General features: G+C 65.2%; 31 protein-coding genes. 12 read left to right on the top strand and 19 right to left on the bottom strand.

Annotated elements, in window-relative coordinates; all coding sequences use genetic code 11:
• Window positions 1–48: 48 nt before the first annotated feature.
• From ACODRZ_RS23120 to ligK, 5 genes are all read right to left on the bottom strand, one after another.
• Window positions 49–2,817 (bottom strand): bifunctional aconitate hydratase 2/2-methylisocitrate dehydratase, encoded by a 2,769-nt coding sequence (locus ACODRZ_RS23120; RefSeq protein ID WP_488972645.1) that lies wholly within the window; start codon window positions 2,815–2,817, stop codon window positions 49–51.
• Window positions 2,818–3,114: 297 nt separating this feature from the next.
• Complete coding sequence (locus ACODRZ_RS23115; protein ID WP_488972644.1) at window positions 3,115–3,354, bottom strand: hypothetical protein; 240 nt, start codon at window positions 3,352–3,354, stop codon at window positions 3,115–3,117.
• Between the two features lie 112 nt (window positions 3,355–3,466).
• Entirely contained in the window at window positions 3,467–6,265 is a 2,799-nt protein-coding gene (locus ACODRZ_RS23110; RefSeq protein ID WP_488972643.1) for a TonB-dependent receptor, read from the bottom strand.
• 163 nt (window positions 6,266–6,428) lie between these two features.
• Window positions 6,429–7,463, bottom strand: coding sequence for a 4-oxalomesaconate tautomerase (locus ACODRZ_RS23105; protein ID WP_488972646.1), 1,035 nt, complete (start codon window positions 7,461–7,463; stop codon window positions 6,429–6,431).
• Window positions 7,464–7,536: 73 nt separating this feature from the next.
• On the bottom strand, window positions 7,537–8,211 hold the full coding sequence (gene ligK, locus ACODRZ_RS23100) for a 4-carboxy-4-hydroxy-2-oxoadipate aldolase/oxaloacetate decarboxylase (protein WP_488972642.1): 675 nt from the start codon (window positions 8,209–8,211) through the stop codon (window positions 7,537–7,539).
• A 237-nt stretch (window positions 8,212–8,448) separates the two neighbouring features.
• Between ligK and ACODRZ_RS23095 the strand changes: the two genes are divergently transcribed.
• Window positions 8,449–9,303: an NAD(P)-dependent oxidoreductase gene (locus ACODRZ_RS23095; protein WP_488972641.1), complete on the top strand. Its 855-nt coding sequence runs from the start codon at window positions 8,449–8,451 to the stop codon at window positions 9,301–9,303.
• Window positions 9,304–9,306: 3 nt separating this feature from the next.
• Entirely contained in the window at window positions 9,307–10,332 is a 1,026-nt protein-coding gene (locus ACODRZ_RS23090) for an amidohydrolase family protein (protein WP_488972640.1), read from the top strand.
• A gap of 54 nt (window positions 10,333–10,386) precedes the next feature.
• Here the strand turns inward: ACODRZ_RS23090 and ACODRZ_RS23085 are convergent, their stop codons facing one another.
• A complete protein-coding gene (locus tag ACODRZ_RS23085; protein WP_488972639.1) occupies window positions 10,387–11,436 on the bottom strand; it encodes a tyrosine-protein phosphatase in 1,050 nt (349 codons plus the stop codon).
• 14 nt (window positions 11,437–11,450) lie between these two features.
• On the bottom strand, window positions 11,451–14,024 hold the full coding sequence (locus ACODRZ_RS23080) for a TonB-dependent receptor (protein WP_488972638.1): 2,574 nt from the start codon (window positions 14,022–14,024) through the stop codon (window positions 11,451–11,453).
• Between the two features lie 257 nt (window positions 14,025–14,281).
• Here ACODRZ_RS23080 and ACODRZ_RS23075 point away from each other — a divergent pair, with 257 nt between their 5' ends.
• Window positions 14,282–15,415 carry a TetR/AcrR family transcriptional regulator gene (locus tag ACODRZ_RS23075; protein WP_488972637.1) on the top strand — a complete coding sequence of 378 codons (1,134 nt, stop codon included), beginning with the start codon at window positions 14,282–14,284 and terminating at the stop codon, window positions 15,413–15,415.
• A gap of 67 nt (window positions 15,416–15,482) precedes the next feature.
• Here the strand turns inward: ACODRZ_RS23075 and ACODRZ_RS23070 are convergent, their stop codons facing one another.
• Window positions 15,483–16,472: a GlxA family transcriptional regulator gene (locus ACODRZ_RS23070; RefSeq protein ID WP_488972636.1), complete on the bottom strand. Its 990-nt coding sequence runs from the start codon at window positions 16,470–16,472 to the stop codon at window positions 15,483–15,485.
• 126 nt (window positions 16,473–16,598) lie between these two features.
• On the opposite strand from ACODRZ_RS23070, the gene ACODRZ_RS23065 reads away from it, so the two are divergent.
• Genes ACODRZ_RS23065 through ACODRZ_RS23055 form a run of 3 tightly spaced genes read left to right on the top strand, consistent with a single transcriptional unit; the run spans window position 16,599 to window position 19,033 of the window.
• On the top strand, window positions 16,599–17,426 hold the full coding sequence (locus ACODRZ_RS23065) for an alpha/beta fold hydrolase (protein ID WP_488972635.1): 828 nt from the start codon (window positions 16,599–16,601) through the stop codon (window positions 17,424–17,426).
• Between the two features lie 37 nt (window positions 17,427–17,463).
• Complete coding sequence (locus tag ACODRZ_RS23060) at window positions 17,464–18,243, top strand: SDR family NAD(P)-dependent oxidoreductase (RefSeq protein ID WP_488972634.1); 780 nt, start codon at window positions 17,464–17,466, stop codon at window positions 18,241–18,243.
• 22 nt (window positions 18,244–18,265) lie between these two features.
• The gene (locus tag ACODRZ_RS23055) at window positions 18,266–19,033 is read left to right on the top strand and encodes an alpha/beta hydrolase (RefSeq protein WP_488972633.1); all 768 of its coding nucleotides are present in this window, start codon (window positions 18,266–18,268) and stop codon (window positions 19,031–19,033) included.
• Between the two features lies 1 nt (window position 19,034).
• Here ACODRZ_RS23055 and ACODRZ_RS23050 read toward each other — a convergent pair whose 3' ends face one another.
• The 9 genes from ACODRZ_RS23050 to ACODRZ_RS23010 form a co-directional block, all read right to left on the bottom strand.
• The gene (locus tag ACODRZ_RS23050) at window positions 19,035–20,168 is read right to left on the bottom strand and encodes a serine hydrolase domain-containing protein (RefSeq protein WP_488972632.1); all 1,134 of its coding nucleotides are present in this window, start codon (window positions 20,166–20,168) and stop codon (window positions 19,035–19,037) included.
• A complete protein-coding gene (locus ACODRZ_RS23045; protein WP_488972631.1) occupies window positions 20,165–21,505 on the bottom strand; it encodes an MFS transporter in 1,341 nt (446 codons plus the stop codon). Before ACODRZ_RS23045 ends, ACODRZ_RS23050 begins: the two co-directional genes overlap by 4 nt.
• Complete coding sequence (locus ACODRZ_RS23040) at window positions 21,498–22,640, bottom strand: LLM class flavin-dependent oxidoreductase (protein ID WP_488972630.1); 1,143 nt, start codon at window positions 22,638–22,640, stop codon at window positions 21,498–21,500. The genes ACODRZ_RS23045 and ACODRZ_RS23040 overlap by 8 nt, the downstream gene beginning before the upstream one ends.
• A 68-nt stretch (window positions 22,641–22,708) precedes the next feature.
• Window positions 22,709–25,093: a TonB-dependent receptor gene (locus tag ACODRZ_RS23035; protein WP_488972629.1), complete on the bottom strand. Its 2,385-nt coding sequence runs from the start codon at window positions 25,091–25,093 to the stop codon at window positions 22,709–22,711.
• A 664-nt stretch (window positions 25,094–25,757) separates the two neighbouring features.
• Window positions 25,758–25,958, bottom strand: a complete 201-nt coding sequence (locus ACODRZ_RS23030; RefSeq protein WP_488972628.1) for a hypothetical protein — start codon at window positions 25,956–25,958, stop codon at window positions 25,758–25,760.
• Between the two features lie 61 nt (window positions 25,959–26,019).
• Complete coding sequence (locus ACODRZ_RS23025; protein ID WP_488972627.1) at window positions 26,020–26,901, bottom strand: exonuclease domain-containing protein; 882 nt, start codon at window positions 26,899–26,901, stop codon at window positions 26,020–26,022.
• 261 nt (window positions 26,902–27,162) lie between these two features.
• Window positions 27,163–29,436: a CHASE2 domain-containing protein gene (locus ACODRZ_RS23020; protein WP_488972626.1), complete on the bottom strand. Its 2,274-nt coding sequence runs from the start codon at window positions 29,434–29,436 to the stop codon at window positions 27,163–27,165.
• Window positions 29,433–30,776 (bottom strand): FecR family protein, encoded by a 1,344-nt coding sequence (locus tag ACODRZ_RS23015; protein ID WP_488972625.1) that lies wholly within the window; start codon window positions 30,774–30,776, stop codon window positions 29,433–29,435. Before ACODRZ_RS23015 ends, ACODRZ_RS23020 begins: the two co-directional genes overlap by 4 nt.
• Window positions 30,757–31,443: a response regulator transcription factor gene (locus tag ACODRZ_RS23010; RefSeq protein ID WP_488972624.1), complete on the bottom strand. Its 687-nt coding sequence runs from the start codon at window positions 31,441–31,443 to the stop codon at window positions 30,757–30,759. The genes ACODRZ_RS23015 and ACODRZ_RS23010 overlap by 20 nt, the downstream gene beginning before the upstream one ends.
• A 277-nt stretch (window positions 31,444–31,720) precedes the next feature.
• Here ACODRZ_RS23010 and ACODRZ_RS23005 point away from each other — a divergent pair, with 277 nt between their 5' ends.
• The 5 genes from ACODRZ_RS23005 to ACODRZ_RS22985 all read left to right on the top strand — a co-directional run bounded on the left by ACODRZ_RS23005 (window position 31,721) and on the right by ACODRZ_RS22985 (window position 38,769).
• Window positions 31,721–32,593 (top strand): GGDEF domain-containing protein, encoded by an 873-nt coding sequence (locus ACODRZ_RS23005; RefSeq protein ID WP_488972623.1) that lies wholly within the window; start codon window positions 31,721–31,723, stop codon window positions 32,591–32,593.
• A 124-nt stretch (window positions 32,594–32,717) separates the two neighbouring features.
• A complete protein-coding gene (locus tag ACODRZ_RS23000; protein WP_488972622.1) occupies window positions 32,718–33,047 on the top strand; it encodes a hypothetical protein in 330 nt (109 codons plus the stop codon).
• A gap of 56 nt (window positions 33,048–33,103) precedes the next feature.
• Window positions 33,104–34,393 carry a TolC family protein gene (locus ACODRZ_RS22995; RefSeq protein ID WP_488972621.1) on the top strand — a complete coding sequence of 430 codons (1,290 nt, stop codon included), beginning with the start codon at window positions 33,104–33,106 and terminating at the stop codon, window positions 34,391–34,393.
• 5 nt (window positions 34,394–34,398) lie between these two features.
• The gene (locus ACODRZ_RS22990; protein ID WP_488972620.1) at window positions 34,399–35,547 is read left to right on the top strand and encodes an efflux RND transporter periplasmic adaptor subunit; all 1,149 of its coding nucleotides are present in this window, start codon (window positions 34,399–34,401) and stop codon (window positions 35,545–35,547) included.
• Window positions 35,548–35,550: 3 nt separating this feature from the next.
• Window positions 35,551–38,769: an efflux RND transporter permease subunit gene (locus ACODRZ_RS22985; RefSeq protein ID WP_488972619.1), complete on the top strand. Its 3,219-nt coding sequence runs from the start codon at window positions 35,551–35,553 to the stop codon at window positions 38,767–38,769.
• Here the strand turns inward: ACODRZ_RS22985 and ACODRZ_RS22980 are convergent.
• Together ACODRZ_RS22980 and ACODRZ_RS22975 are read right to left on the bottom strand one after the other, a co-directional pair.
• Complete coding sequence (locus tag ACODRZ_RS22980; RefSeq protein ID WP_488972618.1) at window positions 38,741–39,946, bottom strand: hypothetical protein; 1,206 nt, start codon at window positions 39,944–39,946, stop codon at window positions 38,741–38,743. The two genes, ACODRZ_RS22985 and ACODRZ_RS22980, sit on opposite strands and share 29 nt — an antisense overlap.
• A 489-nt stretch (window positions 39,947–40,435) precedes the next feature.
• The gene (locus ACODRZ_RS22975) at window positions 40,436–41,455 is read right to left on the bottom strand and encodes an outer membrane protein assembly factor BamB family protein (RefSeq protein WP_488972617.1); all 1,020 of its coding nucleotides are present in this window, start codon (window positions 41,453–41,455) and stop codon (window positions 40,436–40,438) included.
• A gap of 148 nt (window positions 41,456–41,603) precedes the next feature.
• On the opposite strand from ACODRZ_RS22975, the gene ACODRZ_RS22970 reads away from it, so the two are divergent.
• Entirely contained in the window at window positions 41,604–42,344 is a 741-nt protein-coding gene (locus ACODRZ_RS22970) for a site-specific integrase family protein (protein WP_488972616.1), read from the top strand.
• Window positions 42,345–42,359 lie beyond the last annotated feature (15 nt).

Below are 42,359 nucleotides of genomic sequence, written 5' to 3'. Positions count from 1 at the left end.
CCGCCCCCCCCCCCCCCCCCCGCCACTCTTTCAATCGGTACGCTGCGATCAGGCGGCGGTTGCGGCCGGTGCGAACTTGGTCAGGTCGATGCCTTCGACCGCCGCCTTGTACTCGTCCGCGCTCGGCGTGCGGCCGAGGATGGTCGAGAGCACGACCACCGGAGTCGAGGCGAGCAGCGATTCGCCCTTCTTCTCGGCGGTGTCCTCGACGACGCGGCCCTGGAACAGACGGGTCGAGGTGGCGAGGACGGTGTCGCCCTTCGATGCCTTCTCCTGGTTGCCCATGCAAAGGTTGCAGCCGGGACGCTCGAGATAGAGGATGTTCTCATACTCGGTGCGGTTGGCGGTCTTCGGGTTGATATCGTCGAATTCGAAGCCCGAGTACTTCTGGAGGATTTCCCAGTCGCCTTCGGCCTTGAGTTCGTCGACGATGTTGTAGGTCGGCGGGGCGACAACGAGCGGCGCCTTGAATTCGACCTTGCCCTCGGTCTTCTCGATGTTCTTGAGCATTTGGGCGATGATCTTCATGTCGCCCTTGTGCACCATACACGAGCCGACGAAGCCGAGGTCCACCTTCTTGGTACCGCCGTAGTACGAAACCGGGCGGATCGTGTCATGCGTGTAGCGCTTGGAGACGTCGGGGTTGTTGACGTCCGGGTCGGCGATCATCGGTTCATCGATGATGTCGAGGTCCACGACCACCTCGGCGAAGTACTTGGCCGAAGCGTCCGGCGACAGCGCCGGCTTCTCGCCCGAGCGGATCTCCGCGATGCGGGCGTCGGCCTTGGCGATCAGGCCCTGCAGCGTACCGGCCGCGTTCTCCATGCCCTTGTCGATCATGATCTGGATGCGCGACTTGGCGATTTCCAGCGAGCCGATCAGGGTCTCGTCGTCCGAGATGCAGATCGAGGCCTTGGCCTTCATCTCTGCGGTCCAGTCGGTGAAGGTGAAGGCCTGGTCGGCCAGCAGCGTGCCGATGTGGACTTCGATGATGCGGCCCTGGAACACGTTCTCGCCCGCGCACTGTGCCAGCATCTGCTGCTGAGTGGCGTGGACGACGTCGCGGAAGTCCATGTGGGGCTGCATCTTGCCCTTGAAGGTCACCTTGACCGACTGCGGGATCGGCATGGTCGCCTCACCGGTAGCCAGCGCCAGCGCGACGGTGCCCGAGTCCGCACCGAAGGCGACGCCCTTCGACATGCGGGTGTGGCTGTCGCCGCCGATGATGATCGCCCAGTCGTCCACGGTGATGTCGTTGAGGACCTTGTGGATCACGTCGGTCATCGAGTGATACACGCCCTTGGGATCGCGCGCGGTGATCAGGCCGAAGTTGTTCATGAAGGACATGAGCTTCGGGATGTTCACCTGGGCCTTCTTGTCCCACACCGAAGCGGTGTGGCAGCCCGACTGGTAGGCGCCGTCAACCAGCGGCGAGATGACGGTGGCCGCCATCGCTTCCAGTTCCTGCGCGGTCATCAGGCCGGTGGTGTCCTGCGAACCGACGATGTTCACCTTGACGCGCACGTCCGAACCCGCGTGCAGGACCTTGCCCGGCGTCACGCCCACGGCGTTGCGGTTGAAGATCTTCTCAACGGCGGTCAGGCCCTGGCCCTCGACGGTGAGTTCCTTGTTCGGCGCGAACACGGTGGGTGCCTCGACGCCCAGCGTTTCAGCCGCGAAGGTCTGGAGCTTCTTGCCGAAGACGATGGCGTAGGAGCTGCCCGCCTTCATGAATTCCATCTTCTGCGGAGTGAAGGCGGCGGCGACGTCGACCAGCTCGTTGCCGGCCTCGTCGGTCAGCTTCTTGTTCCTGACGTCGATCTTGAGGATCGTTCCGGTCTCGACCGAGAACTTCTCTTCAAGTACCGGGTTGCCGTCGTTGTTGAGGATCGGCTTGCCGTCCTCGCCGATCTGCTTGACCCAGTTCTTGAGGTTGATGCCGATGCCGCCGGTCACGTCCACGGTGGTCGCGAAGATCGGCGAGATGCCGTTGGTGCCCGCGACGACGGGGGCGTAGTTGACGAAGGGAACGTAGGGGCTGGACTGCTTGCCGGTCCACAGCGCCACGTTGTTGACGCCCGACATGCGCGAGGAGCCGACGCCCATCGTGCCCTTCTCGGCGATCATCATCACGCGCTTGCCCGGGTGCGCGGCCTTGAGCGCCACGATCGCCTGCTGGCCTTCGGGCGAGATCATGCACTGGCCGTGCAGTTCGCGGTCCGAGCGCGAGTGCGCCTGGTTGCCCGGCGAGAGCAGGTCGGTCGAGATGTCGCCTTCACCGGCGATGAACGTGACGACTTCGATCTCGTCCTCGACGTCGGGCAGCTTGGTGAAGAATTCGGCCTTGGCGTAGCTTTCCAGCACGTCCTTCGCCACGGCGTTGCCGGCCAGAAGCGCGTCGCGCAGGCGGAACATGTCGGCGTCGTAGAGGAACACCTGGGTCTTGAGCACTTCACCCGCCTCGGCTGCGATGGCCGCGTCATCGCCGAGCGCGATGTCGAGCAGCACCGAGATCGAAGGACCGCCCTTCATGTGCGAGAGCAGTTCGAGCCCGAAGGCCGGGGTGATTTCGGCGACGGTGGCTTCGCCGAGGATGATCTTCTTGAGGAACGCCGCCTTCACGCCGGCCGCGCTGGTGGTGCCGGGAAGCGTGTTGTAGATGAAGAACTTGAGAGCGTCGGCGCGGTATTCGCTGCCGGTATCCTCGATGAGGGTGATGATTTCCGCGATGAGCGCGCCGTCGTCGATAGGCTTGGGCGCGAGACCCTGATTTTTCCTGCTTTCGATTTCGGCGAGGTAATCTAGGTATAGGCTCATCGTGATCCCTACGTCATGGAGTGGGCGGGAGCCACCATGACAGGTATCGTTGACCGGCCTAGTGGCTGATGGCGCCCCGGTACGCCAACAGGGACCGACTGGCAAGGCACTGGATGACGGCAAAAGCGCCGTTTTTTGCATCTGCGCAGTACATATGGAAAGCGTAAGCCAGTCCCGGCACGCCATGGCATTGGATTGAACCATCTTTCGTCATGCTGACGAAGCAAAGCAACCCGGAGCAGCAAGGTGCTGCCCCGGGTTGCCTCGTTTCGTTCGCGATGACGATTCGAGGTGAAGTCAGGCCGTCGGCGGATAAGGATGACGGCCGAAGACCCACTGCGGGCGTGGCGAGGCATTGCTTTCGATCAGAAGTACCTGCGCCTCCCTGCCCTGCATCCCGATCTGGTGCGCGGCATCGATCGCCCGGTTGAGCGCGGCCTTCTGGCTGGCGAAGACGTCGAGCGCGACCCCGTGCAGGCTGACGGCCCATTCGAGACCGCGACGGAAAACATGGAAATCGTTGCGGGACGTGGTCATCCGGGCTTCCTTTCGCATATTTTCGATCGAAGTTCCGCCCCCGATCAGGGCGAAATCACGACCTTGTGAATTCCCAACTTATTTGATTGAGAATGTCTGTCAAGGCCGTGCCTCAGAAGATGCGCCGCACCGACAGCAGGATCGTGCGGCCCATCGGATCGAGGTAGTCGCGCTGGTAGGCGTAAGGCGTCGCTCCGGTGTCGTCGGTGACTTTCTGGCGCTGGTTGAACAGGTTCTCCACCGACAGGCTGACCCGCGTGCCCCGCGCCCAGTCCTTGCCCCGGAAGCGGTTCTGCAGGTTGGCGAAGACGCGCAGGTCCACCGTCGCCAGCGAGGCGAAGTGCAGGATGCCGGAGGCCGATGTGCTGCCCGTGACATCGGCGGAACTCTGCCAGTTGCCCTCCAGACGCAGGCCGAGGCCGTTGTCGATCAGGCCAAGGCTGCCCTGCACCTTGTGGCGCGGCGTGGACGAGCCGGTGATCGTGCCGCCGTCAAGCAGGTCGATCGTCGGCCCACCCTCGGTAAGCTGGACGTCCTGACGCAGCACCCAGGTATGGTAGAGCGAGGCGAGCAGGCGCACGCCGTTGTCGCCGCCACCGCCGAAGCCCCTGCCGCCGGGGCCGCGCGGGCCGCCGCCGAAGCCGCCCGGACCACCGCCGAGACCTTCTCCGGGAGGAGGACCCATGCCGTCGGGCGGCGGTCCCATGCCATCCGGCCGAGGCCCCATGCCGTCCTCGCCCGGCGGTCGGCCGAAGCCCGGAGCCCCGGCCCCGCGCTCCCGATCGCCGTTGACGGTAATTTCGTTGCCGGTGCCGTCTTCGGGGCTGTGCCCTTCGGCCAGACGCTCCTCGCCGGACGGCGGTGCGGGCGGCGTCTCCCCGCTCGTTTCGGCCCGGCTGCCCGGCCCTCTCCTGCCCCATGCACCGGCAGACGGGCGCGCCGGGCGGGTGGGCTTGCGCAGCTGTGCCGAAAGGTTGAAGCCCCAGCGCACCTGCTCGCTGCGCTGGCGGTAGACGTTGACCGGCCGCGCATCGACCGAGAGCAGGTTGCCGTCCTCGTCCCGGATGAAGCGGTCGGGGTAGGCGTCCTCGACCGCCTGCGTCACGCCGCCCAGCGACATCACCGCATTGCGGTTGCGGCTGTTGACGTATGTGGCGCTGAAATTGAGCTTGGGCGTGCTCATCACCTGTGCGTTGAGGCCCAGCTTGAAGCTGCGGCGGTCGTCGGCCTTGAGGTTGGGGTTGCCGCCGGTGATCGCGGTCACCAGCACGGTCTGGCCGGTCACGTAGTCGTAGATGCGCTGGTTGCTGGTGGTGACCGTGGGATCGCCGAGGTTGGATACGCTGGGCGCGCTGCGGTCCTGGTTCATCGCCGCGATCACTGTGATCCCGTCACGCGGGCGCCAGTTGAGCCCGTACCCGAACGTCGCAAGGCTGCCGTAATCGGACACTTGCGTCACCCCCGCATTGAGGTTGACGCTGAGCGTCCCGATCGCACCGAGCACGCCCCGGCTGCGACTGGTGAGCGGGATATCGACGCTCAGCCTCGCGCTGCCGTTGGTGCGGTCGGCATCGCCGCTGCTCGCCATGCCGTCCCGCACGCTGGTGGAGGACTGCGCGGTGAAGTCTCCCCCCAGCTTCAGGCTGACGCCAAGGTCGCCCGCAGGCAGCGGCAGCACCTTGCCCGAGACGAGCATGCTGGCGCTGCCGGTGTCGGAGTTCGACTTCGCCCGGTTGACGATCATGTCGCCCAGCAGCGCGGGCGATAGCGCCCCGTAGGGATCGACGCCCGCAGTCCCCGCATCGAGCGCGTCCTGAAGCGTCGTCACGTCATAGCCGTTGTCGGCCCGCGTTTCCGATTCCGAATGCGCGTAGCTGCCGATCACCGAGAGCTTCCAGCGGGTCGAGAGGTCCACGTTGACGGTGCCGCCCGCCGAAACCCCGCCGGTGTTCACGGCCTTGCGCAAAGGGTCCTGAGACAGATAGCGGGTGAACGCGCTCTCCGTGCCGTCCGCATAGGGACTGTCGGCTGGAACCGTCAGTTCCCCGGTGGCCAAGCCATCGAGCGACCGGCTGGTCTTGTACGTCCCCTTGAGGTTGAACGAGGCGGTCGCGCTCGGGCTCAACTGGTGGGCGAGGCTGGCGCCCAGCGCATAGTTGCGGGTGGATGCCTGGACGGTGCGGTAATCACTCTCGCCCGGAATGGAGTCGACGGGGGTGACGGTGCTGTCGGGATCTGCGGTGATATCGCGATCGCTCTCGCGGATCGCGGCCTGGCTGGTGGCCTTGCCGGTGATGTTGAGGCGGTCGTTATCGTGGATCTTTGTGTAGGTGAAGGCGCCCGTGCCCTGACCGCCGCCGCCCTCGCCCGACATGCCGCCGCCAAGGTTCACGACCTTCGACTGGAAGCGCCGCTTGAGGATGATGTTCACGACTTTCGACTGCGCATCGTAGCCGTACTTGATCGCGACTTCCTCTGGCAGGATATCGACGCGCAGAACGGATTCGACCGGCAGGTCGCCCACTTCGTTGACGCCCGAGACGCGCTTGCCGTTGACCAGCACCACCGGCCCGCTCGACGCATCGCGCCCGGCGATACTGGCGGTCTGGTCAGCGATTTCGTCGAGCAGGTCGGCGATGGAATCGACGCCGTAGGAGGCGATCTCGGCCTGGCCCAGCTTGTTCTCCGGCGGAATGTCGCCGATCACCGCGCCGGGCAGGGCCTGTCCGGTGACGACGATGTCGTCACCATCTGCGGAACTCACCTGAGCGACCGCGCCGCCCGGCTGCGCAGCCTGCTGCTGCGCTTCAGCGCCCTGCGGAGCCACGAGCGCCCCGGACGTGAGCGCCCCGGACGTGAGCAGAGCGCCGAAGGCGCGGTGACGGAGCGGGATGCGATACGCGGATGCCATGGAATCCGGCTAGGGCGACGAATGCCCGCCGCCCATCCGCAAATGGTGAGAAATTGTAATCAGCCGTCGCAATAACCACGGCCCGGCACGCGCCGGCATTCCCCGCCCTTACGCCATCCCCTGCCTTCGAGGGAATGACGGGGTCATGCATCGATCAGAGAATTCAGGCGAACACCACCCCGTCCATCAGCTTGCGCGCCGTGCGCAAGAGGGCCGCACTGGCAACCGCACCGAGATCATCGGTTTCCAGCACGCAAGTCATCTCGCCGGTCGGATGCTCGACCGAAAGCGTCGTGCGCCGCCCGGCGGGCACGACCGCGAGGTCCGCCGCAGGCGAGCCCTCCAGCAGACATGCGGTCGCCACCGAGACGGCGCCCAGCACGCCGATCGTCGCATGGGCGCGATGCGGGATGAAGCTGCGCACGGTGATCGCGCCCCCGTGCCGGGGCGGCGCGACGAGCATCATCTTGGGCACCGACTTGTCGCGCACGTCACCAAGGTTCATCCGTTCGCCGACGGCCAGCCGGATCGCCTCGATCCGGGCCTTGAGGCCGGTATCGGCATCCAGCGTCTCACGGTCCTCGTAACCGGTGACGCCGACGTCGGCGGCCCTGAGCACCACGCAGGGCATGCCGTTGTCGATGAGGGTGACGCGCACGCCGTCCACCACATCGACCGCATGCCCGGTGGGCAGCAGCGCCCCGCAGGATGATCCGGCAGTATCGCGGAATTCCAGCGGCACCGGCGCGTGCCTGCCGGGCACGCCGTCGATGGCGGCATCACCCCGATACGTGACCACGCCGCCCGGCGTGCACACGGTGGCCACGGCGACCTGTCCGGTGTTCTCCATGTGGATCGCCACCGGCGTCTCATCGCCGGTAGCCGCGACGAGACCGCGCTCGATCGCGAAGGGACCGACACCGGCAAGGATGTTGCCGCAGTTCTGGGCGTCCGTCACGATGGCCTGATCCACGAAGACCTGCAGGAACAGGTAATCGACGTCGATCCCCTCGCGGGAAGATTGCGCCACCACGGCGACCTTGCTGGTGAGCGGATCGGCGCCGCCCATGCCGTCGATCTGGCGCGGATCGGGAGAGCCCATGGCCCCCAGCAGGAATGCATCGCGCGCCGCCCGATCGGCGGGAAGATCGTCCTTCAGGAAGTAGCCGCCCTTCGACGTTCCCCCGCGCATCCACATGCAGGGAACGGCGCCCCCGTCACCGACAGGCCCGGACGAAGAAGCGGTGCGCGCTGCCGCCGAAGCGGCGGGATCAGACATACTTCAGGCCCGCCTGTTCCAGACGCTCGCGCATCTTGTACATGTCGAGGCCGAGAACGCCGCGCGCCAGCGTCTCGCGCTTCTCGCCTTCGTTCGCCTCGCGGGCCTGCGCGGCGGCCAGCACTTCGGCGGCCTTCGCGCGCGGCACCACGCAGACCCCGTCGTCGTCGGCCACGATCACGTCGCCCGGATTGACCATGGCGTTGGCGCAGACGACCGGCACGTTGACCGAACCCAGCGTGTTCTTGACGGTGCCCTGCGCGCTGATCGCCTTGGACCAGACCGGGAACTGCATTTCCGTCAGATCGCGCACGTCGCGCACGCCGGCGTCGATGATCAGGCCGCGACATCCCCGCGCCTGGGCGCTGGTGGCAAGCAGGTCGCCGAAGTAGCCGTCCTCGCAAGGACTGGTCGGGGCGAGCACCAGGATATCGCCGTCCTTCAGCTGTTCGATGGCGACATGGACCATCCAGTTGTCCCCCGGGGCCGCGCTGATCGTCACCGCCGACCCGGCGATGCGCGCCCCGCTGTAGATCGGGCGCATGATGCTGGCGAGCAGGCCGGTGCGGCCCTGCGCCTCATGGACGGTCGCCACGCCGCACCGGGCGAGCCCGTCGATCACGGCCGGGTCGGCACGCTCGATGTTCTGGACGACGATACCGCTCATGACATGCACTCCTTGTCCTGCCCCCAGGATGGGTTTTGTCCCGAGATGGCGAAACAGGCGGCGACGCGGAAAACGGACTTTGAACCAGGCGATTGGATTTGGCTAAGAGTGGTTCCACTTTCGCCATCCGGGGGAATTGCGCAGAGTAGACGCCGGCATGATTCGATTAGCGCCGGCTTATAGCCTGCCGCCAGTTCCGATTTGCGACGCCCGGCCATTGGCGGCACCCGGCAGGGCATGAGAGGAACCATCGCCCTGATCGGCTTCGGAGAGGCCGGATCGACGTTCGCCCGTGCCGCCGCCTGGGGCGCCCGCGCCGCCGCCTTCGATGCCGCGCCGACGCGCCGCCCGCTGATCGGGCAACTGGGCGTGATCGCCTGCGACAGCACCGCCGGGGCCGTCGCCGGTGCATCGCTCGTACTCTCGCTCGTCACTGCGGACCAGGCCCTGCACGTCGCGCGCGAATGCGCGGGACTTATCGCGGCCGAAGCGTTGTTCTGCGACATGAACTCCGTCGCACCCGGAACCAAGCGGGAGGCGGCGCGGGCCTTTGCCGAGGCCGGACGGCGCTATGTCGATGTCGCGGTCATGGCCCCCGTCGATCCGGCGCGCATGGCGGTGCCGCTCAACATCTCCGGCCCGGACGCGGGCGCGGCGGAAAGCCTGCTGCACGCTGCGGGCTTCACCCGGACTGCCATCGTGGGCGAAGCCATCGGCCGGGCTTCCGCGATCAAGCTGGTGCGCTCCGTCATGGTCAAGGGTCTGGAGGCGCTGACGGCCGAGATGATGCTCGCCGCTCATGCCGAAGGAGTTGCCGATGCCGTGCTGGCCTCGCTCGACGCCAGCGAAAAACCGATTTCCTGGGCGACGCGCGCCGACTACAACCTCGACCGCATGCTGGTCCACGGCCACCGGCGCGCCGCCGAGATGGCCGAAGCTGCGCGAATGCTGCGCGATCTCGGCATCGACCCGCTGATGACCGAAAGCACCGTCCGGCGCCAGCAGGCCCTGGGAGACATTGGCGCCGATTCTGGCGCAGGGCTTGCCGCCAAACTCGCCGCCATCACCGATCCATCCAAGGGAGAGCTTTGAGCCATGTCGCTCGTCATCGACTGCCACGGTCACTACACCGTCCTGCCCAAGGCCCACGACGCCTGGCGCGAGGCGCAGGTCGCCGCGTTCAAGGCGGGCGAGGCCAGCCCCCCCTACCCCGAGATCTCCGACGCCGAAATCCGCGAGACGATCGAGCAGAACCAGCTCAAACTCATCCGGGAGCGCGGCGCGGACCTGACGATCTTCTCGCCGCGCGCCTCCGCCATGGCGCATCACGTCGGCAACCAGGCGATCTCGCGCGAGTGGGCATTCCACTGCAATACCCTCATCGCGCGCGTGGTCGGACTGTTCCCCGATACTTTCGCGGGGGTGTGCATGTTGCCGCAGAGCCCCGGGGCGGACCTCTGCGCATCGATCGCCGAGCTGCGCCGCTGCGTCGAGGAGCTGGGGTTCATCGGCTGCAACCTCAACCCAGACCCGGGCGGCGGCCACTTCGACCATCCGCCGCTGACCGACGAATACTGGTTCCCGCTCTACGAAGTCATGTGCGAGCTGGACGTGCCGGCGATGATCCACGTCTCGGGATCGTGCAACCCGGCGATGCACGCGACCGGCGGCTTCTACCTCGCGGCCGACACGGTGGCCTTCATGCAGCTGATGCAGGGCGACCTCTTCGCACGGTTTCCGGGACTGCGCTTCATCATTCCGCACGGCGGCGGCGCGGTGCCGTACCACTGGGGCCGCTATCGTGGCCTGGCCGACATGCTGAAGAAGCCGGACCTCGAAGACTACATCATGGGCAACGTGTTCTTCGACACGTGCGTCTATCACCAGCCGGGCATCGACCTGCTTGCCGACGTGATCGCCAACAGGAACATCCTGTTCGGTTCCGAGATGGTAGGCGCGGTGCGCGGCATCGATCCCACCACCGGGCACCACTTCGACGATACCAAGCGCTACATCGACGCGCTCGACATCAGCGACCGGGAACGCCACGCGATCTTCGAAGGGAACACCCGCAAGGTCTTCCCGCGCCTCGACGCGATGCTGAAGGCGCGCGGCCTGTAACAGGGCCTGCAACGGGCGGGCGGGAGGCGCGGAATGCCCCCGCCCGCCCGATCGTCAGTCGAGCATCGTCTTGCGCAACTTCACGAAGTCCGCGTCCGTGAAGCCAAGCGTGCGCAGGTACGCTTCGGAACCGCCGTACTGCTTGTCGAGATAGGCGAAGAACTGCGCCAGGTGCGAAGCGCCGCCCGGGGTGTAGAGCGGTTCGGCCTGGCGCGGCTTGCCGTCCTCGGTCGCGACGTAATATTTCAGGATCGGATTGTTCGGATAGTCCTTGGGGTCGACCTTGGGCATCTCGAACTGCGGACGACGCAGCTGCGTGGACAAGTGATAGTCCTTCAGGATCGTCTCGCGATCGACGCCGAGCACATCGTAGAGCAGGCCCGTCGCGATACCGGTGCGATCCTGCCCGGCCGAGCAGTGGTACACCACCGCGCCCTCGTCCGCGATCAGGCGGCGGAACAGCGAGCGGAACTGCGGCGCCAGCAGCTTCTCCATCCCGGCATACATGTTGTCTCCGCCGCCCTGGCCCATCTTCGCCATCAGCGGCTTCAGCGAATAGTCGTTGGCGATGAACAGCGCGCCCACCTTGTCGTCGAGCAGGTCCGGAGCGACCTCGCGCTCCTCGATCGAGCGCAAGTCGACGACGTTGCCGATGCCCAGCTGGCCGAGCAGCGCATAGTCCGCGTCGGTCAGCAGCGGCATTGCGCCCGAACGGAACGCCTTGTCCCACTTCACCGTATGCCCGTCCTTCGTGACGTAGCCGCCGACATCGCGGAAGTTGCTGCCCTGCTGCAGCGGCAGCACGCGCTCGGCGACGACGGTGCGGCCCTTGCCGCCTTTCCCTTCGAGGATCACGTAACGCCGGTCCGCCGCCGCGATCGGCAGCTTCAGCACGCCGTCCCTGCTGGCGGCGGCAAAGCGCTGGTCGCCCTTGTCCAGCACGGTGTCGGCGCTGATCCACACCGCCACGGGAGCGGTATCGTCGCGCTTCAGTTCCACGCTCGAGGCATCGAGGCGAGTCAGCGTCGCCAGCTCCCGCGCCATCACGGGCGAGCCCGCCAGCACCAGCGCGGTCACCAAAGTGGTCGTAGCGATCTTTCGCATCATCATTCTCCCTGTCAGTAGCTGAAGCGGATGCCGAACAGGTAGCGCGCACCGATCTGCTCGACCTCGGTCGGCATTGCGGTCGTGCCCTGATAGGCGATGTACTTTTCATTGGTGAGGTTCGCGAGGTCGGCGAACAGCGTGAAGTTGTCGGTCAGGGCATAGCGCAGCGAGACGTCGAGGTTCTCGTAGCCCTTGCGGTATTCGCCGCTGCCGAAGCCGCCCAGCGAGTCCAGCCAGTCCGACCGCCACTGATAGCTGACGCGCGCCGAAAGCCCGTACTTCTCGTAGAACAGCGAGGCGTTGGCGATCTTGTCCGACATGCCCTGGAAGGCGATGTTCTTCTCGGTCGGCGTATCAAAATCGCCGTCGAGCAGCGTCAGGTTGCCCTGGAAGCCGAACCCGTCGAGCGCGCCCGGCAGGAAGTCGAACTGCTTGAGCACGTTGAACTCGACGCCGTAGAGCTTGCCCTTGTCGCCGTTGTAGGTGCCGGTCAGCAGGTAGCCCGAACGGTCGACCCCGCCGAAGTTGTAGAAGTCCGACCCCACCGGGTTCTGCGCCTGGTAGAGCACGTTGTCGACCGAGCGGTAGAAGCCCGCGATCGAGATCATGCCGTTGCCGGGCAGGTAGTATTCGATGCTGGCGTCCGCGCCCCAGGTGTACTCGGGCTTGAGCGCCGGGTTGCCGCCGCCGATGGTGCCGGGGCTGTTGGTGTCGTTGATCGAGGCCCCGACGCGGATCGCGCCATAGGCCGGGCGCGACACGCCGCGCTGGCCGGCAAGGCGCAGCACGAGGTTGTCGGTCGCCGCATACTTGATGTTGAGGCTGGGGAAGAAGTCGGTCTTGCTGGTGCGGCGCGTCAGCGGCGTATAGACGCCGCCCGCCAGCACCGAGCCGCTGTTGTCGAGGACGTAGTTCTCCACGCGCACGCCGCCCACGGCAGTCAGCGGGCCGCTCTCGACCTTGGCCATCACATAGCCCGCGAGGGTCTGCTCGCGTTGGGCGTACTTGTCGGTGGTCGGCACGTCGAGCGAGGGATCGTAGAGCCCCGCCGCCTCCAGCCGCCCGAGCAGGCTGTCGATGTCACGGCGCATCGCCACGTTGTCGACGTAGTTGAGCGTGACGCCGAGCGGGAAGCCGGTGTCCCAGGCCTTGTCGGTGACATAGCTGTTGACGTCGAACGGCTCGCCCGTCGCCGCGCTCAGCGCGCCGATGTAGACGATGTTGGACGAGGAGAAGTTGTTACCCGCCACGTCGCGGTCGATGTAGAGGCCGCCCGCCGAGAGCTTGAGGTCACCCATCTGCTTCGACAGGTCGAGCTTGGCGGTATAGCTGTCCGACACCGTCTTCTGGCGCGCGGTGATCATGTAGGTGCCCGAAGTGCTCAGGCTCTTCTGGTCGAAATCACCGACGATCGACACGATCGGGAAGCGCGGATCGGAATTGTCGTAGCTGAACGCCAGGTTGTTCGCGCCGCTGGTCGAGGACTGGACGAGGGGCAGGTAGCTGGTGTTCTCGGTGCGCGCGTAGTTGAACTTGAACGAGGCGTTGAAACCGTCGTCGCCTTCATAATCGCCGCCGAAAGTGCCGATATAGTTGCGGTTGCGATACTCGCCGAAGTTGAAGCTGCCGCGCAGCGGCACGCCGTTCAGGTTGCCCGATTCCAGCGTGCGCGTGCCGCCGGTCGCGCGGTCGAGGCGGAATTCGTACTGGTTGCGGCGCTCGTTGTCGTTGAATTCGGAGAAGATGCCCTTGGCGTAGAGGCGCTTGCCTTCCTCGGGCTGGTACTCGACGCCCGCGAACAGGCCGTTGTTCCAGCGCTCGATCTGGTACTGGCGCACGTCGAACTCGGTCGGGCCATTGGCGTCGTAGGCGCCGACTTCGCGGTTGTCGGTCAGCTGCTTGCGGCGATAATGCGATCCGCCGACGACGAAGCCGAAGGTGTCGTTCGACCACGACAGGCGCAGCGATCCCTGCCGCTGCTCGCCCTTGCCCAGCCCCATGAAACCGTAGCCCGCGTCGCCGGAGACGTGCAGGCCTTTCTGCTCCATCGGCGAATAGGTCTTGAGGTCGATCGTGGCGACGACAGCGTCGGCCTGCAGGTCCGAGGTCAGCGACTTGTTGACCACCATCTGCGAGAGCAGCACGGCGGGGATCGCGTCGAAGCGGAAGGCGCGGGTGTCGCCGCCCTCGTCCACGCCCGCCATCGGGATGCCGTCGATGCTTACCGAGGTCCAGCGGTTCGGCGCGCCGCGCACCTGGATGTAACGCTCCTGCCCCTGATCGCGCTGCACCGCGACGGCGGGCAGGCGCGAGAGCGCGGCGGCGGCATTCTGGTCGGGGAAGCGCCCGACCGCATCCGATGCGGCGACGTCGGCAAGATTGTCCATCACCCGCTTGGCCTCGATCGAGTCCTGCTGGGCCGAGACGATCGAGCCGGTGACGACGATGTCTTCTCCGATAGCGGCATCATCGGCGGCAACGTCCGGGGCCTCCTCGGCATGAGCGACGACAGCGCCGGCGAAGGCGCAGGCAAGAACGCCGACGATCGCCGTCGAGCGCAGGAATAGACAAGTGTTCAGTTTCACGACGAGCCCCCGAGAAGATTGGATCGACGCGGCAGCTAGAACGACTGTATGTATGTTGGATGACACTTTTCCGGCACTCCCGCAACGGCGGGCGTGCGCGGGTATCACTCGATCGCAGGCGCGGTCTCTGCTAGGAGAGTGAAATTGCCAGTCGGACTCCCAATGTCATGAGCGCCATGAGAACCGCAGAATCATCGTCATACGACCGGTTTATCGCCGTGGTTACAGGGCAATGGGAACAGGTCGGGGCAGCAGGAATGTCGGCCCGCCAGATCAGTGGATTGACCGATGCACCGGTCTCCTCGATCTACCATCACTTCGGATCTCTGGAACACTTGTTGCTGGCTTCCCAGCAACAATGCATCGTCGAGGCGAGGCTCTGGTGCGACCGCCAGTGGCAGCATTGCGTTGGACTGGACGCTTCGCCTGCCGCTTTCGCAGGGTTCTTCACGCAGATCGTCGATGCATGGTGCGAGGAGCAACGCGGGCTGGCCTTCGCCTGGCGCGAATGCCAGCTGCTTGCCCATGAATCGGCGCAATTCATCGATGCCGCGCGGCAGTGGGCCGCGCTGTGGGCGCACTTCTGGAGCGAGGCGGGCCAGCGCTTCGGCCTCGACGCGGGCAGCATCGTCGCACAGCGCGTGTTCGAGAACGAGAGCTTCTTCCATATGATCCGCTGGCGACGCCTGATCGACCGCGCCGCGCTCGACGAAACCGCCCGCGTGCTCGGCGCATGGCTGACCGGCGGCGCGATGCCCGCCGCTCCCTGGCGCGAATTCGCGCGCGAAGAGGCCCTGCGCTCGATGCCCGTCCTGCCCGACCGGGACGAGACCGCCGCGCGCATCGTCGAGACCGCCGCGCGGATCATCGACGAGGATGGCCTCGCCCGCCTCACGCACCGCGCCGTCGCCGAACGCGCCGGACTGACGCTCGGCACGGTGTCGCACAAGTTCCGCACGAAGCCCGCCCTCCTCGAAGCCGCGTTCGAGGGCCTCTACCGCGCCAACGTCGAGCGTCTGCAGGCCGAAGCCCCCGCGCGCGACGAACTGCGCCCCGCCGACCTCGCGGACGACCTTGCCGCGATGGTGCTGCGCGGCGGCAACGCGAGGGGCAGCGACGAACTTTTCGTCGCCACCGCGCGCGATGCTTCGCTGCGCCAGTTCGGTGCCCAGCTGCGCTATTTGCGCGGCCGCACTTCGCGCGGCGCATTGCAGGATCTTGTCGGCACGGGGCGCGAGGTCGGCGTCACCGAGGCGGCCCTGTTCTCCGGCTTCCTGACATCGCAGCTGCGTGCCCATGCCGGGTTTGCCGACGCGATCGGCCCGCGCATCCGCGGCGAGCTGGAAGTCATGGTCGCATTGGCGTGCGGAGTGCCGGGAGATCGCGCCTGAAGGCACGGTATGGGCACGCCAGGGTATCGCTAGGTGCCGTTAGGGCACCGTTGGGTGCCGTGTCCGGTCAGGCCGCAAACGCCAGATCGGCGCCGCTTGAGAAGCGATTCCGGTACTCTCCGGGCGACAGGCCCATGACGCGGTTGAACACCCGGCGGAACGCCGTCGCGTCCTCGTAACCCACGGCCCAGGCGATCTGGTCCACCGATCGGCGGGTGAATTCCAGCAGCTCGCGCGCCTTGCCGACCCGCAGATTCTGGACGTATTCCAAGGGTTTAAGCCCAGTCGCCGCCTTGAACCGGCGCAGGAAGGTACGCTCCTCCAGCCCCGCCTGCCCGGCCATGTCAGGCACCGCAACGGCCCGCTCCGCCCGGCCCTGAAGCCAGTGCTGGACCTTGAGAATCGCCTCGTCCCCATGCGTCAGGCGCGGCGCGAAGCTGCTGTAATGCCGCTGCTCCCGCCCCGAGGGATCGACGAGCAGGAACTTGCCCGTCTCGATCATCACCGTCGGCCCCAGCAGCCGATCGACGATCCGCATGCCAAGGTCGGTCCAGGCCATCAGCCCGCCGGCGGTGATGATGTCGCCATCCTCGATCACCATCTTGTCCGGGTCCAGCCTAACATCTGGAAATCGCTGGCGAAAAGGTTCGGCGAAAAGCCAGTGCGTAGTCGCGGGACGCCCTGACAGCAGACCCGTCGCCGCCAGCATGAACGTGCCTCCGCAAGTGGACGCCAGCGTCGCGCCCGAGCCATGCCGGTCGAGCAGCCAGCGCGCATAGGGCACCGCCTCCTCGGCGCCGACCGGGCCGGTGAGACGCCCCGGCACGATCAGGATCGCAGGCTCGCCGCGTTCGCCGGGGTGGGTGTCCGAAGCGCGTGCGAACCCGCCCTTATCGTCAATGTTCCAATGACTTACCCTTAATGCAGGCCCACCCCGCTCGACCGAGAAGTGCGAGGCTATGGCGAACAGATCGGTGATGCCGTGGACCATTGCCGCCTGGCATCCCGGATAGAGGACGAGCCCGATCTCGGCCTTGATGCGCGCGTCTACGGCCATGCTCGAAGCCCCTTTTGTCAGTTTTGGCCTGCCTTATGTCGGAACCGCCGATCCTGCAGGCCGGCGGCGCAGTCTATCCCTCTCCTCACAGGGCGCAACGGCCCCATCGAGAAAGGAGAAAGCGACATGACCACCATCACCACCACCGACGGAACCCGCATCTTCTACAAGGACTGGGGCGCGAAGGATGCCCAGCCGACCGTCTTCTCCCACGGTTGGCCGCTTTCGGCCGACGCCTGGGACGCGCAGATGGTCTTCTTTGCGAACGAGGGTTTCCGCACGATCGCCCACGACCGCCGCAGCCACGGCCGCTCGGATCAGGTCTGGAACGCCAACACCATGGACCAGTACGCGGACGACCTCGCCGAACTGATCGAGGCGCTGGACCTGCGCGACGTGATACTCGTCGGCCACTCGACCGGCGGCGGCGAAGTGACCCGCTATGTTGGCTGCCACGGCACCGAGCGGGTCGCCAAAGTGGCGCTGATCGGCGCGGTTCCGCCTCTTATGCTGAAAACCGAGGCCAACCCCGGCGGCCTGCCGATCGACGCCTTTGACGCCATCCGCAAGGGCACTTACGACAACCGCAGCCAGTTCTTCCGCGACCTCACCATCCCCTTCTACGGCTACAACCGCGAGGGTGCGGCGGTGTCCGAAGGCATCCGCGAGGACTTCTGGCGGCAGGGCATGATGGGCGGCCTCAAGGGCCAGCTCGACAGCATCCGCGCCTTTTCCGAGAGCGACTTCCACGCCGATCTTGCCCGCTTCGACGTGCCCACGCTCGTCCTGCACGGCGATGACGACCAGATCGTGCCGATCGGCGCTTCCGCGCTCGAAACGGTGAAGATCGTGCCGAACGCGGTGCTCAAGGTGTACGAAGGTGCGGACCACGGTCTGACCCAGACGCATCAGGACCGCTTCAACGCCGACCTCCTCGACTTCATCCGCGACTGAAACCTCCCACAAACCGTATCCACGAAAGGACATGCACATGACCAAAGGCACTTTCCTCATCACCGGCGCGTCGGACGGCATCGGCGCGGTCTATGCCGACCGCCTCGCCCGTCGCGGCCACGACCTGATCCTCGTCGCCCGCCGGGCGGACAGGCTGGAGGCACTGGCAACCACGCTCGCCGCCGAAACCGGCGTGAAGGTCGAGACGCTGAGCGCCGATCTCGCGAAGGCCGAAGACCTCGCCCGCATTGAGCAGCGACTGCGCGATGATGCGGCGATCACCGGCCTCGTCAACAATGCCGGGATCGCCGGGGAGACCACTTTCGTCGGCTCCGACCCGGCCTACCTCACCGGGATGATCGACCTCAACGTGCTGGCCGTCACCCGCCTCGCCGCCGCAATCGCGCCGCGCCTGGCCGAAACGGGCAGCGGGACGATCATCAACATGACCTCGGTGACGGCGCTCATGCCGGACGGGTTCACGGCGGTCTACCCCGCGACCAAGGCCTATGTCCTCGCCTTCACTGAGGCGCTGAACGTCGAACTGGGCGCGAAGGGCGTGCGCGTGCAGGCGGTGCTGCCGGGGATCACCCGGACGCCGATCTGGACCGAGGAGCAGCTTGCCGGTCTACCCGCCGAAATGGTGATGGACGTCGATGACATGGTCGATGCCGCACTCACCGGCCTCGACCTCGGCGAGACGATCACCATTCCCGCGCTTCCCGACAATGCGGACCTCGACGCCTATCTCGCCGCCCGCCGCGCGCTGCGCCCGAACCTGTCGCGCAGCCGCCCCGCCGAACGCTACGGCGCCTGACGCCGGTCCAAGGAGACATGCCATGAGCAAGACCATCGTTCTGATCCACGGCGCCTGGCTCAATTCCCGCAGTTGGGAGCAGGTGAAGGCCCGCTACGAGGCACGCGGCTACACCGTCCTCGCCCCCGACTGGCCGCTCGACGAAGGCGAGCCCGCAGCCTTGCGCGCGCGCCCTCACCCGAAGCTCGGAGCGCTGGGCCAGCGAGAGATCGTCGCGCATTACGAGGCGATCATCCGCGCCCTGCCCGAAGCGCCGATCCTGATCGGGCATTCGCTCGGCGGAGTGGTGGTGCAGCACTTGCTCGACCGGGGCCTCGGCGTCGCGGGCGTAGCCATCGACCCCGCGCCCACGCCCGGCGTGCCGATCTTCCCTCATGCCCTCGTTTCCGCGCTGCCGGTGTTCCTCGACCCGTTCAGCCGGAGCAAGGTGAAGCACATGTCGCGCCGCTTCTTCGCCCGACGTTTCGCGCAGACCCTGCCCTCCGACGTGACGGATGCCGCCTACGACCGCTACATCGTGCCGACGCCGGGGCGGGTCTACTGGGACGGGATCGTCAAGCCGATGAAGATCGACTGGGCCAACCCCAAGCGCCCGCCGCTGCTGCTGATCGGTGGCGGGAAGGACCTCATCGCCGACGCCGCGATGACCCGCGCGATCCATGCCCGGCAGAGCCGTGCCCCGTCGCGCACGGACTATCTGGAATTCGCCGGACGCTCGCACTGGACCATGCTCGACACGGGCTGGGAGCAGGTCGCCGACGCCGCGATCGAGTGGGCAGAAAGCCTTTGATCTACTTCAGGCCATCGAGCAGGGTATTGGCGAAGCGCACGTCGTCCCAGTCGTAATCGACCCGTCCGGTCCGATAGGCGACCAGCCCGCGCGACGGGACGACGTAAAGGCGCTGGCCGCCATGACCCTCGAAGTAATAGAGGTCGGGCGCATGATACCCGGTGTTGGCCGCGCCCGATGCCCCGCCGGGATTGGCGACCTGCATGAACATGCCGAACGCCGGGTTGCGCGGCGACGGGGCGGACAGCATCCGGGCATTTGCGCGCGAGATGATCCGCCGGCCCTCAAACGTCCCACCATTCGCAAGCATTACCCCGATACGCAGCCAGTTGCGCGCGGTGTTGACGAAGCAGCAGACCGTCCGCGCCTCGCCGCCCTCATGATCGAGCGCCACCATGGCATCGCTCGCTCCAAGCGGCTTCCACAAGTAGCGGGAGAGGAACTGCGCATAGCGCATGCGCGTCGCCGCGGTGAGCACGTCATGCAGCGCCTGTGCATTCATGTGATTGAACTCGAAGGCTTCTCCCGGAGGCCGGGCAAGCGGCGCGGCATCGACGAAGGGCATGATGTCGAGCCCGATGAACATGTCGAGCACCGGGTTGTACGGCTTCACTTCGAAGCGGCCGATGGCAAGCCCGCTCTGCATCCAGAGCAGGTCGCGTACCCTGATCGCCTTGCGCCCGTCCGCCCGCCACGCCGGAATGTAGCGCGAAGCCGGATCGTCGAGACGCAGAAAGCCCTTGTCGACGGCGATCATCACCGCCAGCGCCAGCAGGCCCTTGGCGCTGGAATAGCTGTCGAACCGGGACTCGGCGGAGAAGCCCGGCGCATAATCCTCCAGTTGCACCTTGCCGCCCGCGTAGACGATCAGCGCCATGGTATGCGAGGCATCGGCCTGCCGTTTCGCCGTCGCCAGCGCTTCGGGAGCGATCGCCAGCCGGTCCGGCGGTGCGACGGGTAGCGGGCGACCCGATGCGCCTTGCACTTTCTCGGTCGGCACGTATTTGTCCCAGCGCGCGACCCGGTCCAGCGAGCTGTCCTGCGTCTCGAAATTGCGCTTGTAGGCAGGCGGCATGTCCTGCGCACCGAGGCTCGCAGCGGCAAGCGGCAGGACGAACGCCGCAATCCACTTCATGCCCTGGCTTCCGAAGGTAAAGCATCGAGCCGGAAGCGCGTGAGCAATACGATGCCGAGCAGTTCGGCTACGGCCGGGAGCACGCAGGCGCACCAGCGGATCGCCTCGATGGCATGGGCAGGCTGCCCCGCCTGCGCTCCGGCGACATAGCCGCCTGCGGACAGGGCCAGCCCCAGTGCGAAAAGCGCGAAAGCGGATGAGCCTGTCTCCAGAAGAGATACCACGCCGGCAAAAGCGCCGCCCCGGCGCAGCCCCGTTCGGCGATAGTCATGCTCGATCACATCGGGCAGGAGCGCCTGGCTCAGCATGAAGACCCCGCCCCCACCGGCACCGAGCAGCACGGCCTGCACCATCAGCAACGGCACCGAACCGTGGTTGAAGAACAGCGAAAGTTGCGCGAGGCCATGAAGCGCGAAGGCGCAGGCCAGCGCGCCGCGTGTGGCCAGCCTTCCGCTCAGCCACAGCCACAAGGGTTGCGAGGCAAGCAGCGCCAGAGTGCTGACCATCGTATAGATGCCGAGCCAGTAGTCGCTCACCGACAGCACCCAGCGCGTCAGCAACGCCATGCACGATGCGGCGACGGCAAGCCCGAAATAGAGGCAGATCTTGATGCCGACAAGCACGAGAAAAGGCCGGTTGCCGAACAACAACCCGAACTGCGCGCCCAGCGGCGGACGTTCGGCGCTCTCCACCGTGCGCACGCGCGCCTTGCGGGTGAAGACCACCGTGCCCAGCGCCGAGAAAAAGCACAGCGCGCCCATTACCCAGCCCATCGTGCCGTAGGCCAGCGCACCCATTCCGAGCGCCACCAGCAGCATCGGCCCGCTGAGTGACGCAGCGCCCTGCGCCAGCGAGGAGAACGCCACCCGCCAGGCCATCATCTGCGTGCGCTGGCGAGCGCTGCCCGAAATCTCCTGCGGCATCGCCAGCCATGGAATCGCGAAGAGCGAAAATCCGGTCGAGAACAGGAATTGTCCCGCACAGGCCCAGATGATCTTCTCCACCATCGGCGCATCGAGCGGAATGTTGAACCCGATCACCAGCGAAGCCGAGGAGAACACGCCGCCCAGCAGCATCCACGGGCGACGGCGCCCCATCGGAGTGTCGATCCGGTCGGCGAACCACCCGATCACCGGGTTGATGAGCGCATCGTAGACCTTGAACACCGCCATCAACGTACCCGCCAGCGCTGCCGCCAACCCCACCGTGTCGGTAAGGTAACGCAGAACCAGCACGCTGTAGGCATAGATGACGAGGCTCTGGCAGAACGAGCCCGATCCCCATGCGACCGCGATCGAGAGCGGCGCGCGGACTTCGCCGCCGCCCGGCTCAGGCATCTTGCGGCTCGGACACGCGCGCCTTCGCACGGTCGCGGTCCAGCGCGGCGACCTTGAGACGCGGGATCAGTTCGTCCCCGGCCCGCAGCGCGTCTTCGTAGAGGTCGAAGCCCCGGAACAGCACCCCGGTCATGCCCAGGTCGTAATAGCGCATGATGGCTTCGGTCACCTGTTCCGGCGTGCCCACCAGCGATGGCGCCATCGGGATGCCCTGTTGCTGAGGACCGATCCAGAGCCTTTCGTCGAGCACGGAGTCCGACCCCGTCAGCGCCCCGAAACGGTCCTCGTTGGAAATGCCTGCGGCGTTGGAAAATGCCTTTTCGCTGCGCCCGCCCGGCTGGAACCAGCTATTACCGGTGAGCTTCAGACGCTCCTCGCCATTGGCGATGAACTTGCGCAGGATCTCGCGCGCATTGTCCCAGGCCTCTCCCTCGGTCCGGCCGAGGATGTAGCGCACGGTGCCCTGCACCGCGATGCCGCGCCCGGCCTCCGCTGCGGAAGCCCCGATCCGTTCGATGATCGCCCCGGTATCGGCGAGCGATTCCATGCCGACCGCATAAGTATCGGCGCATTCGCCCGCGTAGCGGACCGAGATCGGCGAACCGCCGGCCCAGTAGACCGGGATTGCGGAGCGTTCGTAAGGTCCGATCTCCGGCAGGGACTCGTTGAATTTGTAGAAGCGACCTTCGTGCGAGACCGGTGCCTTTGCCGCCCACATGCGGCGCAGCACGTCCACGAATTCGCGGCTGCGGTGGTAGCGTTCCTCCTTGGTCAGGAAGTCGCCGTCGCACTGGGTCTCACGGTCGTTGGCGGCGGTGATGATATGGATCGCGGCTCGCCCCTCGCTCAGGTGATCGAGCGTGGCGAACTGGCGGGCGGCCATCGTCGGCGAAACGAAGCCGGGGCGGTGCGCGACCATGAAGCCCAGTCGTTCGGTCACACCGGCCATGTAGGCGGCGACCGGCATGGAATCGGGCCAGTAGGAACTCTGGGCGATCAGCACGCGGTCGAAGCCCGCCTGCTCGTGCGCCTGGGCATGAGCGCGCAGCATCGCCTTGTCGAAGACCCTGGGCGGCAGCACCATGTCCTCGTTGGACAAGTGGTGGGACATGATCCCGGTAATCTCGATCGGCATCCGGAACGCACTTTCGTGAAAACGTCACCCGGACAGCCGCAGCGGTCCGGGTGCAGTCATGGGGTCTGTCAGAAGTTGAAGGTTCCGCGGATGCCGACGGTACGCAACTCGCGCAGCTGCGCCACCACGCTGGCCAAGACCGCCGGGTTGGGCGAAGTCGTGGTCGGCTGGATCAGCGTATTGTTCGAGATGTTGTAATAGGCCTTGTCGTTGAACAGGTTCGTGATGAACGCTTCCACGCGGTAGGTATCGTTGCCGATGCCTGCGCGCAGGTTCACTTGCGTCAGGTCGGGCGAGCGCACGAGGTTCGACACATCGCTGTAGGTGCCGGACTTGTAGACGAAGTCGAGGCGGGCAAACCCGTCGAGCGCATCGGAAATCGGCGCATTGTAGTTCAACGCCGCGGTGCCGGACCACTTCGATGTGAAGGGACTCTGCTTGCCGCGGAAATCGGTCATGCCGGTCAGTGCAGTGACGCCGCTGTTGTTGGCGACCAGTACCTTGCTGTCGATATAGGCGCCGGTGAGTTCCACGGAGACGGCCGACGAGAGGCGGGTCGAGACGTTCGCCTCGATGCCCTTCACCCGGACCTTGCCGGTATTGGTAGAACCGTTCACCTGGAACGGGCGAACGCCCGCGCCGTCGGGATCGGCATAGATGGTCGTCGACTGCGTTTGGATCTGGTTGGTCCAGTCGGCCCAGAACGCCGCCACATCATACGTGACCATGGAGCCGAAGAGCTGGCCCTTGGCGCCGATCTCGTAGTTGGTAATCTTTTCCGGCGCGACCTCGATGCCGTAGCCCAGCTTCTCGGCCTCGGCGACGACGGCAGGGATCGAGGTGATGAACAGCGTGTTGAACGCACCCGGGTTCACGCCCTTTGAGTACGACGCATAGACCATGTTGTCGCCGAAGTCGTACTTGGCGATGACACGCGGAAGGAAGTTCTTGTAGCTCTTGCCCGCGATCTTCGTGCCTTCGTCGTAGAATCCGGCCGGGATCGTCGCGCCGGTGGAGGTCACGCCGCCCTGGCCCGCTTCGGCGTAGAGCTTGTCGATCTGGTATCGCCCGTCGAGCGCCAGCGAGAACTCCGGCGTGAAGTTGTAGCTGAGATTGGCGAAGATGCCGTAGGTTTCCGAGCCGGTCGCACCGTTGCGGCGCGCGCCGATCAGGTTGGGACTGCCGTTCGAGCCATGCTGGCGGGCGTTCAGGTAGTTGCCGCCGAACGATGCCTGCAGGGCACCACCATTATCGTAGCTGAACCGCACTTCCTGCGAAAAATCGCGACTGAGCGCTTCGATCAGGAACATGAAGTTGTAATAGCCGTCCTTGTAGAGCGACCCGGTTCCCTTGAATCCCTCGCCATTGAAGTTGTCGAGGTCGCCGAGTTCGTTCTTGGCTTCATGATTCCAGCCCGTCAGCGAGCGAACCGAGAAGCCGCTGTCGCCGATGTCCCAGTTCACATCGAGATGCAGGTGATAGTAATCGTTGACGAGGCCGTATCCGTTGAGGTCGTTATCAACTAGACGGCCGCTCTTGTCGTTGAGGAAATTGGTGACGGTCGAGGTGTTGGCCGTGTTCGCCGAAGGAGTAAGCGCCGAAAGCTTCGGCGCAACGCCGCAGAACCAGCGCGTAGTGATGCCACTCGATCCGGTCACGTTGCAGTTCGACTGATCCTCACGCACGAGGTTGCCACTGGGATCGCGCAGGGCGTAGGCGCTGATGAAGCCGTTGGCAGACGGCCCGTCCTTCATCTGCGAATAGAGGCCGAAGCCCTTGATCGTCAGGGAGTCGGTCGGCTTGAAGGTCAGTTGCAGCGTGCCAGCCTTCGAAGACTGGTCGCCCAGCGTGTCGCTCGGGTTGCTGGCGTTCTTGTAGGAACCATGCTTGCCCATGACGCGCGCGGTGGCCCGGAAACCGAGCACGTCGCCGAAGATCGGGCCGCTCAGTTCACCCGCAAGGTCATAGTTGGCGCGAGTGCCGGCCATGCCGCTCAGGCTGCCGGACAGGCTTTCGCTCGGATCCTTGGTGACGATGTTGATCGCGCCGGCAAAGGTCTGGCGGCCGAAAGTCGCCGATTGAGGCCCCTTGATTACCTCGATCCGCGCCGGGTTCGCGATCGTCTGCAACGCGGTAGCCTGAGTCACAGGCACGCCGTCGATGAACATCGATACGGTCTGTGCAGCCGAAGTCGACGGCTGCATGCCGCGCAGGATGACACCTACGAACGAACGGTCAGCACGCGCGCCGCCACCTGTAGCCTGGCCGACGATGTTCATCCCGGGCACGAAGCTGCCCAGGTCCTGAAGGCCCTTGATCCCGCGTTCGTCCAGCGCCTCGCTCGTCATAGCCGTGATCGCCAGCGGCGCCTCGAGGATCTTCTCCTCACGGCGGCGGGCGGTAACGACGATATCGTTGCCCGGGCCGCCGCTCTCAGCCGTTGCCTGCGCCATGGCGACCTGCGGAAGAAGCGGCGCCGAACATCCGATGAACAGTGCTGCATACGAGCACGCACAAATGAGATTTGTCCTGTTTACCCGAGCCTTCATAAGTCCCTCATCTCAAATAAAAGTGAAATCTAAAGGGACCGAAAACCTTGCGAAGTTTCCGATCTTTCCTTGCTTATCCCCAGTGATAAATAAATTTTTTATCGTGAAAAAATTATCTATGCCTTCAGTTACCCTGAATGTTTATGTATTGGATGGTGATTGGACGCCGGAGAACGGTCTATATTCTCGTTGATATTGCCTACCTGGCGAACAGACGCCCCGATCTTTCGGCTTTGAACGCAATCGCAAACCGCACCAGCCGCACGGACAAACATTCGATGCGCGATAAGACGCACATGCGAAAATCCTCGCACGTCGAATGTTCGGATAATGAGAGAAACCCACAGCGCCCGACGCTGCTGTAATACCTGGATAAAGACGTCATACCTGGATCGGGCAGAGACAAGTCTCGATGCCCGACCCCGCGCGATAGGGGCGCTTCGCGCCAGGTAACTGACCGGAAGTCACGCAGTCCGGCGAATTGGGAGGGATTGAGGACAAAGGATTTGCCCTGCAGGCCATCGGGATATCGACGGCGCAGCGCGAAGGTCGATATCCGTCGATCTGATTACGCCTTGGGTGTCACCCATACTTCGACAGGCGCAATGAACTTCCCCGGCGCCGGCTTGCCGACATGGACACGGTCGGCGGTAACCTGTTCCCCGTTCGCCAGATGCAGCGTCACCCAGGGCTTGGGCATACGCTCGAAGGTCATTTTCTGGATCGGCTGGCCCGTGGTCGAATTCATGATGGTAGCGATGATACTCATGGCCCGCCGTTAATCGCCCCGGCTCGCGAGCGTCCATGGCTTTGGAAGCGTTATACCCGCTTCAGGTTGCCTGATCGAGCCCCGGATCAAGCCGGGCGCGCAATGTGTTCTCGGACAGGATGGTGACCGGCCGACCGGCATCGCGCAGTTCCTGTGCACGGCGATGAATCGGGCTGGCTTCCACCCATCGCCCGTAGGGCTGCGCATTGGCGATCACCAGCAGGGTGGTGGTCATGCCCACCGACCGCACGACCCGGCCGCCCGCCGCTGCAACGGCAGTCGCGAGCTTGCCGTCAAGCGCTTCGCCCAGGATCGCGACACGCTCGCCACTCAGCGGCCCGTCCGATGCGGGGACCGGTGGCTTGGGCTTGGCGCGCGGAGGTTTGGCCATCCAGCCCTGCAGGTCGATGCCGATATGTTCGATGGCCTTGACGATCACCATCCCTGCGGCGCGCGCATCGCTCAGGGCATCGTGGTGCCGATGCTCGATGCCGAGAAACCGGGCAAGCACGTTGAGCCGATGGCTTGCCAGGTGCGGCCAGGCCTGCTTGGCCACCCTGACGCTGTCCAGCCATTCGGTATCGATCAGCGGATGCGCGCCCAGCCGGCAGGCTGCGGCCAAGGCCCCTTTGTCGAAAGCCGAATGGGCCACCGTGATCCGACCGCTCAGATAAGTGTCGAGCACGGCATGGATTTCACCGAAGGTAGGTCGTCCGGCGACATGGCTCTGTGTTATGCCGTGGATACCGACATTGAACGCGGAGAACTCGTCCCGAGGGTCCACCAGCGTTTCGTAAGCCAGCACCTCGCGTCCTTCGCGAAAGCCGACGATGCCGACCTGACAGATGCTGCTGACCCGCGAGCAGGCCGTCTCAACGTCGATGACGACGAAGTCCGGCGCGTCGATGGAGGTGGCGGGCTGCGAAGGCATCGGCAAGGTCATTCCACCTCTCTAGCAAGCGCCCGCCTTCTGCGCGAGATGCCTGCAGGCCCCGGCGGGTTTTCGGCAACGTCATATAAGCCTGCCGGGCCATAGAGAGCGCCCGGGATTACGTACTTCCGGACCAGTGGCAGGCCGGCATGACGATGATCACAGTCGTGTGAATGCGCTCGCGACTGCTCGGGACGACACGTCAGTCCGATCCGCAAGCTGCCGCTGGGCCGCGCTTTTTTCGCATGACGTGGAAACCCGGCGGAATGCGCGTCACTGCGCGCGATCCTTAGACGTGGGCTCGCCTCGGCGCAGAGGCAACTTCAGCAGAAATGTCGCGCCGTCTCCGAGTTCACTCGCACATTCAATTTCCCCGTGATGGCGGAGAATCACCGTGTGGACGAAACTGAGCCCGAGACCCGCTCCATTCATCCTCGGCCCCAGGCCGGCCGGTCCGCGGCGAAAGCGCTCGAAGATCGCCTGCCTCAGGGCCGGTTCTATACCCGGCCCCTGATCCTCGACCGCGCACACCGCCCAGTCGCCCCCATCGCTGCGCGCCTGACAGGACAGCGAGCACGTGATCGTAGTCCCTTGCGCGCTGTACTTGATGGCATTGCCGATGACGTTGACCAGCGCCCTGGTCAGCAAAGAGCGCTCCACCGTCACCAGCAGCCGCTCGTCTGCGTGGGTTACGATGTCGATCGATTTGGCCTTCGATTGCGGCCAGAGATCATCGATCGCGTCCATCAGCATGTCGCCGAGGTCCACCTCCTCCAGCGCGTACTCGAGATTCTCGGCGCGGGCCAGTTGGACGAAGCCGTCCGCGAGTTGCAGGGTACGTTCCGCATAGTGCCGGATCACACCGGATTCCCTGGCCGAAATGCGGTCGGCAGGCGCGGTTTCCAGAATGGCTAGAATGGACGCCTGGGGTGAGCGCATGTCATGGGTGAGCAGTTGCACCACGTCGTCACGTTGCTTTTGCGCCGCCTTGGCGTCGCTGATGTCGACGAAGCGGATGACCCAGCCGACGCGCACGCCCTCCGCCGAAGTCTGTCCGGCCATCCCGACAAGGAAGAAGCGCCCTTGATCGAACTGGACTTCGCAGGCGATCGGTTCCTCGGCAGACGGAGGAAAGCGAACCGGGTCGCCGCTGCCGGTGAGGCGGCAACGGCTCAGGATCACAGCCGCGCTGGCCCCTGTTGCCAGTCCTCCACCCGGGCCGCCGAACAGTGTGCGCGCGGCGACATTCGCCAGCAGGATGTCGCCGTTCAGATCGGCCACGATCGTCGCGTCGGGCAACTGGTCGAGGCGGTCGGAAACGAAATGGCGCATCTCCCGGTCGCGGGTGATCGCCGCGTTCAGCAGTGCGATCGTGTAGCCGACGCCTCTCTCGGTATGAACGACGTTCCTTTGCGGAACGAGCATGGGCTGTTCCTGCAGGCGTTCGAGCTGTATGCGCATGAACCGCTCGGTCGCCGCGAGCTGTCTCCAGCCCCAGACGGGATAAGCCAGTGCCAGCCCGGTCAGCGCTGCGGAAGGCGGCAGCCAGATACGCAGCAGCATCAGGGCACAAAGCGACTGAGCCAGCACCAGCGCCGAGCACAGCGCCAGGCAGGCCAGCGCCGGCATCCGCCTGAACGGCCCCAGCCCCAGCATCAGGATCCACAGCGGCAGCAGTCCCGCGATGAGGCAGGAAGACAGCCCGGCCTGCGTCATCATCGTGCCGCCACGCAGCCCGTGAAGCAGATAGGCCTGGATTTCGAGCCCGGACATCACGCCACCGGCGGGCGTTGCGTATCGACTGCCGAGGCCGGACGCCGTCACGCCGACGAGCACGATCTTGCCCTTGAGCAGTTCGGCAGGCACCTCCCCGACCAGAACCGCTGCGGCCGAAACCTCGGGCCAGCGGCCGTCACCACCGCCAAACGGTATCAGCCCGGCCTGCGAGGAGACATGCCCAGCCTCGGCAAGGAATTGCGCCATGACCCGCATCAGCAGCGGCGATCGGTCGGACCTTCCATCCGAAAGCGGCGCCTTGCGCACGACACCGTCCGGGTCCGGCGCGACGGTGGCAGCGCCAATCCCGGCGGCAGCCTCACGAAGCGCATCGATGGGAAGGATGGTGGCGGCGCCGCTTTCGGATGAAGCACCAGGCAGGGTCGGCAGGAAAACGGGAGCCCCACCCGCCATCCCACCGGCCATCGCACGGGCCAGCGCATCGTCGTCGGCCACATCGGTAGGCTCGGTGAAAAGCACATCGTAGCCGATCGCCTTAACTCCCGCCGCATTGAGCCGGTCGATGAGCGCAGCATGGGTCGCGCGGTTCCATGGCCAGCGGCCGATCCTGCCCACGCTGTCGTCATCGATCTCCACCAGCAGGATCGCATCGGACGACGGCGACGGAACGAGTTGCAGCAGATGATCGTAGATGCCGTTGTCGAACCGCACCATCGTGCGGTCCATCGTCATGAACAGGACCAGCAGGCTGGTGGCGATGACAATCAGCCACCACTGGGTACGCAGCTTGAGATGCCGCCGTAACCTCACCTGTTCCCCTCGACCCTCAACTCGCCGTAGTCCGACCATTGGATACTGACCTTGCCATCGACGATCCGGCTGGTCTGCACGCGCCAGCGATACCGTCCGCGCGGCAGGTCGATCACCGGCTGGGACGTGTTTGAAAGTTCGGGCAGGTCAATCAGCGGTCTTGCCTCCTTGCCTGCCCTGGCAAGCTGGAAGCGGAACCGTGCATTCGATGCATCGCGCGCGTTCCACCAGAACAGGTACTGGCGGTACGGGCCTGCCCAGCCCATCTCGATCCCCATGCGCAGCCCTTCGAGACGCCGCTGGAAAGAGGACGTCGCGGGTGCGCCCTCCAGTTCGTTGCGATCGATAGCCGTTGCCCGCACGAAGTAGGCTCCATCGGGCAGAGAGGCAAACCGCACCTCGGGAGACTGACTGGTCGCCTCGTCCAGAACCTCAAGGAACCTGGCATCGGCGGCGATCTGCACGTGATAGGCCGTGGCGCCGGGCAGTGGCTTCAGGGCGAAGTGCAGGCCCTCGCCGGTCTGGACCGCGTCCGGCTCAAGCAGTTCGGGAGCAGGCAGCAGGGCGACCGGCTCCGACAGTTCACTCGTCGTTCCGAAGCCTGCGGGCAACGTCTGTGTCTCGTGCGCCCCGGCATCGAAGCCTACCTTGCCTTCCAGAACCTCGCTCGTCGCCAGCCCGGCGTCCGCATCATAGGCCATCCGGAACTTGGTGCCGCGCACAGAGGTAATGGCCCGGGGGGTCGAGAAGCGGAAATCGCTCTGCGGGTCGGTCATCGGCGTGACGGTGGCGCTCGCGCCGCCCCGCTCGATGCCGAACAGGCGCTCGACATGGCTGTCGAACACCAGGCGGCGCAGGCGCTGCACGCGCACCGCCGACTGCGACGGCAGGGCGATGGTCGTCGCGTCAGGCAGCGAGAGCGTGACGAACGACTTCTGCCCGGTCTCGATGAGCATCCCCTCGCCCACCGTCATGCCCACGGCAGCGGGCTTCCCGCCGACCCGCACCGCGCCGCGAACGCTGTGCACGGTTCCCCTCACCGGCTCGTGCCTCAGCAGTTCGCGCGGGATGACGAGCACCATGCCCACCGGCAACCTCAACGGATCCGCCACCCGGTTGAGCCGTTGCACGATGCGATAGTCTTCCGTGCGGATGAAGTAGTTGGCGGCCAGCCGAAAAAGGTTGTCTCCGGGCCGGACCACGTAACGCACATCGGGGCGCGCTGGCTCCACCACCGCGGCGCCATCCGTCCTGGCGACGGCCATCCCGCCGGGAACCAAAGCCAGCAGCAGGAGGGCGGCGCTCGACGATGCGCGGATTCTACGATGCCAGGGCTTCAAGTCGATATCCATATGAGTAGATCGGGACCAGCTTGACGCCGTTGTCCGGGCGAAGGTGCAGCTTGGTCCTGACGTTAGAGATGTGCACGTCCAGGGTTCTCGTGGGGAGGTTCGGGTTGCGCCCCCATACGGCTTCGAAAATGTAGGCGCGCGCCAGGGCGCGGTGCATGTTCCTGAACAGGAGCAGCGCCAGCGCGAATTCCTTTGCGGTCAGCGCAATCGACTCTCCGGAAAGTTCGACCGTTTCGGCTCGCGTATCAAAGCAATAGCTGCCGTAGTGCTCGAAACCCGAAAGAGCCGCAGGATAGGCACGGCGCGCCAAGGCGTTGATCCTCGCCTTGAGGACGACCGGCGCGACCGGCTTGATCACGTAGTCATCGGCACCTGCAGTCAGCCCGGCGACGATATCTTCCTCCGCCGACCTGCTGGTGAGCATCAGCGACGGGGGGGCGATCTCCAGATTGTCCCGTACCCAGGATATGACTTCGAGCCCAGACAAGCCCGGCACGTTCCAGTCGAGAATGAGGACGTCGTAAGTCGACCGGTGCAACGCCCGCACGAGAACCTGACCGTCGCCGAACACTTCGCAGGAATGGCCCGCCTCAGTGAGCGTCATCTCCACAAGCCCTGCAAGGGCCACATCGTCCTCAAGTATCGCTATCCGCACGGCTGCCCTTTGTTACCCCTGCACTGGGCTGAGACTTCGCCATAGCAGTGCCGATGCCGATTGCGAGGCGGCGCGGCCGGGCTTTGCAATGTTTTACAGGTGGTGTCTCGAACAAGGGCAGGTCCGATTTTGCACTCCTTTACATGACAGTCCACGACCGCCGCGCTTATGGCGCCAGGCAAGCTGACTAGGGAAATTTCCTAGAAAACAAGGCAATGATTGACGGGAGCCTCACAGGCGGCTGCGGCAATCCCATGGCGAGCGCCTCTGGAGGATCGTGGAACACCTGTTCGGATCGACGTCGCTGGCGGCCTGCATGCTCGATCGCGATCTTGCAATCGGCAAGGCCAGCGAAGCGGCTGCGGCGATGTTCGGCCTGCCCACGCTGCTGGATCGACAAGCCGACGATCTCGTTCCCGGCGCCGCGCCGGTGCTGCGCCGATGCTTCGAACTGGCCGACCTTGGCCTGCCTCTTCCCGACCACCGGCTCATGATGGGGGGACGCGACTACGCCGTCACGTTCCATCCGGTACGACACGCCGACCTCGGCATCACGGCACTACTGACCATCGCGATGGACCTGACCCGCAGCCTCCGGATCGAACGGGTGCTTCGCACTTCGCGTCGTCGCCTTCTGGTGGCATCGCGGCAGGACCACCTGACCGGACTGCTGAACCGGCGCGGCTTCGATGCCGCGCTACATCGTGAAGTCAGGCGGGCAAGACGGTCGGCAACGCCGCTTTCGCTGCTCATCGTGGATATCGACTGGTTCAAGGCCTACAACGACGGCCTCGGCCATCAGGAAGGCGATCGATGCCTGCGGCTCGTCGCCGATGCTCTTGGAACATGCCTGCGTAGGGCAAGCGATCTCGCCTGCCGTTATGGAGGCGAGGAGTTCGTGCTCATCCTGCCCGATACCGATGCCCGTGGAGCAGCCGCGGTGGCCGCCAACTGCCAGCGAGCGATCGAAGCCCTTGCGATCGCCCATCCGGCCAGCGTTCATGGACGGATCACCGCGAGCATCGGGATCGTCGGAGCGATTGCCGGGTCCGTCCCGGCCGACCCGGCACAATTGTTCGCTCACGCCGACGCTGCCCTGTACAGTGCGAAACGCAATGGCCGCAATCGCTGCGAGATGATCGAATTTTGATTGCCCAGGCCGGCTTCGAAACGACCGTGGGCCGGGATGTTGGCGGCAATACCCTCTCCCGAGGTTGCTGGCCGTTCCATTCGCCTGCTTGCCAGATTTTCAGGCAGCCGATAGAGCGTCACCGATGCGCCAGCTGCTGCCCTTCCTTGCGTGCCTGATGCTGATCCTGATCAGCTGGTCCGGCATGGCGCACGCTGGCGAGGCAACAGGCGGCGATACTGCAGGGTACGATTTCTCCTATCATGCTCCCGGCGACGGTGACGAAGTGCCCGGTGACGGAGATAGCAGTCTTCCTCACCATCACAGTGCCTGCCACAGCCACGACCTCGGTACGCCGGCGATGGGAGTGCCGCAGTTCGGCACTGGCGCGGCATCACAAATTCTCGGATCAATCACGGCTTCCTCGCTGTCTCCAACGAAGGACGGCGTAACGCCGCGCCCTCCACGCGCCTGACGCTTCCGCAGGTCGGCTGATGCCGGCCCGGGATCCCTCGTCAGGAATTTCACATCATGAAGACAATGTTCGCGGCGTTTCTCGCCGCGGCGAGCTGTGCCGCACCGGTGCAGGCGCAGGAATCGCCGAACGCGCCTTCCGGCGCATTACCCCTGACTCTCGAAGATGCCGTCATCGCTGCAGGCGGCTCCGCTCCGGCGATCGAAGCTGGCCGCGCCGGCATCGACGCGGCCAGGGCGGCGCGCACGGTCGCCGGCCTTCGGCCCAACCCGGTCGCCCAGGTGCAGACGGAAAACATCCTCGGCACCGGTGCCTACTCCGGAACGCGCAGCAGCGAGACGACCTTCGGGTTCATGCAGACGCTCGAGCTGGGCGGGAAGCGCAGCGCGCGCATCGCCATGGCCAATGCCGAGCTGTCTCGCGCCGAACTCCAGGCCGCAATCGTCGCTGCCGACGTGCGACTGCAGATAACCCTGCTCTACGTGGAAGCGGTGTCGGCCGAACGTCGGCTGGTCAACGCGAAGGAACAGGCACGGATTTCCGGCGATGCGCTCGGTGCCTCCCGGGTCCGCGTCCAGGCGGGCCGTGCCTCCCCCCTCGAACAACAGCGTGCCGAGGTGGCACGGGTGACCGCCGAGGCCAATGTCGAGCGTCAGGGCCGCCTCGCCCACGCCGCCCGCACCAACCTGGAGCGACGCATCGGCAAGCATTTCGACGGCCCTCTCGACGTCGGCTTCCTCGACCGCGTTCCTGCCGCATCCCTGCCTTACGGACCGTCGGAGCCGGTCAGCGTGCAAGGCACTCTGGCGCTGGCAGCCGCCGACGCCGATCTCGCCATTGCCGATGCGGGGGTCCGCCTCGCGCGGGCGAACCGGCGGCCGAACATGGATGTCGGTCCATCAGTGCGCCGCCTTGAGGCGACGAACGATTTCGCCGCCGTCTTCACGGTGTCGATCCCGCTGCAGGTCTTCGACAACGGTCGTGCAGCACTAGCCCAGGCAGGCGCGCAGCGCACGCAGGCCGAGGCCGAACGACGGGTGACGGCGCTCAATATCGCGCAGGCCATCACCAATGCGCAGGCCGAGGCCGACAACGCGGCAACCACCGCGCGCGCCGCATCCGGCCCGGCCTTGCAGGCCGCGCAGGAAGCCGCCCGCATCGCCCGCATCGGTTATCGGGAGGGCAAGTTCACCCAGCTCGACCTGCTCGATGCCGAGCGCACGCTGGCCGACACGCGCATCGCGGCCATTGATGCTCTCGCATCCTATCAGAATGCCCGCGCGCAGCTGGAGCGCCTGACCGCGCCCGTCCCCGCACTCGACATCGCACCTCAAGGGGGAAACTGATCACCATGAAGCGCAACACATTCCCATACGCCGTCCTGCCTCTTTCGTTTGCCCTCGCCCTCTCGGCCTGCGGCGGCAGCGACAAGGCCGCAAAGGGACCCGAAGACAACGCCGCAACGGAGGCAAGGCCGGTCGAAGGCAAGCTCGCAATGACCGCCGAGCAGATCAGCGCGGCAGGCATCCAGCTGGAACGGCCGATGATCGGCGGCTCTGGCATGATCGACCTTCCCGCGACGATCGACGGCGATCCGCAAGGCATGCAGGTCGTCTCGGCCGCGATCGGCGGGCGCATCGTTTCGCTGACCCGCAACCTCGGCCAGCCGGTCGGCCGGGGTCAGGCCATCGCCGTGATCGAGAGCCGCGAGGCCGCATCGCTCAATGCCGAGATCGAGGCGGCCCGGGCGCGTCTCGCCCTGGCCAACTCCAACCTCGACCGCGAGCAGCGCCTGTTCGCCGAACGTGTCTCACCGGAACAGGATCTCGTCGCCGCCCGTACCGCCGCGACCGAGGCACGCATCGCCCTTCGCCTCGCGCAGCAGCAGGTATCGGCAGCAGGTGCAGGCGGCGGCGCATTGAACCGTATCGCGATCACCTCGCCGATCTCCGGGCAGATCATCGCGCGCAGCGTGGTGCTGGGCCAGACCGTTGCAGCCGATGCCGAACTGTTCCGCGTGGCGAACCTCTCCCGCGTCTCGCTTGCGTTCAACCTGCAACCGCAGGATGCGGGGCGCGTGCAGCCCGGCAACGCGGTCATGGTCAGGGCAGCGGGCCGCGAGGCCCCTGCGCGCGTGACGTTCGTGTCCCCCGCGCTCGACAGCGCCACCCGGCTCGTGCCGGTGATCGCCACCCTCGACAACCGCGCGGGCCTGTGGCGGGTCGGCGAACCCGTCACCGCATCGATCGCGCTCTCGGACCGCAGTGGAGGCAACAGCGCCATCATGGTGCCGACCACGGCCGTACAGACCGACGAAGGCAGGACGGTCATCTTCGTTCGCACCCGCACCGGCTTCCAGGCCGTTCCCGTGACGCTGGGCGACAGCGCCAGGGACAAGGTCATCGTCAGGTCCGGTCTCAAGGGCACCGAAGTGATTGCCACCGTCAACAGCTTCACGCTCAAGGCCGAGCTGGGCAAGAACGAAGCGGTGGAGGACTGAGCCATGATCGCCCGCGTAGTCACATGGGCGGTCGAGAAGCGCTGGCTCGTCCTGCTTCTCACCGCCATCGCCGCCGTCATCGGCGCGGCATCGCTATCCCGCCTGCCGATCGACGCAGTGCCGGACATCACCAACAACCAGGTCCAGATCAACGTCCGCGCACCTGCCCTCTCGCCAGAACTGTTGGAGAAGCAGGTCTCTTTCCCGATCGAGACGGCGCTGGCCGGCATTCCCGGGCTCGAATTCACCCGCTCGCTCAGCCGCAACGGATTTGCGCAGGTGACCGCGGTCTTCTCGGATGCCACCGATATCTACTTCGCCCGCCAGCAGGTCGGCGAACACCTGCAGGGTGTCGCGCAAAACCTGCCTGACGGCGTAAACCCCGAAATGGGGCCGATCGCCACCGGCCTTGGCGAAGTCTACATGTGGACCGTCAAGCTCCAGCACCGTGCCGACGACCGGCACCGCCCCGGTGAACCCGGCCAGCAGCCCGACGGCAGCTATATCACCCCCGAAGGCGAGCGCCTGACCACGGAGGCAGAAAAGGCGACCTACCTGCGCACGGCGCAGGACTGGATCGTCACTCCGCTGCTCAAGAACACGCCGGGACTGGCCGGGGTCGATTCCATCGGCGGCTATGCGAGGGAGTTCCTCGTCGTTCCCGACGTGCAGCGCCTTGCCTCGCTCGGCATCTCGTTGACCGACCTTGGCACCGCACTGGAGCGCAACAACACCAGTGTCGGCGGCGGTTTCGTCAACCACAATGGCGAGGGCCTTGCCGTCCGTTCCGACGCGCTGATCCGCAATGCCTCGGAACTGGGCCGCACCGTCGTCGCCACCCGCGAGGGCGTGCCGATCACGCTCGATCAGGTCGCCTCGATCCGTTCGGGACAGGCCATCCGCATGGGTTCGGCATCCGAGAACGGAACCGAAGTCGTCGTCGGCACAGCAATCATGCGGATCGGCGAGAACAGCCGCACGGTGGCGACCGCAGTTGCCGACAAGCTGCGATCCATCAATGCCTCCCTGCCGCCCGATGTCGTGGTCCAGCCGGTTCTAGACCGCACCGCGCTGGTGAACTCGACGATCAGGACGGTGGCCAAAAACCTCGGCGAAGGCGCGGTGCTCGTCATCGTCGTACTGTTCGTGCTGCTCGGCAATTTCAGCGCCGCGCTGATCGCCGCGCTCGTTATCCCGGTGACGATGATGCTCACCGGTTTCGGGATGCTCAAGGCCGGCGTCTCGGCCAACCTCATGAGCCTTGGTGCTCTCGACTTCGGCCTCATCGTCGATGGCGCGGTCATCATCGTCGAGAACGCCCTGCGCCGCATCGCCGAAGACCAGCACCGCCATGGCCGGCTGCTCAGCGTGAAGGAGCGCCTCACCACCGTCACCTCGGCGGCGCGCGAGATGATCCGCCCCTCGGTCTACGGGCAGGCAATCATCATCCTCGTCTACGTGCCGCTGCTCGCTCTCAACGGGGTCGAGGGCAAGACCTTCGTGCCGATGGCCCTCACCGTCATCATGGCGCTGGCCTTCGCTTTCGTCATGTCTCTCACTTTCGTTCCCGCGATGATCGCTATCTGGCTGTCCAAGCGGGTCGAGGAAGAGGATGGCCGGATCGTCACCTGGCTGAAGCAGCGCTACGAACCCGGTCTCGACCGGGCGATGAGGCGCCCCACCTTCACCATCGGCGCGGCTCTGGGCAGCCTCGTGATTGCCGCCGCCGCCTTCGCTTCGCTGGGACAGGTCTTCCTGCCCCAGCTGGACGAAGGCGACATGCTGATCCAGGCGCTACGCATCCCCGCAACCTCGGTCCAGCAGAGCCAGGCAATGCAGGTGCCCATCGAGCGGATGATGTCGAAGCAGCCGGAGGTGAAGTTCGTCTTCTCCAAGACCGGCACGGCCGAACTCGCATCGGACCCGATGCCGCCCAACGCCACCGACATGTTCGTCATCCTCAAGCCGCGCCAGGAATGGCCGAACCCCAGGCTGGAAAAGGACGAACTCGTCTCGCGCATCGAAGGGGAACTGGCGAAGCTCCCCGGCAATGCCTACGAGATCACCCAGCCGATCCAGATGCGCTTCAACGAGCTGATCGCCGGTGTTCGCGGCGACATCGCGGTGAAGGTCTTCGGTGATGACTTCAACGCCATGAACCGCACCGCCGAGCAGATTGCCGGCATCCTGCGCAAGACGGAAGGGGCGACTGACGTGAAGGTGGAGCAGACCACCGGCCTGCCGATGCTCGACATCAAGGTGAACCGCGATGCCATGGCACGGCTCGGCGTCACCGCGCAGGACGTGCAGGATACCGTCACCGCCACGATCGGCGGCCGAAACTCCGGCATGATCTTCGAAGGCGACCGCCGCTTCCCGGTGGTGATCCGGCTCTCTGATGCCCAGCGCGCGGACATCGACCTGCTGCGGCAGGTACAGGTGCCCGTCCCCGGCGGCTCCTACGTTCCGCTCGCCAGTGTCGCCGACATCCGCATCGTCGACGGCCCGAACCAGATCAGCCGCGAGAACGGCAAGCGCCGCGTCGTCGTGCAGGCGAACGTGCGTGGTCGCGACGTCGGCAGCGTAGTCGCGGATGCCCAGACCGCCATCGGGCGGCAGGTTCGACTTCCTGCCGGCAGCTATCTGGAATGGGGCGGCCAATTCGAGAACCTGCAGTCCGCCACCGAACGCCTGAAGCTCGTCGTCCCGGCCTGCTTCGTGCTCATCCTGCTGCTGCTTTACGGCGCCCTTGGAAGCGTTCGCGATGCCGCGATCGTCTTCACCGGCGTCCCCTTCGCGCTGGTCGGCGGTGTCCTGCTCCTCTTCGTGCGGGGCATGGACTTCTCGATCTCGGCAGCGGTCGGCTTCATCGCGCTGTCCGGCATCGCCGTGCTCAACGGCCTGGTGATGGTCAGTTCGATCCAGGACCTGATCCGGTCAGGCATGACGCGCGCCGAGGCGGCCCGCACCGGCGCCATGCAGCGCCTGCGCCCGGTGGCCATGACCGCGCTTGTCGCCAGCCTCGGCTTCGTGCCGATGGCCCTGGGCGCAGGGGCCGGCGCCGAAGTGCAGAAGCCGCTGGCCACCGTCGTGATCGGCGGGCTGATCTCGGCTACCCTGCTGACGCTGTTCGTCCTGCCGACCCTCTACGCCCGTTTCGGACAGCGCGGGAACGAAGGCGGGGATCGTCCGCTCATCCCTTCGTTTCGGGCGCTTCCTTGATGTATATTGGACCAAGAGCCGAGCGTACCTCCGCTGCATTCACCGCACCTTTCGTGGCGGGATCGACGAACTCGATGGACATAACCACACTGTTGCCCGACACCGTCGACGGGCCGACGGGGGTGCCGTACATTGTCATCGTGGACGTTTGCACATAGCCATCGTTGGAGACGATGCGAAAGGCCGCATGCCGTTGCTCCAGCGTGAGTTCCGCAGCCCTCAGCAGCGTCATTTCGTCAATGGCGAAAGGCTGGGACTTGTTGCCGAAGAACGAGACTTTCGCAGCCTTTCCATCCTTGTCGACTTTGGCCGACGCCCCGTTGGCACGAAGGAACTTGACGGCCGAGCGATAGGGATTGGCCAGCATGACTTCCTCATGATCCGGCAAGTCGCCGAGCAGCGTATCCGGGTCCAACTGGGCGAGGTGCTCATCGCGGGTGCGATCCGCATTGGTCCTGATCAAAGCCACCATGGACTCAAGCCTTCCCCGGACCGGCGCGGGTGCCCTGGTGGCTATCGACTTGAGCATGGCGGTCGTGACAGTGCTGATCGGGATGGTATGCATGGCGGCCAGCAGGCTCGTCGCCCCGGCCATGTCCCCGCTGCCTGCGACCTTGGCGACCTGGATTAGCGCCGACCATTTCTCCAGTTCCGCCTTTTGGGCAGCAGGATCCGTCCCCGCGCCAAGGCGCTTTGCCAAACCGTCCTGTGGCGGTGGCGCGTCGATGTTGCGGCGCAAATCCGCCAGCCAGCCATCAGCCAGGTCGGCGCGGCCCGCCATTGCCGCGGTAATCACCGCATCGACCGTGCGCTGGACATCCACGCCTTTGACAGGAATGCCGGGCGCGCCCTGAACGACGACATTGGGTACGGTAATGTATGTCTGCGCGATCGCGCCCGGCACGTCCGGAGCGGACAGCCAGTCGGCAGTCGCGCCCGCCCAATCGCCGGCACGAGCCAGCAAAGCCGCACGCCGTTCGAAGAATGCGCTGTCGAGCAGTACCAGTTGATCCCATCGCCGCGTGTCGTCGGCAGGAACGTCATCGCGCATCATGACCATGACGAAGGCGAATTGCGCGACCCGCTCGCTCCACGGGCGCAGCCGCATCGCTTCCACCGCCTCGTTTGCGGCAATGTCGCGTCGTCCCGCCTGCATTTGCGCAGCGGCACGCAGCATATGCGTCGAAACCGCGAAGCTGCGGCCGTAAGCCTGATCCGGCTGTTCGATCGCCGAAATCGCATCGAGGTCGGCCAGTGCGGCCGCATGGTCGCGCGCCCTGACATAATGCTTGGCGCGGGACCGCAGCAGCGCCGCGCGACGCTGCCAGGGAGCGGATGCGTCAAGCGTCGCGAGGGCATCGTTGCAACGGCTTATGCCCTCCTGCGCCGTGGCGAGCGGCGTCTGGTTCCGGGCAGCTGTAGGCCCCACCATGAACGTCGAAAGGCCGGACACCTTGTTTTCACCGCATCCCGTCCAGATGCTGACCGGCGCCTCCGCCCTCGCCTGCCCAGCCCCTACCGCGAACGAAAGCGCAATGACGCCCTTCCCCATCCAATTCAAAGACATGTTTCCCCCCGGTTTCTGTCCAAGCCATCTACATGGCGGGGGCGCATTCCTGTCAAGCGGGAAGCTCCGTGACAGGACCGCGGGGAGCCAGACCCGAGCCTATCGTTCGCGACGAGCCTGCATCGGCAGAGCGAAAGCGACGACATGATCTCCCGGTGTCGTCTGCATGTACGCATGTCCACCGGCAGCGATAACCACATATTGCCGGCCCGACTTGCGGGACACATACGAGATCGGCGTGGCCTGCCCCCCCGCAGGCAGCCTGCCTTTCCAGAGCTCTGCCCCTGTAGCCGTATCGAAAGCCCGCAAGTAGTTGTCGAGTGTCGCTCCGATGAACGTTACGCCGCCGGCCGTGTTCGCCGACCCGCCGAGGTTGAAAGCGCCCGGAACCGGAATGCCCAACGGAGCAGTATCCGCCGAAGTCCCAAGGGTACGGCTCCAGGCGATCTTCCCGGTGGACAGGTCGACGGCCGACAGCTTTCCCCAGGGTGGAGCCTCGCATGGAATGCCCAGCGGTGACAGCATCGGCAGCAGGCTCACGCCATAGTTGGTGCCATACTGCGGCAGATAGCCAGCCGCGTGCGAATCCTTTGCCATGGCGGGGCGATCCGTGTTCACGCCATGGCGGAAGAGCCGCACTTCCTGCGGGATCGCAGCGGAATTGACGATCATCAGCTTACGATCCGGATCGATGCTGACACTTCCCCAATTGAGGATGCCGAATGTTCCCGGCCACTGCAGCATGCCGCGCTCCGATGGCGGCGTGAACATACCTTTGTAATCGAGCGAACGAAACCGGATGCGGCACCACATCTGGTCGATCGGGGTCGCGCCCCACATGCTCGCTTCGGTGAGTGCAGGCGGAGCGAAGGACGCGAAGCCGGCGGGATAAGGCTGCGTCGGCGAATAGCGTTCGCCGGGCAGATTGCCTCGCGGGACCGGGCGCTCGTCCACTTTGGTGAGGGGCCTGCCGGTAGCTCTATCAAGCACGAATATCTCACCGCGCTTGGTTGGAACGATGAGGGCCGATGCCTTGCGTCCATTCATGTCCAGATCGCTGATGACCGGTTGAGCGGGCAAGTCATAGTCCCTGCTAGGGAAAGCTTCACGATGCAGCATGCTAAACTACGCCTCAACACGATAAGACCTTGTTAAATTTGGCCTTATGGAGGCGTATAAAGAGCGCATTGTACGCCGTTGCTCGCCCGGACTTTCGTCCGCGCGGTTCTTATTTGGCCCCTAGGCTCTCTCCACCGAGGAGATTCAAATGCCCACTCAAAAGCTTACGAAGCGACTTCTCGATGCCGCCGAAGTGCAGCCAAAAGCCTACGAACTTCGAGATACAGAGGTCCCGGGCTTCCTTTGCAAAGTCACTCCCGCTGGCTCCAAGATATTTATGCTGCAGTATCGGACCTTGGCAGGCCAGCGTCGCAAGCCTGCTATCGGCTCTTTCGGCGCACTGACCGTGGAACAGGCTCGCGCAATCGCTCAGGAGTGGTCTGCTAGGGTCCGCGCAGGAAAGGATCCATCTCAGGCCAAAGACTATGCCAGAAAGAATCCGACGATGCGGCATTTCTGCGACGAATTCATTAGCCGTCACTCAATTCCTAATAATAAACCCCTGACTACATATGGGTATAAAGCGCTCTTCAGAAAACACATTATTCCTCGAATCGGCGAGATTAAAGTAGATGAGGTGACCAGAGTTGATATTGCCAACCTCGTCCGAGATATGGCGCGTGTACCCATTTCGGCGAACAAGGCGCTCGATATCCTAAGGTTTATGTTCAAATGCGCAGAGGTCTGGGGCCATAGGACTGACGGAACAAATCCTTGTAAAATGATTCCGCGCTATCCTGCGGGCAAACGCACGCGACTGCTCTCGAATGCGGAAATGAGGAAAGTGTTCGACTATCTCGATCGGGCGGACACGCTCGGGCTGGAACATCCGATTTATACCCTCGGTATTGTCAACGGCGGAGCAAAAGTCGGCCATGGGGCGGCGTAAAACCAGGCCATCGTG

This window comes from Novosphingobium sp. FG90 (assembly GCF_057808725.1).
Note: the sequence above shows the minus strand (reverse complement) of the source record. Positions and strands in the feature narration are given on the sequence as shown.

Excerpts from the sequence above, each read along its gene's own strand:
- ACODRZ_RS23075 (WP_488972637.1), top strand. The coding sequence starts at position 14,282 with ATGTCGGCCCGCCAGATCAGTGGATTGACCGATGCACCGGTCTCCTCG.
- ACODRZ_RS22970 (WP_488972616.1), top strand. The coding sequence starts at position 41,604 with ATGCCCACTCAAAAGCTTACGAAGCGACTTCTCGATGCCGCCGAAGTG.
- ACODRZ_RS22975 (WP_488972617.1), bottom strand. The coding sequence starts at position 41,455 with ATGCTGCATCGTGAAGCTTTCCCTAGCAGGGACTATGACTTGCCCGCT.
- ACODRZ_RS23025 (WP_488972627.1), bottom strand. The coding sequence starts at position 26,901 with ATGACCTTGCCGATGCCTTCGCAGCCCGCCACCTCCATCGACGCGCCG.
- ACODRZ_RS23120 (WP_488972645.1), bottom strand. The coding sequence starts at position 2,817 with ATGAGCCTATACCTAGATTACCTCGCCGAAATCGAAAGCAGGAAAAAT.
- ACODRZ_RS23000 (WP_488972622.1), top strand. The coding sequence starts at position 32,718 with ATGCGCCAGCTGCTGCCCTTCCTTGCGTGCCTGATGCTGATCCTGATC.
- ACODRZ_RS23110 (WP_488972643.1), bottom strand. The coding sequence starts at position 6,265 with ATGGCATCCGCGTATCGCATCCCGCTCCGTCACCGCGCCTTCGGCGCT.
- ACODRZ_RS23060 (WP_488972634.1), top strand. The coding sequence starts at position 17,464 with ATGACCAAAGGCACTTTCCTCATCACCGGCGCGTCGGACGGCATCGGC.
- ACODRZ_RS23040 (WP_488972630.1), bottom strand. The coding sequence starts at position 22,640 with ATGCCGATCGAGATTACCGGGATCATGTCCCACCACTTGTCCAACGAG.
- ACODRZ_RS23055 (WP_488972633.1), top strand. The coding sequence starts at position 18,266 with ATGAGCAAGACCATCGTTCTGATCCACGGCGCCTGGCTCAATTCCCGC.
- ligK (WP_488972642.1), bottom strand. The coding sequence starts at position 8,211 with ATGAGCGGTATCGTCGTCCAGAACATCGAGCGTGCCGACCCGGCCGTG.
- ACODRZ_RS23095 (WP_488972641.1), top strand. The coding sequence starts at position 8,449 with ATGAGAGGAACCATCGCCCTGATCGGCTTCGGAGAGGCCGGATCGACG.
- ACODRZ_RS23105 (WP_488972646.1), bottom strand. The coding sequence starts at position 7,463 with ATGTGGATGCGCGGGGGAACGTCGAAGGGCGGCTACTTCCTGAAGGAC.
- ACODRZ_RS23085 (WP_488972639.1), bottom strand. The coding sequence starts at position 11,436 with ATGCGAAAGATCGCTACGACCACTTTGGTGACCGCGCTGGTGCTGGCG.
- ACODRZ_RS23070 (WP_488972636.1), bottom strand. The coding sequence starts at position 16,472 with ATGGCCGTAGACGCGCGCATCAAGGCCGAGATCGGGCTCGTCCTCTAT.
- ACODRZ_RS23030 (WP_488972628.1), bottom strand. The coding sequence starts at position 25,958 with ATGAGTATCATCGCTACCATCATGAATTCGACCACGGGCCAGCCGATC.
- ACODRZ_RS23045 (WP_488972631.1), bottom strand. The coding sequence starts at position 21,505 with ATGCCTGAGCCGGGCGGCGGCGAAGTCCGCGCGCCGCTCTCGATCGCG.
- ACODRZ_RS23090 (WP_488972640.1), top strand. The coding sequence starts at position 9,307 with ATGTCGCTCGTCATCGACTGCCACGGTCACTACACCGTCCTGCCCAAG.
- ACODRZ_RS23115 (WP_488972644.1), bottom strand. The coding sequence starts at position 3,354 with ATGACCACGTCCCGCAACGATTTCCATGTTTTCCGTCGCGGTCTCGAA.
- ACODRZ_RS22980 (WP_488972618.1), bottom strand. The coding sequence starts at position 39,946 with ATGCTGCGTGCCGCTGCGCAAATGCAGGCGGGACGACGCGACATTGCC.
- ACODRZ_RS23065 (WP_488972635.1), top strand. The coding sequence starts at position 16,599 with ATGACCACCATCACCACCACCGACGGAACCCGCATCTTCTACAAGGAC.
- ACODRZ_RS23050 (WP_488972632.1), bottom strand. The coding sequence starts at position 20,168 with ATGAAGTGGATTGCGGCGTTCGTCCTGCCGCTTGCCGCTGCGAGCCTC.
- ACODRZ_RS22990 (WP_488972620.1), top strand. The coding sequence starts at position 34,399 with ATGAAGCGCAACACATTCCCATACGCCGTCCTGCCTCTTTCGTTTGCC.
- ACODRZ_RS22995 (WP_488972621.1), top strand. The coding sequence starts at position 33,104 with ATGAAGACAATGTTCGCGGCGTTTCTCGCCGCGGCGAGCTGTGCCGCA.
- ACODRZ_RS22985 (WP_488972619.1), top strand. The coding sequence starts at position 35,551 with ATGATCGCCCGCGTAGTCACATGGGCGGTCGAGAAGCGCTGGCTCGTC.
- ACODRZ_RS23035 (WP_488972629.1), bottom strand. The coding sequence starts at position 25,093 with ATGGCGCAGGCAACGGCTGAGAGCGGCGGCCCGGGCAACGATATCGTC.